We start from the raw sequence: 57,671 nt of genomic DNA, 5'->3' as shown, positions 1-57,671 counted from the left end.
TACTATGATTTAAATTCTTTAGAAGAAGAAGGATTAACTAAAATTTCAAAACTACCTTACTCTATTCGTGTTTTACTTGAATCAGTGTTAAGACAAGAGGATGGTTTTGTCATTACAGATGATCACATTAAAAGTTTAGCAAATTATGTAAATGGTTCAGATGGAGAGGTTCCGTTCAAACCATCACGTGTAATTCTACAAGACTTCACAGGTGTACCTGCAGTTGTAGATTTAGCATCTTTACGTAAAGCAATGAACGATGTTGGTGGAGATTTAAATAAAATCAACCCAGAAGTTCCTGTTGACTTGGTAATTGACCACTCAGTACAAGTTGATAGTTATGCAAATCCAGATGCTTTACAACGTAACATGAAATTAGAATTTGAACGTAACTATGAACGTTACCAATTCTTAAACTGGGCAACTAAAGCATTTAATAACTACAGTGCGGTACCACCAGCAACAGGTATCGTTCACCAAGTAAACTTAGAGTATTTGGCAAACGTTGTACATGTTCGTGACGTAGACGGTGAAGACGTAGCTTTTCCAGATACTTTAGTTGGTACTGACTCTCACACTACAATGATTAACGGTTTAGGCGTTCTTGGTTGGGGTGTTGGTGGTATCGAAGCTGAAGCTGGAATGCTTGGTCAACCTTCATACTTCCCAGTACCAGAAGTAATTGGTGTACGCTTAACAAACGCTTTACCGCAAGGGTCTACTGCCACTGACCTAGCTTTACGTGTGACACAAGAGCTACGTAAAAAAGGCGTAGTTGGTAAATTCGTTGAATTCTTTGGTCCAGGTGTACAACACTTACCATTAGCAGACCGTGCAACGATTGCAAACATGGCTCCTGAATATGGTGCCACTTGTGGTTTCTTCCCAGTTGATGACGAATCGTTAAAATACATGAAACTAACTGGACGTTCTGATGATCACATTGATTTAGTTAAAAAATATTTACAAGAAAATAGTATGTTCTTTGACGTCGAAAAAGAAGAACCAGAATATACAGATGTAGTTGAATTGGATTTATCAACTGTTGAAGCATCATTATCTGGACCTAAACGTCCTCAAGACTTAATTTTCTTAAGTGATATGAAAACTGAATTTGAAAAATCAGTTACTGCACCAGCAGGTAACCAAGGTCACGGCCTAGATAAGAGCGAATTTGATAAAGAAACAACTATAGAATTTAAAGATGGTTCAACTTCTAAAATGACTACAGGTGACTTAGCCATCGCAGCAATCACATCTTGTACAAATACATCTAACCCATACGTTATGCTGGGAGCTGGTTTAGTAGCTAAAAAAGCTATCGAAAAAGGCTTAAAAGTTCCTGAATACGTTAAGACTTCACTGGCTCCAGGTTCAAAAGTTGTTACTGGTTACTTACGTGACTCAGGTTTACAAGAATATCTTGATGACCTTGGCTTTAACCTTGTTGGTTATGGTTGTACAACTTGTATTGGTAACTCTGGTCCATTATTAGAAGAAATCGAAAAAGCTATTGCTAAAGAAGATTTATTAGTAACTTCAGTACTTTCAGGTAACCGTAACTTTGAAGGTCGTATTCATCCTTTAGTTAAGGCTAACTATTTAGCATCTCCTCAATTAGTTGTGGCATATGCTTTAGCGGGCACTGTTGATATCGACTTACAAAATGAACCGTTAGGTAAAGGTAAAGATGGAGAAGATGTATATTTAGAAGAAATCTGGCCATCTATTAAAGAAGTTGCTGATACAGTAGATAGCGTCGTAACACCTGAATTATTCAAAGAAGAATATGAAACAGTTTATAACAATAATGAAATGTGGAATGAAATTGATGTAACCGATCAACCATTATATGATTTCGATCCAAATTCAACTTATATTCAAAATCCTTCATTCTTCCAAAAATTATCAAAAGAACCTGAAGATATTAAGCCATTAAACAGCTTACGTGTAATGGGTAAATTTGGCGATTCTGTTACAACTGACCATATTTCTCCAGCTGGTGCCATCGGAAAAGATACACCTGCAGGACAATATTTATTAAATCACGATGTGCCAATTCGTGAATTTAATTCATATGGTTCACGACGTGGGAACCATGAAGTAATGGTACGTGGTACATTTGCTAATATCCGTATTAAAAACCAATTGGCACCAGGCACTGAAGGTGGATTTACTACTTATTGGCCAACAGGTGAACAAATGCCAATCTTTGACGCTGCTATGAAATATAAAGAAGCCGGTATTGGTTTAGCTGTATTAGCAGGCAATGATTATGGTATGGGTTCATCTCGTGACTGGGCAGCCAAAGGTACAAATCTATTAGGCGTTAAAACGGTTATCGCTCAAAGTTATGAACGTATTCATCGTTCAAATTTAGTAATGATGGGTGTCTTACCATTGCAATTCCAAGAAGGCGAATCAGCTGATAGTTTAGGTATTGATGGTACAGAAGCAATCTCAGTAGACATTAACGAAAATGTTCAACCACATGATTTAGTTGATGTAAAAGCTGAAAAAGAAAACGGCGATGTTATCGAATTTAAAGCACTCGCACGTTTTGACTCAAAAGTTGAAATTGATTACTACCGTAACGGCGGTATCTTACAACTTGTATTAAGAAATAAATTAGCTGAATAATTTATTGATATAACAAGTAGGCTATGTGAGTTAATATGCTCACATAGCCTTTTTTGTTATGATATGATTTGGTTAAGGATTTTTTGAAAAGAGGTCGGCTTAATGATTTATACAATTACAGAAATAGAATCAAGATACCAAGAAACAGATCAAATGGGCTTTATTTATCACGGTAACTATCCTACATGGTTTGAGGTGGCTCGTACGGACTATATAACAAAACTAGGTTTTAGTTATAAGGATATGGAAGACAGTGGCATTATTTCACCTGTCACAGACTTAAATATTAACTATATTAAATCTATTACTTATCCCGAAAAGGTAAGAATCAAAACGTGGGTAGATAAGTATTCGCCGCTTAGATCACTATATTGTTACGAAATATACAATGAAGCAGGGGAATTGGCTACTACGGGTTCAACTACATTAACATGCATTAAAAAAGCAAATTTTAAACCTATACGTTTAGATAAAGCTTTTCCTGAATGGCATGCAACATACAAAGAAGTAGCTAATAAAAACAAAGCTGGTGACACGCAGGAAATACGCGATGGACTATAATATAAATAAAAAACGTTATTAGTTATAATGAACTAATAACGTTTTTATTAACAATTATTTAATTTTGTAATTTATTTCTTCTGAGTCTTCATCTACATCTATATATATATCATCATCTTCAAAATACCATAAATCTTTTTCAGAGATGACGACATCTAACTCATCAAAATTATTTTCGTACCCAATCTCAATTTCATCTTTTCTGTCAACACTAAAAGCTGGGCTAAACCCTTGCTTGAGCTGTATTTCGCCACCATAGCGCACATAAAAGTGTAAGACTTTATTTTCCTCTGGTAAATCTAGTTCGTCTTTGAACCATTTTACCGCTCTATCTGAAAGTTCTATTTCCATAATAAAAGTCTCCTCTCATTTTGTAAGTCAATATCTGCAAGGTGAATTTACAATTTAAACTTAATACTGTAATTATATTACCCATTTATAAATGGGCTAATGTCAGTATAGCATATTCTTTTTGGCATTTTTATAATACACGCCTTTAAATATTTCGCCTTTTGCATAATCGATAAACTCATTTAAATATAACTAAATCGTTAAATTTTTACAAAACAAAAACGCTATCTAAAAGTCCTTTAGATAACGTTTTTGTAGTAGCCACGTTGGATACATGTCTACCTCATTTTTAAACACTGACTGCCAGCTAAGAAATAGTTTGTTGACTTAGTCTACATCCATTTGATTTTAGGTTCTTCGCCTTTAAAAATTCTTACTATATTTGTTCTATGTCTAAAAATAAGTAATACACCTATACATGCACTTACTACTAATAGAATATAATCTCGAATAAGTAAAGCCCCTATAATACAACAAATTGATGCAATAATACTTGATAATGATACATACTTTGTTAAATATAAAATTGCGAAGAATATAACGGCCAATATTAATAATAAAACAGGATTCACACCAAATACCACTCCAGCACTTGTAGCTACAGCTTTACCACCTTTAAAACCTAAATAAACTGGATAAACATGTCCTAAAATCGCAAATAAACCAACAATTAAACCATTTGTGAAAAATGTGCTAATTGGTCCATCGGCATGGACAGGTAACCATAGCGGGAAGAATACTACTATAAAACCCTTAAATATATCTAAGAATGTAACTAAAGCACCAGCAGGTTTGCCTAATACTCTAAAACTATTCGTTGCACCAGTGTTTCCGCTTCCAAATTGTCTAATATCTTTTTTGAAAAATAACTTTCCGATCACATAGCCACTTGGAAATGCACCAATGAGGTAACTTAGAATTAACATAATTACTATCATCATATACATTTACACATCCTTTAATGACGTTACATTTATTTTATCACATGACCTATAATTACACGAATAAAAATTAAAAGATATGCATGATTTGTTACTGATTTATCACTTTGATGCTTGCATTTTAAGTAAATTTATATAAGAATAACTATTGTATAGTTTTAAAAACGAACGTACGTTTGTAGGAGGGCGAATCGATTGGCAATGAATAAGCAAAATAATTACTCGGATGATTCTATCCAAGTACTGGAAGGACTCGAAGCCGTTAGGAAGAGACCTGGTATGTATATTGGTTCTACCGATAAACGCGGATTACATCATTTAGTGTATGAAGTTGTCGATAACTCCGTCGATGAAGTATTGAATGGTCATGGGAATGAAATTTCAGTTACCATTAATAAAGATGAGAGTATTACAATAGAGGATAATGGTCGTGGTATGCCCACTGGTATACACGCTTCTGGAAAACCGACAGTAGAAGTTATTTTCACTGTTTTACACGCAGGCGGTAAATTTGGTCAAGGTGGATACAAAACGTCTGGAGGTTTGCACGGGGTTGGTGCGTCTGTAGTTAATGCATTAAGTGAGTGGTTAAATGTTGAAATATATAGAGATGGCGTGATTTATCAACAAGATTTTAAAGATGGTGGTAAGCCTGCAAGTGGATTAGTAAAAAAAGGTAAAACTAAGAAGACAGGAACTAAAGTTACCTTCAAGCCAGATGTAGAAATTTTTAAGTCGGCAACATCATTTAACTTTGATGAGTTAAGTGAAAGACTTCAAGAATCAGCCTTTTTATTAAAAAATTTAAAAATCATACTGACTGATAATAGACAAGGTAAAGAACGTGAAGAAGTATATCAATATGAAGAAGGTATTAAAGAATTTGTTTCTTATGTTAATGAAGGCAAAGAAATACTTCATGATGTTGCTACATTTATGGGTGAAGCCAACAACATAGAAGTAGAAGTCGCTTTTCAATATAATGATCAATACTCAGAAAGCATTTTAAGCTTTGTTAACAACGTGCGAACTAAAGATGGAGGTACGCATGAAGTTGGTTTCAAAACTGCAATGACTCGAGTATTTAATGATTATGCACGCAGAATTAATGAATTAAAAGCAAAAGACAAGAACCTAGATGGAAATGATATACGTGAAGGTTTAACAGCTATAATTTCTATTCGCATACCTGAAGAATTGCTACAATTTGAAGGACAAACTAAATCAAAATTAGGTACTCCTGAAGCTAGAAGTGCCGTTGATTCTGTAGTTGCAGATAAACTACCATATTATTTAGAAGAAAAAGGGCAACTTTCTAAATCTCTTGTTAAGAAAGCTCTCAAAGCGCAACAAGCACGAGAAGCAGCTAGAAAAGCTAGAGAAGATGCACGTTCTGGTAAGAAAAACAAACGTAAAGATACTTTGCTTTCTGGTAAATTGACGCCAGCGCAAAGTAAAAATACAGAAAAGAAAGAGCTTTACTTGGTTGAGGGTGACTCAGCTGGAGGTTCAGCTAAACTTGGTAGAGATCGCAAATATCAAGCAATCCTGCCTCTAAGAGGTAAAGTAATTAATACTGAAAAAGCACGCTTAGAAGATATATTTAAAAATGAAGAAATTAATACGATTATCCATACAATCGGTGCAGGTGTAGGTAATGAATTCAAATTAGAAGATAGTAATTATAATCGCATCATTATAATGACAGATGCCGATACCGATGGGGCTCATATTCAAGTATTATTATTGACTTTCTTCTTTAAATACATGAAGCCATTAGTTCAAGCTGGACGCGTCTTTATTGCTTTACCACCACTATATAAATTAGAAAAGGGTAAAGGCAAGTCGAAAAAAGTCGAATATGCTTGGACTGATGATGAGTTAGTACAATTACAAAAGCAATTAGGGAAAGGCTTTACTTTACAAAGATATAAAGGTTTAGGTGAAATGAACCCTGATCAATTATGGGAAACGACGATGAATCCAGAATCAAGAACACTCATTCGTGTTCAAGTAGATGACGAAATCAGATCATCTAAACGGGTAACGACATTAATGGGTGATAAAGTTGCACCTAGACGCGAATGGATTGAAAGCCACGTGGAGTTTGGCTTACAAGAAGATCAAAGTATTTTGGACAATAATGAAATACAAATTTTGGAACATGACGATCAAGAAGAGGAGGAAATAAATTGAGTGAGGTAATTCAAGACTTATCACTTGAAGACGTAATAGGCGACCGATTTGGTCGTTATAGTAAATATATTATTCAAGAACGTGCATTACCTGACGTTAGAGATGGTCTAAAACCCGTGCAACGTCGTATTTTATATGCTATGTATTCAAGTGGTAATACTTATGACAGAAATTTCCGTAAAAGTGCCAAAACAGTCGGAGATGTTATTGGTCAATACCATCCTCATGGTGATTCCTCGGTATATGATGCTATGGTACGTTTAAGTCAAGATTGGAAATTACGGCATGTACTAATTGAAATGCATGGTAACAATGGCAGTATTGATAACGATCCGGCAGCAGCGATGCGTTATACAGAGGCTAAATTAAGCCAAATTTCTGAAGAACTACTTAGGGATATTAATAAAGAGACTGTGCCATTCATGCCTAACTATGACGATACTACAACTGAACCAATGGTCTTACCAGGTAGGTTACCTAATTTATTAATTAATGGTAGTACCGGTATATCTTCTGGTTATGCTACGGACATACCACCACATAACTTAGGTGAAGTTATTCAAGCGACACTAAAATACATTGATGATCCTGATATAACAGTTAATCGCTTAATGAAATACGTAAAAGGACCTGATTTCCCAACTGGCGGCATTATTCAAGGTGTTGACGGTATTAAAAAAGCATATGAATCAGGGAAAGGCAAAATTATCGTCCGTTCTAAAGTTAGTACTGAAGAGCTTAGGAATGGACGCAAAGAGTTAGCAGTCACTGAAATACCATATGAAGTGAATAAAAGTAGTTTAGTTAAAAAAATTGATGAATTACGTGCTGATAAAAAAGTAGACGGTATATTAGAAGTTCGAGATGAAACTGACCGTACTGGTCTGCGTATTGCAATCGAATTAAAAAAAGACGTCAATAGTGAAGCAGTGCTTAATTATTTATATAAAAACACAGACTTACAAATTTCATATAGCTTCAATATGGTTGCGATAAGCGAAGGTCGACCAAAACTAATGGGTATTCGCGAAATTATAGACAGTTATTTAAACCATCAAATCGATGTAGTGACTAAAAGAACACAATACGACTTGAGGCATGCAGAAAGTAGAATGCATATTGTTGAAGGTTTGATGAAAGCTTTATCAATTTTGGATGAAGTCATTAAACTCATTAGAAATTCTAAAAATAAAAAAGACGCCAAAGAAAATCTTGTAGCAGAATATGATTTTACAGAGGCTCAGGCTGAAGCTATCGTAATGTTACAATTATATCGGTTAACAAACACAGATATTGTTCAATTACAAGATGAACATGATGAGCTTAAAGCTGCAATTGAACAGTTGCGCTATATTTTAGATAATCACGATGCACTACTTGAAGTGATTAAAAAGGAATTAACAGAAATACGTAAGAAATTTAAAACTGATCGTCTATCAGTTATAGAAGCTGAAATCTCTGAAATTAAAATTGATAAAGAAGTTATGGTACCTAGCGAAACAGTTATGTTGAGCGTGACACGACATGGCTATATTAAACGTACATCACTTCGAAGTTTTAATGCTAGTGGTATTAATGAGATTGGTGTTAAAGATGGCGACAGTATATTAAAATATATTGAGACGAATACACTTGATACAGCACTTGTATTTACAAATAAGGGAAGATATTTATTTATACCAGTACACAAGTTATCTGATATTAAGTGGAAAGATTTAGGTCAACACGTGTCTCAAATCGTACCACTTGATGATGATGAATTTGTTATAGACGTCAATTGTGAGCAAGCATTCCCAGATAATGCATATTACATTACTGCCACTAAAAATGGCATGATTAAGAAAAGTAATGTTTCATTATTCAAAACATCTAGATATAACAAACCACTTGTTGCTATGAAGCTTAAAAATGATGACGAAGTAATTAATGTTATGCGTGTTGAAGAAGAGCAAATGATTACTGTATTAACACATAAAGGAATGTCACTAACATATTCCTCAGAAGAATTATCAGACACTGGATTAAGAGCTGCAGGTGTAAAATCAATTAATCTTAAAGATGAAGATTTTGTAGTTTTAACGCAAACGGTAAATAAAGATAATACGATATTAATGGCCACACAACGTGGTGCTTTAAAACGTATTAATTATAAGGTTTTACAACATGCTAAAAGAGCGCAAAGAGGAATTACATTATTGAAAGAGTTGAAAAAGGCACCACATCGTATAGTTTCAGCACAGGTTACGGGTGCCGAAGATACTATTTATAAAGTCTATTCTAATGCTCACGAGGAGCAAGGTTATATTAAAGATATTCATTTAACAGAGCAATATACTAATGGTTCGTTTATCGTAGATGTAAATGAATTTGGTGAACTCACTCAATTAATTGTTGAATAGATAAAAAAATTATAGTAATAACACTAATATAATGATAAAATATATTTATTGTAGATATTTAAATGTAAGCAACATAAATTAGAGGTTTATAGTGATATGCAACAAAATGCAATCAACAGTGTTTTAACGAATTACTGTTGATTGAATATATTTTGTGAATGCTCATTATAAATCTCTATATACATATTTATAAGGTGATTATTTACTAAGGAGGATTTAATACTTTGAGTGATTTTGATAGTTTAATTCCGGGTTGGTTTAAAGTTGTTATCGAGACCGGAAATGATTTAATTTGGTCACAATACTTAATTGGTTTATTAATTACAGTTGGAATTTATTTTACAATTGGTTCGAAATTCGTTCAATTACGATGGATACCTGAAATGTTTCGTGCAATTGGTGAAAAACCTGAAACACTAGACAATGGTGAAAAAGGAATATCACCATTCCAAGCATTCGCAATCAGTGCTGGTTCACGTGTAGGTACAGGTAATATCGCAGGTGTTGCTACCGCGATTGTACTTGGTGGGCCAGGAGCAGTATTCTGGATGTGGTTAATTGCGTTTATTGGTGCTGCAAGTGCATTTATAGAGGCAACATTAGCACAAATTTATAAAGTTCCAGATGAAGACGGTGGTTTCCGTGGTGGACCAGCTTATTACATAACTAAGGGTTTAAATCAAAGATGGTTAGGTATCGTCTTTGCTATTTTAATTACAGTAACTTTTGCTTTTGTATTTAATACAGTTCAATCTAATACAATTGCCGAATCTTTAAATACACAATATAATGTTAATCCTGTTGTCACTGGTTTAATATTAGCAGTATTTACAGCCATTATTATTTTCGGTGGTGTACGTAGTATCGCTCGTATTTCTTCTGTTATAGTTCCTGTAATGGCAATCATTTATATTGGTTTAGTCTTAGTCATTTTAGTGATGAATTATGACCAAATTATCCCAATGCTTGTTACAATCGTAAAAAGTGCTTTCGGTGCACAACAAGTAACTGGTGGCGCAGTCGGTGCTGCTATTTTACAAGGTGTTAAGCGTGGTTTATTCTCTAACGAAGCAGGTATGGGTTCTGCACCTAATGCTGCCGCAACTGCTGCCGCGCCTCACCCTGTAAAACAAGGACTTATTCAATCATTAGGTGTGTTCTTCGATACAATGCTAGTGTGTACATCTACTGCGATTATGATCTTATTATATAGTGGCTTGAAATTTGGAGATAGCGCACCACAAGGCGTTCAAGTTACACAATCTGCATTGAATGAACATTTAGGAAGTGCAGGTGGTATTTTCCTAACTGTAGCTATTACCCTATTTGCTTATTCTTCAGTTATCGGCAATTACTATTATGGTCAATCGAATATTGAATTTTTATCAAAAAATAAAGTGATTTTATTTATTTTCAGATGTTTAGTTGTTGTATTAGTATTTCTCGGTGCCGTTGTCAAAACGCAAACAGTATGGAATACAGCTGATCTATTTATGGGTCTAATGGCTATCGTCAACTTAATTTCTATTATTGGTTTATCGAACATTGCTTTTGCAGTAATGAGAGATTACCAACGTCAAAGACAAGCTGGTAAGAAACCAATATTCAAGCCTGAACAATTAGAAATCAATCTATTTGGCATTGAAAGCTGGGGCATGAATAAGAAAAAGAATTCATTATATTAGAACATATTAACTACAGGATAGATATTAGTGTCTATCTTGTAGTTTTTTATTTTTAAAATGTTATTTAGCACTATTTTAATCTTTTCTTTTAATGTTATTCCATATATAATCTTATTGATATTAAAGAAAGGTGAATACAATGGACCATTACCTTATAAAAAAAGCTTTAAACAACAATGTAATTATTTGTAACATCGAAGACCAAGAAGTGATTTTAATCGGTAAAGGTATAGGTTTTAATAAAAAGCCAGGCATGCATGTTAAGCAGCATCAATCAATCGAAAAAATATATAAACTTGTTCAACAATCACATTTGAGTCATTATAAAGCACTTGTCTCTATGACTGATGATTATACTTTGCAGGCTATTATTGAAGCAGTGAATATTATTACTGATTCCAAATTAATTATCGATGACGAAAAATTGGTTGTCAGTTTAACAGATCATATTATTTTTGCGTATAAAAGAATTCAGCAACAACAATACATTACTAATCCGTTTATTTTAGAAATAAAGCATCTATATAATGCGGCATACATTATTGCTGAAAGAGTTATAAAAAGGCTTAATGATGCTTTGAATATTACATTTCCAGAGGATGAGATTGGTTTTATTGCATTACACATTGCATCAAATACAGAAATGTTATCATTAAGTGAAATGACATTAATAAATAAATTAATTAGTAAAGCGACATATATTATTGAGCATGATTTGCAGTTTAATATAGATAAACAATCAATTAATTATCAACGTTTTATTAGACATATAGAATTTTTAATAAGACGTATTCAGCTTAACGAAAGAGAGCGTTGCTCACATGCAGTCGATGAATTACTAAAATCTCAGTATTCCTTATGTTATAACATTGCTCTAAAAGTAATGAAAATGATGCAACAAGAGTTAAATAAAAAAATTTGGGAGAGTGAAATTGTATTTTTAACGCTACATATTTATCACTTTATGAATCATCATAAATAAGAGCCTTATTAAGACATATAATGTATACTAAAGCCTAATAATAAATATGACCAATTTTATTGGATCGAAATATGTTTAGTGTTTCTATCATGTGTTAATATTTATATTAGTATTTAAAGGGTATAACATTATTTATATAACTAGATTTAAAGTCGTATACAAACGACATCAATACAAGTAAGGTATGGTGAATTTTATGTCAAATGAAGAAAAAGTAAATAATAAAAGTAAACCCAAAAGTAAACTGAACTTAAACTTTACTGAAACACGTTTCATGAAGTTTTTAGGTGGTAAAGATTTGATTTTTGGCTTAAGTATGTTGATTTTAATTGGTATAGTTATATTTATATTTGACCAAGTATCTTACATATTCAAACCATTTATAATCGTATTTAATACGATTATTGCACCAATTATTGTGTCTTTAATTTTATTTTATTTGTTTAATCCCATTGTGAATTTGATGGAACGTTACAATATTCCGCGTGTATGGGGAGTCTCAATATTATTCTTAGTTATTATAGGTATTATTGCATTAGTGGTTAACTTACTAATACCTTTAATAGGAGTTCAGGTGAAAAGTTTTGGAAATAACTTCCCGCATTACGTTAGTAAAGTGAATCAATTTTTCGATAGTGTGACGAAATATTCAATTGTCGCCGATTATCATAATCAGATTCAAAGTCATTTAACATCTTTATCTAAAAAGATTCCAAATATGATTTCTGATTATACGAACGGCTTTAGTTCGAAAATTAAAAACTTTGCCGAAACATTAGTTAATGTCGGAGTAGTAATTGTAACGACACCTTTCGTGTTATTTTTTATGTTAAAAGACGGGCACCGTTTTAAAGAATTTTCAACAAATATTATACCGCCAAAATTCAGAAAAGATTATCATGATTTATTAGAAAAAATGAGTGTTCAAGTTGGTTCTTATATTCAAGGTCAAATTATCGTCTCATTCTGTATCGGGGTATTATTATTTATTGGCTATTCAATTATTGGTCTCGATTATAGTTTAGTATTGGCGAGTATTGCAGCTGTAACGAGCGTGGTACCGTATTTAGGGCCAACGATTGCTATTTCGCCGGCTATTATCATTGCTTTAATAACGTCCCCAATTATGCTGTTAAAACTGATTATCGTATGGACCGCAGTGCAGTTTATCGAAGGTCATTTCATCTCACCAAATATTATGGGAAAAACATTAAAAATTCATCCGCTTACAATTATCTTTATATTATTAAGTGCAGGTAATTTACTTGGTGTGGTTGGTGTTATTTTAGGTATTCCTGGTTACGCAATATTAAAAGTCCTTGTATCACATATTTACTTCTTATTTAAACGTCGTTATAACAAATATTATAGTGAAGATGCTGGCGAATATGAGTTTAAAGACGACGAAAAAGAATATATTAGAGAGTAAATCTTTAATAGTAAATAACTCTAGAGTATGAATTCCAAATTAAAAGCCCTTAACTGGTTTCTAAATTGAAACCAGTTAAGGGCTACTTTTATGTCAATGCTTCACATTCTATGGCTTGCTTTCCTAATGATATGACGGCTATTTTGGGTATCACTTGAATGTTGGTTCGAGAAATAAAGTTAAACATGAACTTGAATTTGTCTTAATGGCATTAAATATAAGAAAATTAGTAGTTCCAGCCGTGCCAAAATGTTATACAAACCAAGAGGGCGTGAATTACTGTATGGATTTCATAGCGATTGACATTTGTTTTTGAGTCAGAGGTATATATGAGTCATAATCTTTTAAAATCAAAGTTAATTGTTTGTCGACTTCATTATATTGGTATGTATACATTATTAAGCGTATTAATTGATTAGCCTGCAGAGAAGATATTAGTGAATAATTATACCAAGTTGTGCGTATAACAATTTTGTTATAATTCAGTTTTATATACACACAACTATGATTATATGCTATATTTTTAATAAATTATAAGTAATACTTAAGGACTGAAATATAATTATGACTAAAGAGCTAAGAAGTAAGCTTTTCACGACACTTAAAGTAATTTTCGCTGTATTGTTGCTTATTGTAGTCGTTATCAATTTGCATAAAGAACTAGCTAATATAGATTTCAAACAAACTTTTATAGCGTTTAGTAAAATCGATCGTTTTTGGTTAGTTCTTTTATTTTTAAGTGGTGGTGCATCAATGATTATTTTATCTATCTATGATGTTATTTTAAATAAATCACTTAAAACATCGATGTCTATTTGGAAAATGATGCGTATTGGTTACATTATTAATGCATTTAATGCCGTTATTGGTTTTGGTGGTTTCATCGGTGCAACTGTACGTTATTTAGTGTATAAAAATTATACAACTGAGAAAAAAGTATTAGTACAAACTATTTCGGTCGTATTAATCTCCATGTTAACGGGATTGAGTTTGTTATCGATTTTCGTTGTTTTTCATATTTTTAATGTCCAACATCTTTTTGATTCCTTCGCTTGGGTTAAATGGGCGCTCTATGTCGTAGCATTATTTTTACCTATCTTTATTGTTTTTACGATGATTAAACCTGTACAGTCCAAGCAAAAGTTATTAGGTGTATATTGTACATTAGTGTCTAGTCTTGAATGGTTTGCTGCTGCCTCTGTGTTATACTTGGCACTCATCATTGTGAATGTACATGTCCCGTTCCATATTTTTATGGGAGTATTTATTATTGCTGCAATTTCAGGTTTGGTTAGTTTTATTCCCGGTGGGTTTGGTGCATTTGATCTAGTTATTATCTTAGGCTTCAAATCATTAAATATAGGAGAAGAAAAGATTGTCTTAGCGTTATTATTATATCGTTTTGCTTACTATTTCTTCCCATTACTGATTGCATTAATTTTATCTATCTTTGAGTTTAAAACAACGGCTAAACGTTACTTTGAAGATTCTAAGATTTTTGTGCCAATGCAAGACTTTAGTTCTTTATTTAAATCATATCAAAAGGATTTCCTATCACGTATACCATCTTTTGCAATAGCAATTTTGTTATTTTTCACAAGTATATTATTCTTCTTAAATAATATAACTATTATTTATGATGGTTTATATGCTTCTAATCATTACGTGTATTACATTATTGTTTCTGTTCATACTTGTGCATGTTTATTGCTGTTTTTAAATGTGATAGGTGTCTATAGTTTGTCTAAAAGAGCAATTCTATTTGCAATTATTTCATTATTGTTAATTGTACTGATCACTATATATACGTATGCGTCATTCATATTACTAACTTGGTTAGCCGTAATGTTCTTGTTACTTGTTGTTTTTTATAAGCGTTCCAAAATTTTAAAGAGAAAGTTTAGTTACTTGAAATTATTTTATATTATTTTAGTAAGTTGTGGTGTATTGTTTATTAATCATTTAGTGATTTATCAAACATTACATAAGCTAGATGTTTATAAATTAGAAGTAGATACTTCTATTTTAAGATACTATTTTTGGATTACCATTCTAGTCATAGCAGTTATCGTTGGGGGTATAGTTTGGTACTTTGAACATAAAATTAAACTTAAAGAAAACTATCAATATTTACCTGTATGTGAAAGTATTGTTGAAACTTACGGTGGAAATTATCTAAGTCATTTAATGTATAGTGGAGACAAACAATTTTTTGTAAACGATAGTCAACAGGCGTTTATAATGTATAGAACGATTAATAATGCTTATGTTGTTTTAGGTGACCCTATTGGGAATGAAAAAGCATTTAATGATTTACTTATTGATTTTTATAGTAACGCTCATTATATTGGCTATGATATTATTTTCTATCAAGTTTCAGAAAGATATTTATCGTTGTATCATAATTTTGGTAATCAATTTTTCAAATTGGGTGAAGAAGCGCTTATCGATTTAGAGACTTTTACTGTCGCTGGGAAAAAGAGACGTGGGTTACGTGCAACTTTGAATAAGTTAAGTGACTTAAATATGACTTTCGAGATGCTGTATCCACCGTTTAATAGTACGTTGCTAAACGCATTAAAAGAGATTAGTGATAACTGGTTAGATGGACGTCAAGAAATGCACTTTTCGCTAGGTTCTTTCAATGAAGACTATTTAAGCAAAGCACCTATTGGTATTATTAGAGATGAAAAGCAGCAACCTATAGCATTTTGTAGTGTAATGCCAACTTATTATAATGATACTATTTCAGTGGATTTAATTCGTTGGAATCCACAAGTGGAATTGCCATTGATGGATGCATTATATTTACACATGTTGTTATGGTCCAAGGAACAAGGATATAAACGTTTTAATATAGGAATGGCAACTTTATCAAATGTAGGCCAGGTACCATTCTCTTACGCCGGAGAACGTGTTGCAGGTCGAGTATTTGAACATTTTAATGGCTTGTATCGTTTCCAAGGTCTACGTCGTTATAAAGAAAAATTTAAACCGGAATGGGAAGCGAGATTTTTAGTGTATCGTAAACATCGTTCTTTATGGTTGAGTATGTTAAAAGTAATGAAAGTAATTCGTAAAAAACCCAAGATAAAAAATGATTATGAGATATAAATTAAAAAAACCAATCGATGCGTTTATATTCTAAACGTGTTGATTGGCTTTTTTAATTGTGCTGGGTTCATTTTTCTAAGAAAATGCTTCAACTTGTAGTCTTCGTCTCGTCTTGTTCACTTAGGGAACTCGTTTTAAATGCGCATCATTAATTCCATTTCATTATTATTTTATTTTGAATCTTTGCTGCGTTCACAGCATCATTTATATTTTGTGTTGCAATGTTTTTTCAAAACAGCATTAAAAGAACCTGAAGACATAAGTAACTCATACTTTTTTAATCGTTTACTTAGTAATGATTGTACAGTTAACGTAATGAGTGCCACTATTAAATTCAACTATAACAAACTAACTTATACTATAAAATAATCTATTTAAACTAACTATATGAAGTATACAAATCCATTTGAAAGGTCAATGGTAGTAAGCATTTTCGATTCTGTGTTTAAAGATTCTATGTTGCATAGTTATATTTTATTATTGAGTAGTTGATTATATATTTTTGCGTAGAATTTAAATTATTTTATCAATAAAAAAGTAGCCAATTTAATCTTTGGCTACTTTAAATAATTATTTAATCGTAATATTTTTGGCGTTGTTGTTGTTCTTCAGCATAGCGTTTTGGATTTTTTTTATAAAAGTCTTGATGATAGTCTTCCGCTTCATAAAATGGCGTGGCTGGCAAAATTTTAGTAGCAATAGCCTTATCTTTGTCTATAGTATGCTTCATTTGTTCTACATATGCTTCAGCCTGTTGTTGTTGATGATCATTTGTATAAAAGATAGCAGTTTGATATTGAGAACCTCTATCCTGAAATTGACCGCCATCGTCAGTTGGGTCAATTACCGAGAAAAAGATTTCCAATAATTTATTATAGGAAAATAATGCGACATCGTACTCTATTTCTACAGTCTCATAATGACCAGTATTGCCTGTTTTTACTTGTTCATAAGTTGGATTTTCAACATGACCACCCATGTACCCCGAAGTTACTTTTTCAATTCCTTCAAATGTATCAAAAGGTTTTACCATGCACCAAAAGCAACCCCCGGCGAAATACGCCTTATTTATATTCATGTTTAACATCCTTTCGTATTGGTCCTAAGTCTGATTTATTTAGAAAGTACTTGATTTTTACACAAAATTTATATAACTTTAATATATATTAATTATAGTACATAGATTCGTAATTTTGAAGATATAAGGTTGATAATATATGAGCGAAGATAAGCATAAGACAGAGATAAGCAATGAAGAAACATCGCACACGCCTCCACCAAGGCGCACAAAAAAGAAAATAAGAAAATTACCTTTTATTATTATAATTGTTGTAATTGCCTTTGCCATTTTAATTGGTTATGCAGTACACGGTTATAATTCTGGAATTCAATATGCCAAAAATCATGGTAAAACATTGAAGAAACATAAATTTAACGGTGCTTCCAAAAATGATGGCAAGATTACAATCATGGTACTTGGTGCAGATAAAGAACAAGGTGGTATTTCTAGAACTGACTCTATTATGATTGCACAATACGATTATATTCATAAAAAGATGAAGATGATGTCTGTTATGCGTGACATTTACGCAGATATTCCTGGTCATGGTAAGCATAAGATTAACTCAGCTTATTCTATTGGCGGTCCAGAATTATTGAGGCAAACATTGAAAAAGAACTTAGATATCGATCCAGAATATTATGCGATTCTAGATTTTACTGGTTTCGAAAAAATGATTGATGAACTAGAACCTAATGGTGTACCTATTGATGTTGAAAAAAATATGTCGGCTAACATTGGTGTGTCATTGAAAAAAGGTGAGCATAAATTAAATGGTAAGGAATTACTTGGTTATGCTCGTTTTAGACACGATGCTGAAGGTGACTTTGGTCGTGTACGACGTCAACAGCAAGTTATGCAGACGTTGAAGAAGCAATTAGTTAGTCCTGGTACGTTACCTAAACTGCCAAAAGTGGCTGGTATTCTAAGAGGTTACTTGAATACGAATATGCCTGATTCTGCTTTAATTCAATCAGGTATGAATTTTGGTTTACGTGGTGATAAAGATGTAGAATCTAAGACACTACCTCTTCAAAATACGTATCAAGATTATCAATCTCCAACGGATGGCAGTGCGTTACAAATAGATAAAGCAACGAATAAAAAAGCAGCGAAAAAATTTTTAGATAATTAAAACAAACCCGAGTTACAGTACTTACGACTGTAACTCGGGTTTTTCAATTATATGTAGCATACAGAAAGATTATTGATCTGACTTTCTGACGCCAGCGACGCCATAGTGCGCTGATTTCATTTCCTCGATAATGACATGAATAGCATTTTTGTCTGCACCTGTCGTTTTTTCTACGGCATTAGTTACTTCTGATACTAAATCTTTAAGCTGTTCATCAGAACGGCCTTCTAATAATTTTACGTTTACAATTGGCATTTAAAAGCCTCCTTTTATTGAGTTGAACAAAGTATAGCACGAAATAGTTTAGAACTTAATATAAAAAATAAGCACAATATTGAATAACGCTTCACATCTATATTATGAGGGTCATTTTATAAAATGACCCTCATAATAATTAACTTTAATTTGTTAGTAAAATCTCATTTGATTTATTGAAGGAAATATTTTATAATTTAACCGAACACACGTTCTGTTTTATGGGAGGTTAGTTATATGTATGATTATAATTTGTTAGAAGAAAGAGATGTTTTATGCGTTGACCAAAAGAGTTTTTTTGCGAGTGTATCATGTCTTCAAAAAGGATTGGATCCACTTGAAACTAAGTTAGCAGTCGTCGCTGATACAAAACGTCAAGGATCAGTTGTTTTAGCGGCTACACCTGCATTAAAGGCATTAGGTATTAAAACAGGGTCAAGGTTGTTTGAAATTCCACATCGCAATGATATTTATATTATTAACCCAAGTATGAGAAAGTATTTAGAAGTCTCGGTGAAAATATCTCAAATTGCATTACGTTATGTACCACCTGAAGATTTACACCAATATAGTATTGATGAGTTTTTTATAGATGTCACCGATAGTTATCATAGATTTAGTACGACGATACATTCATTTTGTGAAAGATTACAGAAGGAAATTAAGGCGGAGACAGGTATTGATTGTACAATTGGCGTAGGTTCGAACGTTTTACTAAGCAAGGTAGCAATGGATGTTGAGGCAAAACACACTGAGGATAAAATAGCAGAATGGCGCTATCAAGATGTTCCGGATAAATTGTGGCCGATACAACCACTAAGCGAATTTTGGGGGATAAATAAACGAACTGAAAAGAAATTAAATAAAAGAGGTATTTTTTCAATCGGAGAGTTAGCTAATACTCCTTATCAATATTTAAAGAGAGATTTAGGGATTATAGGCGTTGATTTACACTTGCATGCGAATGGTATTGACCATAGTAAAATTAGAGAAAAATATAAGTCTTGTAATCCGTCAATTTGTAAGAGTCAGATTTTGATGCGCGATTATAAATATGATGAAACGAAAGTAGTTATGAAAGAATTGATAGAAGATGTAGCAAGCCGTGTAAGAGCACGCAATCAATTGGCACGGACAATTCATTTTTCATTTGGTTATAGTGGCGATGGTGGTGTAAGTAAGCAATATACATTAGGTACGCCGACAAACTTAGAAAATGATATTATTGACGTCGTCGAAAAATTTGCAAATGATCTATGTGATAAATCAGCGTTGTACCGTACCTTGAGCATTTCTCTAACAAATTTTGTAGATGAGCGAAATAGACAATTAGATTTATTTATTGATGAATACGAACGTAGAAGAACTGAAAATTTAGCTAAAACAGTCGATCGTTTGCATAATAAATACGGTAAAGGCATTGTTTCAAGGGCAGTATCATATACTGATGCTGGAACTAAACACGGCCGTTTAGGCCTTATGGCTGGTCATAAGATGTAATAACGATAAATATGGCAAGTTCGAGTCATGCACGTGGCAATTTTAGAATGTCGGAAGTTGTTGACGATATTTATGAGGCGTTATTTGAAAGTGAAGTTTAAATTTTTTGATAAATTGAGAGGATGATTTATAACCAATGGCTAGCGCAATATTATCTAAACTAAGTGTTTGATCTAACAATAATTTTTTAGCTTCAGCAGTTCTAGTAAGGTGGAGATAATCTATTATTGTCATCCCCTCTACCTCTTTAAATATTCTAGATAAATGGTATATAGAACCATGACAATGGCTAGCGATACTTTGCAACGTCAAAGTTTCTTGATAGTAATGTGCAATGTAATTTTTGATTTGTATACACCATTCTTCTTTGTCCGTAAATTGTCCGGTTGGATTGCATTTTTTGCAAGGTCTATAGCCAGCTATCATAGCATCAATATAGTTACTAAATAATGTTACATTTTTTTTAGCGGCCAGTTTAGCTGTACATGATGGCTTACAGAAAATCAACGTAGAGTTAACTGCATAGATAAATTGATCATCGGCATTTCTATTATTATTTTTAATGTCATCCCATCTTGTTTGTGTAAGATTAAGTTTGCCCATAGTATCACCTCACAAAAATTGTAACATAAAAAATAGTCTAATCTTGCTCTTTAATTGCTAAAGTTATTGATATTGATGAGTTTTGAAACTAATAATGTTAATATTTAGTAACTATAGAGAGGGGAGAGGATCGGGTGAAGAAATTTTACACTGCGAAAATGTACTTTAATAGCAATTTCATAAAAATTTACGCGACAGAACGTGGTTTAAGTTTTATTAGTACCAAAGACGAAAAAGATGAATTAAGCCAATTTTTTCAGGAAGAAGTAAACGTCGAAGAAGACGAAGCGTATTTAACAACTTACTTACGAGAATTAAGGCAATATTTTAATGGTACAAGGGAAGCGTTCGATTTAAGGTTGGATATGGATTATTCCTACACTAAGTTTCAACAACAAGTATGGGCAGAATTGTTAAACATTCCTTATGGAGAAACTAGAACATATAGTGAGATTGCAGAATCGATAGGCAAACCAAGTGCAGTTAGAGCCGTATCCACAGCAATTGCTAAAAATCCTTTATTGGTTATCATACCATGCCATCGCGTTATAGGGGCAGATGGTCAATTACGCGGTTATAGAGGCGGCAATGAAATGAAGAAAAGATTGCTTTCATTTGAAAGTGCTAAAAAATAAAAGAGACTGAGATATCTAAAAGATATCTCAGTCTCGAATAACGACGAAATCATTTAAGCCCATTTAATTATTAATGAGATGCGTTCTTAAGCGATATAAGTGTCAAATTCGCTTAAAGCTTCTGCGCCTTTCTTTCTATCTTCGGGGCTTTTAAAACTCACACGTAATGCGCCATAAATATCTTCGCGAACTTCTAATATTCTAATGTTGCTTATAGAAATATTATGTAAACTTAAGATACTTGTAACTTGGCTTATCATACCCGGTTTATCTGGAATATCAACATATAAATCATACTCGATAGATAGCGCACCCTGTGATTTAAGGGGTAATTCATCTCTGTATAATTTTGCATCATTAAAGAAATCATATAAAGCTGCTGGATTATCTTGTTCTATCAGCGCAATAATGCTAGACATTTGATTTGTCCATTCTTTCATTAGTTTAAGAATCGTTGCTTTATTTTCTATCGTAATGTCACGCCACATAACCGGATTACTACTAGCAATTCTAGTAATATCGCGGAAACCACCAGCTGCTAAAGTTTTAACCAAAGTCGAATCGGAAATATGATTGGCATTTAAGTGAACTAAAGAAGATGCGATAATGTGTGGCACATGGCTTACAATTCCAGTAACAAAATCATGTTCTTCAGCATTAGTAGAAATAAATTTAGCGTCTGTCGTAGACAATAATTGTTGAATTGTCGTTGCCGCTTCATCGTTTGCCGCTTCATTGTGCACTAAAATATAAAAAGCATTTTCAAATAAATGCTTTTTAGCATTTAAAACGCCAGATTTATGACTACCAGCCATAGGATGTCCACTTATTAAATGAATATGATGTTCTAATAAATATGTTTCATATTGTTGAATTGTCGATTTGGTACTGCCTGTATCAGTTACAATAACGCCGTGTTTAGTATTAAAATTGGGTAATTCTTGTAAATATTTAATTGTTTGTTGGACGGGTGTTGCATAAATAATAATATCAGCTTGTTCTACACTGGCTTGATAATCGGTAGCTTGATGGTCGATAATGCCAATAGATAATGCTTTATCTAATTGAGAAGTATCTGCATCAAAAGCTGAAATCTCAATATCGTTATGGTAGTAACGTAAATTGCTAGCTAAGCTACCACCAATAAGGCCTAATCCTACAAAAAGTATGTGTTTCATAATGTCGAAGCACCTCTATCTAAGTTTTCAGAATAATAATAGTGTATAGTAGCAGCTTTGAATATGCAATATGTATCAATTTAATCGTTAAAAAGTTAAAATAAAACTATAAATAAAGGGGGATATGTGAAATGACGAATTCAATTTTTGAAACTATATCACAATTAACTCGAATTAATAGTCCATCGGGGAACGCACAAGATGCGATCGAGTATGTTGCTACACACGCACAAGAACTAGGCTATGAAACCAAAATAACGAATAAAGGCGCGTTAATTATTACGGTAAATGGTAATGATAAGCACAACCAACGTTGTATCACGGCGCATGTTGACACATTAGGTGCCATGGTCAAAGAGATAAAAGAGGATGGCAGATTAGCATTAAGTTTGATAGGCGGATTCCATTTTAATGCTATCGAAGGCGAATATTGTGAAATAGAAACGAGTTCTGGCCAAACATATACCGGTACTATATGTTTACATGAGACGAGTGTACACGTATATAGCAATAATAATGAAATCCCAAGAGACGCAGAACATATGGAAGTGCGTCTAGACGAAAAGGTTAATACTACTGCAGACACAGAAGATTTAGGAATAGCAGTGGGGGATTTTGTATGTTTTGATCCACGTACAGTCGTTACGAAATCAGGCTATATTAAATCGCGTCATTTAGACGATAAAGCTAGTGTAGCTATGATAATGGAGTTGTTAACGAAACTTAAAAATGAAAACATTACATTGCCACACACGACACAATTCTATATTTCAAATAATGAGGAAATTGGCTATGGTGCTAATGCATCAATAGCCGATGAAATTGTTGAATATATCGCCTTTGATATGGGAGCATTAGGTGACGGCCAAACTTCAGATGAATATACGGTATCAATTTGTGCTAAAGATAGTTCAGGTCCTTATCATAAAGATTTACGTGAACATCTTGTTAATTTATGTAAAATAAACGACATACCTTACAAAGTGGACATTTATCCATACTATAATTCAGATGCATCAGCAGCGTTAAGAGCAGGCGCAAATATTAAACACGGTTTATTTGGGGCAGGCATAGAATCTTCCCATGCAATGGAACGCACACACATAGAATCATTAGAAGCTACAGCTCAATTATTGTACGCATATTGTCTATCGCCGATAAAGAAATAATAGATTTATAATTGACAAATAAAAATAATCGGTTTATCATGCTAGTTAATTACATTTATAGTAAGATATTTAGAAGAAATGAGTAGCACATAAATTTGTAGTACAAAGAAAGCTAATGGCTGATGGAAATTAGCACAACTTATGTGACGAATTGGGCTTTTAAATGCAACTTCATAAATTAAAGTAAACAATTATTGTTAACTAAGGTGGCACCACGGTAACGCGTCCTTACAGAAATGCGTTTGTTGTGGTGTCTTTTTATATTAATAAATAAAAATTAAAAATAAGTAATAAGCAGACAAAATGAAGTAGATTATATCGAGTAGCTTTCAGAAAGTTAGTGGTTGATGGAAACTAACACTCATATGATTCGAAATTGGGTTTTGTTGAAGTACAGTTGAATATTGATGATGAGAGAGTTTGAGATTTATAGTCTCAAACTAATACAGGTGGCACCGCGCGTCAGCGTCCTTACGAAAGTTAAGGATGTTGGCGTTTTTTATTAGGAGGGAAAGATAATGCAAATCAAATTTAAAAAGTTAAACGCAGAAGTTACGCCGGAAGCTTTTGCCCGTTTAAGAGACAAAAAAATTATCTTAGAGAGTGCAGATCAATCACAACTTAAAGGTCGTTATTCATTTGTGATTTTCGATACTTATGGTTCATTAACTTTAGATAATGACACACTGAATATTCAAACTAAAGATAATAAAGTAGTGGAAAATGAACAACCATACGCAAAAATGAAAGACTATATAGATCAATATAAAGCAGACGTTGAAGATGAAGAGTTACAAGATATTCCATTTGTTTCTGGCTTTGTTGGCTCTTGTAGTTTTGACTTAGTAAGACACGAATTCCCAATTTTACAACAAATCGCATTGCAAGATCACCAACAACACGATGCTCATTTTTACATGGTAGAAGATGTATACATTTTTGATCATTATAAAGAATATTTATATGTAGTAGCATCCAATCTATTTTCAAACCGTAGTGCGGATGAAATGGAAGAAAATATAAATCATAGAATTGCTGAATTAAAAGAATTATCAATTTATCCTGAAACAATAAATTTTGAACAACAAGATAAAACAATCGAAACTAACATGACTGAACAATCTTTTAAGGATACCGTTGCTTATTTAAAAACATTAATTCAACAAGGCGATATGTTCCAAGTTGTACCATCGATTATTTACAGTTACAAACATCATTTTGAGCATCAGTTACAAAGGCTAGCATATCAAATGTATCAAAAGCTAAAACGTCAAAACCCTAGTCCTTATATGTATTTCATTAATATGGAAGATCCAATTATTGTAGGAAGTTCTCCTGAAAGCTTTGTTAAGGTACACGGAGATACAGTGATTACAAATCCTATAGCTGGAACAATTAAACGTGGAGCGACGAAGGAGGAAGACGTTGAAAATGAACAGTTATTAATAAAAGATGAAAAAGAATTAAGTGAACATAGTATGTTAGTAGATTTAGGTAGAAATGATATTCATAGAGTGAGCTTAGCAGGTACTTCAGAAATAAGAAAATTAATGGCAATTGAACGTTATGAACATGTTATGCATATCGTCAGTGAAGTGACGGGGAAATTAAAAGATAACTATTCACCAATGTCAGTTGTCGCAAGCTTACTACCAACCGGTACAGTATCGGGAGCACCAAAATTAAGAGCAATACAAAGAATATACGAAGTACAACCAGAAAAAAGAGGAGTATATAGTGGTGGTATTGGTTATATTAACTGCAATCACGATTTAGATTTTGCGTTAGCTATTAGAACAATGATGATTGATGACGAATATGTTAATGTTCAAGCAGGTTGTGGTGTCGTTTATGATTCAACGCCAGACAAAGAATTAGCAGAAACTAAATTAAAAGCAAAAAGTTTATTGGAGGTATCGCCATGATTTTAGTAGTTGATAATTATGATTCTTTTACTTATAACTTAGTTGATATTATAGCAAAACAAAATGAAGTCATCGTGAAATACCCTGATGACGCAGATGTTTATAACTTAAATGTAACAGCAGTGATTATTTCACCAGGGCCAGGACATCCACTAGATAATAACCACTTATTAAATATTATAGAACATTATAAATACAAACCCATTTTGGGCGTTTGTTTAGGGGCACAAGCATTAACGTGCTATTACGGGGGAAAGGTTATTCAAGGCGAAGAAATAAAACATGGAAAAGTTGATCGCATGAAAATCATTAAAAATACTAACTTATATGCCGGAGTGTCAGAATATTCTAATATTATGCGTTACCATTCATTAGTGAGTGACCCACAATCTTTACCAAGCGAATTAATCATTACAGGTGAAACACCGGATTGTATACAGTCATTTGAACATCGTACAAATAAACATTATGGCATCCAATACCATCCCGAATCATTTGCTTCGGTATTTGGTGAAGATATTATTAAAAACTTCTTAACTATAGCAGGGGAGGTCAACCGAGATGAAACTATTAACAAAACTACAACAGCAACACCCGCTAAATCAAAATGAAATGACTAATTTTATTCAATTACTAATTGCTGATGATACTTCTAACGAGAAAAAGTTAGAGATGTTACAACGTTTTTCTGCTAGGGAATTCACACAAAGTGAGCTTACTTTTATCTCGAGAAGTTTAATAGATAGTATGTATGACAATCAACCTCAATATGAAGGTAGCATATGTGTATGTGGTACCGGAGGAGATAGATCTAATAGTTTTAATATATCTACTACAGTATCTTTTGTTGTTGCAAGTGCTGGTGTACCAGTAATTAAACATGGTAATAAAAGCGTCACTTCATCTTCTGGTAGTACAGACTTGCTAAATGCGATGAATATTAAAACACAAAGTGTCGACGAGACAGCAAATTATATAGATAAAAAAGGATTAGCATTTCTAAGTGCGACGGAAACGTATCCGATTATGAAAAATATTCAACCCATTAGAAAAATGATTGCGATGCCAACAATTTTTAATATAACAGGCCCGTTGATAAATCCATTTAAATTAGATTATCAAGTAATGGGTGTCTATGACGCCACGAAACTTGATAAGATTGCGCAAACCTTAGCGGATTTAGGAAGAAAAAGAGCAATCGTCTTACACGGTGCAAATGGTATGGATGAAGCTACATTATCAGGAGATAATATTATTTATGAAATCACAGAGGGTATGATTAAAAATTATACATTAAATGCTCAAGATTTAGATTTAGACTATGCAGAAAATGAACAACTAACAGGTGGAAATGCTGAAGAAAATTTAGCCATTACGATTGATATATTAAATAATAAAGATCAATCAGCTAAAAGAGATGTAGTGGTGTTGAATGCAGGTATTGCACTATATGTATCTGAGCAGGTTGAAAGTATAAAAGCAGGTGTAGAAAAAGCGAACGAATTAATTAACAGTGGTGCGGCACTTGAACAATATAAAAAAATGGGAGGCCAATTACATGACTATTCTAGATGAAATTGTAGATTACAAGAAGGAACTATTAGCAAATGGCTATTATGAAAAGAAATTAACGGAACTTAAAGATATAGATGTATCTTCAAAACAAACTTTCAAAGAAAGCATGGATAATTCAGATGAATTAGTTGTTATTTCAGAAATTAAATCTAAGAGTCCATCATTACCAGAATTACCGGCTAAAGATTTGGCGAAACAAGTAAAAGACTATGAGGCAAATGGCGCAAATGCTGTATCTATTTTAACTGATGAAAAATATTTTGGTGGCAGTTATGAAAGGCTACAAAGTTTAACGACACAAACAAAACTTCCTGTTTTATGTAAAGATTTTGTCGTCGATCCTATTCAAATCGACGTAGCGAAAAAAGCAGGAGCCTCTATTATATTATTAATCGTCAATGTGTTAACAGATGAACAGTTAAGAGAACTTTACAATTATGCACAGTCTTTAAACTTAGAAGCGTTAGTTGAAGTGCATGATAAAGAGGAATTAACACGAGCTTATAAACTAGACCCTGAGATAATTGGCGTGAACAATCGTGATCTAAAACGATTTGTAACAGACGTTCAACATACTAATGATATTTTAAAAGAGCGTAAAGATGGTTACTATTACATTTCTGAAAGTGGTATTCACACTGTAGAAGATGTTAAATCTGTCGTCGGTTCTAAAATCGACGGCTTACTAATTGGCGAATCATTGATGAAAAGTGATAATCTTAGCGAATTTTTACCAAGTTTAAAATTGAAAAAGGTTAAAGCATGAAATTAAAATTTTGTGGTTTTAAAACATTGGAGGATGTACAACGAGCTCAAAATTTAAATTGTGATGCACTTGGTTTTATTCATTATTCAAAAAGTAAACGTTTCGTCACTGTAGAAGAAATACGTCAATTGTCACAGCATGTGCCTAATGACAAAGAAGCTGTAGTTATTTTAGTTAATCCAAATATTGAACAAATTAATGATTTGGTAGCTGAAACTTCAATGACTACTATTCAATTACATGGAATGGAATCATTAGATTTAATTAAGAAAGTACGTACTTTACATCCACATTTAAAAATTATTAAAGCGTTACCTGCAAAAGATGAAGCGATTTTACTAGAAAATTTAGCATTATATAACGCGTATGTAGATTTGTTCATCATTGATACACCTTCAGAAAATTACGGCGGGACAGGAAAGCATTTTAATTGGAATAAACTACGTAATATTAAAAATTACAACTTTTTAATAGCGGGTGGAATAAATTACGATAACATTAAAAAAATTGAAAAATTACAGCTGAATCATAGCGGTTATGATATTGCTAGTGGTATAGAGACAAATAACTACAAAGATCTAGCAAAAATGCAAGATATTATTGACTTAGTAAAAGCGAGGGATAACAATGAATAAAAATATACAAACAGAAGTAGATGAATTTGGCTTTTTCGGTGAATACGGTGGCCAGTATGTCCCAGAAACGCTAATGCCTGCAATTATTGAATTAAAACAAGCCTATAAAGAAGCGAAAGAAGACCCATCATTCCAAGAAGAACTGGACTATTATTTAAAAGATTACGTTGGAAGAGAAACACCATTAACTTATGCAGATGCTTATACTAAAGAACTAGGTGGTGCAAAGATTTACTTGAAGCGTGAAGATTTAAATCATACAGGTGCGCATAAAATAAATAATGCGTTAGGACAAGCATTACTAGCTAAACGTATGGGAAAGAAAAAACTAGTAGCTGAAACAGGTGCCGGTCAACATGGTGTAGCAAGTGCCACAGTTGCTGCATTGTTTGACATGGAATTGGTTGTATTTATGGGGAAAGAAGATATTCAAAGACAATCACTTAATGTTTTCCGTATGGAATTACTCGGTGCCAAAGTTGAATCAGTAGAAGAAGGGCAAGGAACATTGTCTGATGCGGTAAATAAAGCATTACAGTATTGGGTGAGTCATGTAGATGATACACATTACCTTTTAGGATCTGCATTAGGCCCAGATCCATTTCCAACGATGGTAAGAGATTTCCAAAGTGTTATTGGTAATGAAATTAAAGAACAAATTAATGCTGTCGAAGGTCGTTTGCCAGACGCGATAGTTGCGTGTGTTGGTGGTGGTTCAAATGCAATTGGTACATTCTATCCATTTATAAATGATGATGTGAAGTTATACGGTGTTGAAGCAGCTGGTGAAGGTGAAGACACTGATAAACATGCACTAGCTATTAATAAAGGAACAGCTGGTGTCTTACATGGTACGAAAATGTATTTAATACAAGATGATAACGGGCAAATTCAGCTTGCACATTCTATATCTGCCGGCTTAGATTATCCGGGTGTTGGACCAGAACATTCATATTATCAAGATATTGGTAGAGTACAATATCCAACAGCTAGTGATGTAGAAGCGATGGATGCTTTAGTTAAATTTACTAAATTAGAAGGTATCATTCCTGCTATAGAAAGTGCACATGCTTTAAGTTATGTGGAGAAACTTGCGCCGCAAATGGATAAAGATGAAGTTCTCGTAGTTACTGTGTCTGGTCGTGGTGATAAAGATATGGAAACGATAAGAAAGTATATGCAAGAGAGAGGTGAAGCTTAATGTCAAAACTATTTATACCTTATGTAATGGGGAACAAGAAGTTTATTCAAAATGTTAAAACATTAAGTGAATCAGGCGCAGACATAATAGAAATAGGAATACCTTTTTCAGATCCTGTCGCAGATGGTCCCGTTATTATGGAAGCTGGAAATAAGGCAATACAAGAAGGCATGAATATTCAAATTATTTTGGATGAGTTAACAAAACATCAAAAAGAGATAGATAGTAAGTATGTGTTAATGACTTACTATAATATTATTAATCATTATGGTGAAGATGCATTCTTTGAAGCTTGTGAGCGTGCAGGCGTTTACGGTTTAATTATTCCAGACTTACCTTATGAATTAGTTGAACAAATTAAAGCAAGACAACAAAATAGTTTAGTCAAAGTTATTTCTTTAGTAGCAATGACGACTGCCGACGACAGAATTAATAAAATTGCAGAGACAGCTGAAGGCTTTATATATACAGTAACGATGAATGCGACAACAGGAGAAAATGGAAAATTCCACCCGCAGTTAAAAGAAAAAATCGAACGTCTTAAAGATATAGCGCAAGTTCCAGTCGTCGCTGGATTTGGTATAAGAACGCCTGAGCATGTTACAGACATTATAGAAGCAGCTGACGGAGTGGTTATCGGTAGTGAAATCGTAAGACGTTTTGAAAATGATAGTCACGACGATATGGTGAAATATTTACAAAGTATACGTAATACGTTAGACCAATAAGCATAATATTTTATTAATTAGTATATGCACTGTACAATTAAGAACCATAAACATATGTCAATTATAGAGGTGACTTAATTTGAGTAAAAAAGTATTATTCGTACTAACAAGTAGAAGCCATTATGATGATGGTTCTCAAACAGGTCTTTGGTTAGAAGAAGCTAGCGTTCCTTATGAGGTGCTTACTGAAGCAGGTATTGATGTAGACTTAGTATCTATCGAAGGCGGTTCTGTACCAATAGATGATAATTCTACTCAAAACGATGAACTAAATAAATATGCAAGCTTTGTAGATAAATTAAAAGATGTACCAAGTATAGAAGCCATTAAAGTAGAAGATTATGATGCTATATATTTACCTGGGGGTCATGGTACAGTATTCGACTACGGTCATAATCAAGCCTTGGCATCATTAATTGCTGATTTTAAAGATCAAGATAAATATATTTCTTCAGTGTGTCACGGACCAAGCGCATTTGTAGGAGCTAAAGACAACGATGGTAACTTTATTATCAATGGTGTTACACTTACTTCATTTACAGATGAAGAAGAAAGAGCAATGGGTCTTGAAGATAAAGTGCCATTCTTAACGCAAACTGAACTTGAAAAACAAGGAGCGAAATTTATCACAAAAGATAATTTCGTTTCTCACGTGGAAGAAGATGGTTTATTTATCACAGGTCAAAATCCTCAATCAAGTGAAGCATTAGGTGAAGCACTAAGAGATGCATTACAAAAATAATAAGTTTTATGAGAGTTGGATTTTTGAATCCAGCTCTTTTTGTTTGTTAAGCTTATATAAATGGTATAATAAATTTAGTCAATGTACATTACATATATAGATTGAAAAATTGGAATTAGTTCAGTGAAAATTCGGGGTATTAATTTAGTTTTATTTATTAATATTGTATAATAAATAAGATTTAAAAGAATCACTTAGATGAATTAATGATGAATTAGGAGTAAACAAATATGAAATTTACTAATTTAACGTCAACTGAGTTTGGCGCGTTTGCAGATAAAATGAATAATAGCCACTTTACACAAATGGTGGGTAATTATGAGCTTAAAATCGCTGAAGGCACAGAAACACATTTAGTTGGTGTTAAAAATAATGATAATGAAGTTATCGCTGCATGTTTATTAACAGCGGTACCAGTAATGAAATTTTTCAAATATTTTTATTCAAACCGTGGACCGGTAATAGATTTTGAGAACAAAGAGTTGGTACATTATTTCTTTAATGAACTTGATAAATACTTAAAGAAAAATAATGCGCTATACTTTAGAGTAGACCCATATTTACCATACCAGTATTTAAATCATGATGGCGAATTTATAGAAAATGCTGGCAATGACTGGATCTTTGATAAATTTAAACAGTTGGGCTACAAGCATCAAGGATTTATGACGGGATTTGATCCAGTTATTCAAATACGATTCCATTCTGTATTGAACTTAAAAAATAAAACAGCCAAAGATGTTTTAAATGACATGGATAGCTTACGTAAACGAAATACCAAAAAAGTACAAAAAAATGGTGTTAAAGTAAGATTCTTAGGCGAAGATGAACTGCCAATTTTCCGTTCATTTATGGAAGACACTTCTGAGTCTAAGGATTTCTTTGATAGAGAAGATGAATTCTACTACAACCGTTTGAGACATTATAGAGACCGTGTATTAGTACCATTAGCTTACATAGATTTTGATGACTATATTACTGAACTTCAATCAGAAGGAAATGTTTTAGAAAAAGATTTGAACAAAGCATTAAAAGATATAGAGAAACGACCTGACAACAAAAAATCTTATAACAAAAAAGAAAATTTAGAACAACAATTACAAGCAAATGAGCAAAAGATTGAAGAGGCAAGAACGCTTCAAGATAAACACGGTAACGAGTTACCAATTTCGGCTGCTTTCTTTATAGTCAATCCATTTGAAGTTGTTTATTATGCAGGTGGTACATCAAACGATTTTAGACATTTTGCCGGAAGTTATGCGATACAATGGAAAATGATTAACTATGCTTTAGAACATGGTATTGATCGTTACAATTTCTATGGTATTAGTGGTAACTTTACTGAAGATGCCGAAGATGCCGGAGTAGTTAAATTTAAAAAAGGTTTTAATGCTGATGTAGTTGAATATGTGGGTGATTTTATTAAACCTATCAATAAACCTATGTATAAAATATATACTACATTAAAAAAATTAAAAGATAGAAACAAGTAAACACTAATTAGAAGGGAACTAAGCTAGTATGAAATTTACAGAGTTAACTGTTAAAGAATACGACAATTTTGTACAAAATCCATCTTTAGAAAGCCATTACTTTCAAGTTAAGGAAAGTATTGCTACTAGAGAAGAAGATGGATTCCAAGTTGTCCTATTAGGCTTAAAAGATGATAATAATCAAGTTATCGCGGCTAGTCTTTTCTCAAAAATCCCAACTATGGGTAGCTATGTTTATTATTCAAATCGTGGTCCAGTAATGGACTATAGAGATTTAGGTTTAGTAGATTATTATTTACGTGAACTAGATAAATATTTACAGCATCATAACTGTCTATACGTCAAAATGGACCCTTATTGGATCTACCAAATTTATGATAAAGATATTAATTCACTATCAAAACAAATAAATAATGACGCGTTAGTTAACTTATTCAAAGCGCATGGCTACGAACATCATGGTTTTACAACTCAATACGATACGTCTAGTCAAGTACGTTGGATGGGTGTACTTAATTTAGATGGCGAAACACCAGCTTCATTGAAAAAGCAATTTGATAGTCAGAGAAAACGCAATATTAATAAAGCGATTAATAATGGTATCAAAGTAAGATTTTTAGATAGAGATGAATTCCATATATTCTTAGAACTTTATAGAGAAACTGAAGAACGTGCTGGATTTGTGTCAAAAACTGACGATTATTTTTATAATTTCATCGATAATTATGGCGATAAAGCCCTTGTACCACTAGCTTATATTGATTTAGACGAAAATATTAATAGTATCCAATCTGCACTTACTGAAAAAGAAAATCGTCGTGATCAAATGATGGAAAAAGAGCAAAAATCTGACAAACAATTGAAAAAAATTGCAGAGTTAGATAGACAAATTGAACATGACAAAAAAGAATTGCTACAAAATAGTGAATTAAGACAAACTGATGGTTCTGTATTAAATCTGGCTTCTGGTGTATTCTTTGCAAATGCCTATGAGGTTAACTATTTCTCAGGGGGTTCATCGGAAAAATATAATCGTTTTATGGGACCCTATATGATGCATTGGTTTATGATAAACTATTGCTTTGATCATGGTTACGATCGTTATAATTTCTACGGATTATCAGGAGACTTCACTGAAAACAGTGAAGATTATGGTGTATACAGATTTAAGCGTGGCTTTAATGTTCAAATAGAAGAGCTGATTGGAGACTTCTACAAACCAATTAAGAAAACGAAATACAAGTTATTTAATACGTTAAACAACATCCGTAAAAAATTAAATAGATAAGTAAACTGTAAAAGCACTCACTATTTAGTGGGTGTTTTTATAGTTACCGATAAATATGTTATGTAAACTATTATAAAACTTTAATTAATTTATAGTTGAAGTGACGATAATAATATTATGTTAACCTTATATTGTTTTAGCAAATAAATTCGGTTGTTTAAGGATATAATGAATGCTATATATTATTTCGATAGTCAAAGTATATTAAATAGTAAATTTGTTATACGATGGTTATGCATTATAGTTCTACTAAATTAAGGTCATAAACAATAATTTTATGTAATTCAAACTTTAGTTTATATTTTAATATTTAGGACGCTGAGATTTTGATTTCTGAGCATTTAGAATTATTATTATGGATACTTGTACAGCTGAGTTGCAAATATGTGGCTTATATAAATGACAAATAAATATCTAAGCACATAAATCATGATATGAGTTATTTCCTTAAGTAAACATAATTTATAATAACTGTACGTTAGTTAGATGATATTAACTTAATGCAGAATGTGCTAATAGATAACTGGAGAATAATGATTAAATTAATTGTACAAATTATAGAAGTTTATAATTCATTTAATAATGCCGTTATTTTGATAAATGAATAGCTACTCAATTTTAAATTTTAATTTAGTTTACATAATATATATTATAGGAAGTTATATCTGAAGTGTAATTAGTGTGCTCATTAGCACTCTTTCTCATAGTTATAATATTATTAGTTTTAACTACCAAACTTAAATAGTTTTTATTTTGATCATTATTCAAGTGTTTCACTGTTTATGTAATGATTTATTAGCTAATTTTCAGCAAATATTTAACTATAACTTGCTGAACATCTATGTTTTATCTTATTTTAAATCACCAATTATTACTGTTGTGTTTATCTAGGTATTTAACTGTAATATGGATATTATTGTTCATTTAATCAATCACTATGTTATTTAAGATGTATTGATAACTATTATCAATTACAGTATACTTCTTTTTAGAGGAGGAGTATTAATTGAAGAAAAATATAGGGTTCGTTATTTTTGCAGTTGCTATGATGTTAGTTATCGCTGGATGCGGCAATGAGCAACAGTCAACAAAACATCAAAAAGAAAAAACTGTAAGCATTAAACATACATATGAATTTAAGGAGAAGAATAAGGATCATAATCGTGGCACTATAAAATCTGAAACCACTGACGTTCCTATTAATCCTAAAAGAGTTGCTGTAATGGATTATGGTGCGTTAGATACCATGAAATTACTGCACTTAGAAAATCATGTCGTCGCAATATCTAAAGGACAAAATAGTTCTTTTTTGCCAAAGAATTTAAAAGAGTTTAAGGATGATAAATATATTAATTTAGGTAATCCAGGCCGTCCTAAATATGATAATTTAGCTAAAGCTAAACCTGAAGTGATTTTTGCATCATTTAGACAAGCAAAATCCTCAACACTAGATGAAATGAAGAAGGCAGCACCAAATGCTAAAATTATTTTTGTTAGCCCCCACTATGATAATTATATTCAATCTGTTAAAGACAATGCCTTAATTGTAGGCAAAATTTTTAACAAAGAAAATACAATTAAGAAAATGAATAACAAATTAGACGATAAAGTATCAAAAACTAAAAGAGTTATAAACAAGGATAAGGTTTTATTTTTAAATGTCGATGACCAATCTATCAAAGCTTTTGGTTCTTCAGGAAGATTCGGTGGATTTTTAAATGAAAGTTTAGGAATTAAACATGCAGATCCAAATATGCAATCGAACTCAAGTGGTGCTGTTGTTTCATACGAATATTTAGTCAAAAAAAACCCAGATAAAATATTTGTTATTAATAGAGGGAAAAATGCCACTTCGGATGTAGTACCAGAAACATTAAAAAATCCAGTTATTAAAGATGTTAAAGCAGTAAAAAATAATCAAATCACCTTATTTGAAGCTAATAAATGGTTCTTTAATGAAGGTGGTATTGACGCAACAATGAGTCAATTAAATGACGTAGAAAAAGCGTTTAAGCAATAAAATAAAGCATTACAGACTACTCTTTAGTTCTGTAATGCTTTATTTTAATTTTATTTATTGTGTCGAGTATAATCTTCAACTTCGTCTTTAGGAATACCCCCACGTTTTCTAATTTCTTTGTTTAGTCGTTTTGCTTTGCGTTTTTTACGCCAATCTCGTGTGAAGTACCATATTAAGAAACTAACAATTAAACAAACAATGGCTAGAAATGCAGCATAGCCTAATAACGGTTGATAATCAATCTTTTTGAAATTTGGAATTAAAAATGCAGCAATACCTAAGACTACAAATGTTATTACAGCGGGCGTAAACCATTTATTTAGTACTAAATTACAAAATACTGTTAGTAACAATGCAGCAACTATAGTAACCCAAAGAAAATTTGGCATATCAAATATACTCATATAATTGCTCCTTACATTTAATTTTTAAAATTTTACATGACTCTATACTATATTAAATAACCTTTGTTGTAAAAGAACCTTAGTAATATTATTTGTATAAATGTGTTATCTGTTGTTTTTTGATTATTTATTTAAGTAGCATCTATGTTAAATGCTAATGTTGTATTTTCGTTAATATGTTGATGTATAATATTATTAAAGATGAATAAGTTTAAGGGGAGGAATTATTAATGAGTAACACACTATCGTTCAGAAAAGACGTCCCAAATAATCAAAAATGGGATATTACAGACGTTTTTACATCTGATGAAGCTTTTTATGCTACCGTTGATGAAACTTTACAACAAGCTATAAAGTTTAAAGGACAGTTTGAAAATCAATTAATTGATCCAAAAGTAATAGAAAATGCACTTGATGTTTATTCACAAATATTAATTCAAGTTGATCGTATGGCAAATTATGCCGAATTGCGTTTGAGTGTTGACACGTCAGACGAAACTGCACAAACATTAAGTGCAAAATTTAATACAACATTCGGTAAGATAATTAGTAAATTGTCTTTTGTTGAATCTGAAATACTGCAACTTACTGAAGAGTCATTAAGTGATTTTAATAAAAAAACGAAGTATCCACACTTCATTACTAAATTAAAAAATCGACAGCCGTATCAATTAGACCCTAAAGTAGAAGAAACGTTAGCGAGTCTCTCTCCTACTTTCGAAGCGCCATTTGAATTATACGGTATCACTAAAATGCTTGATATTCCATTCGAATCATTCGAACATAATGGCACAACTTACCCATTAGATTACGCAACTTTCGAAAATGAATACGAAGATAATGATGATTCTAACTTTAGACAAAAAAGTTTTGAAGCCTTTAGTAATGCGTTGAAAAAATATCAACATACCACTGCAGCAACATATAATATGAAAGTTCAACAAGAAAAAATAGAAGCAGATCTCCGTGGTTATGATTCAGTAATTGATTATTTGTTGCAAGAACAAGATGTTACAAGAGAAATGTATGATCGCCAAATTGATGTAATAATGAGCGAGCTTGCACCTATCATGCAAAAATATGCGAAATTGCTTAAAAGAGTACATGGTTTAGAAGTAATGCGATTTGAAGATCTTAAAATTTCCGTTGATCCAAGCTATGAACCTGATATTTCTATTGAAGATTCTAAAGAATATATTTATGGTGCACTTGGTATTTTGGGCGATGATTATTTAAAAATGCTAGAAACTGCATACCAAGATAAATGGATTGATTTTGCACAAAATAAAGGTAAAGATACTGGTGCATATTGCGCGAGTCCTTACTTCACACATAGTTATGTCTTTATTTCATGGACTGGTAAAATGGCAGAAACATTCGTTTTGGCTCATGAATTAGGACATGCCGGTCATTTCACATTAGCTCAAAAACATCAAAATTATTTAGAATCGAAAGCATCAATGTACTTTGTTGAAGCCCCTTCTACGATGAATGAAATGTTAATGTCGAACTATCTATTAAAAAATAGTAATGATAATCGCTTTAAACGTTGGGTTATTGGTTCAATGATTTCTAGAACTTACTATCATAATATGGTAACGCATTTATTAGAGGCTGCTTATCAAAGAGAGGTTTATAAACGTGTTGATAATGGTGAATCACTTACTGCCCCAGTGTTAAATCAAATTATGCGTAATGTTTACGGTGAATTCTTTGGAGATGCTGTGAAGTTAACTGAAGGTGCAGAATTAACTTGGATGAGACAACCACATTACTATATGGGTCTTTATTCTTACACTTATTCTGCTGGTTTAACTATTGGAACAGTAATGGCTCAGCGTATTAAAAATGAAGGACAACCTGCAGTTGATGCTTGGTTAGAAACATTGAAAGCTGGAGGTAGTAAATCTCCTATTGAACTCGCTAGTACGGCAGGCATTGATATTAGCACAGATCAACCTTTACGCTCTACTATTAATTATATTGGAGAATTAGTAGATGAACTAGAAACATTAACAGACGAGTTAGAGTCATAATAAATAAAATAAAGCCTGTAATAGTTTAAGAATGGCTGTTACAGGCTTTTTATGTTGATAATTCAGTCGTGATTTGTTTCATATCGTTCGCCGGTATGGAAATAATAAATATTCTCGGCAATATTACCAATATGATCGCCAATGCGTTCCAAATAGCGTGCTGCCAAATGAGCTTGTCCAGCTACAAAAGGATCATTATCTATCAGATAAGTTGTATTAACAATATTTCTATACAAATCGTCGATATCAGAATCACGATCTATAATTTCACAAATTAATGTAATGTTTTTATTTTTAACTGCTTGATTCAAATCTTCAATCATTAGTAAAGCTAATTTTCCCATAGTTTTTAAACGTGTAAGTACATATGGATCAGTAAACTGTGTTCTGAGTCTTATTTCAGCAATATTCATAGCGTTATCGCCTATTCTCTCGAAATCCGAAGCGATTTTAAGTGAAGCAATCATTAATCTCAAATCAGCTGCTATAGGTTGTTGTCGTGTAATTAGCATGATAACTTTTTCATTAATTTCAGTTTCTAAATTGTTAATATCTTCATCTTTACCAATAGTTTGTCTTGCGTAATTTCTATTCGTTTCGCTTAATGATTGTAATGCATACGTTATATTACGATAGACAAGTAAACCCAACCGACGTAAATCTTTACTTAAATCTTGAAGTTGAGATTCGTATTTATTTCTGATAATTGTCATTATAAATTAACCGAATCTTCCAGAAATATAGTCTTCTGTTTTTTTATCAGCTGGATTCGAGAAGATTTTGGCAGTCTTGTCATACTCGTTTACGTAACCATTAAGGAAGAAAGCTGTATTGTCTGAAATACGTGCAGCTTGTTGCATATTGTGTGTAACGATAATGATAGAGTATTGTTCTTTTAAATCTTGAATTAATTCTTCAATTTTTAAAGTGGAAATAGGATCTAATGCTGACGTTGGTTCATCCATAAGAATAACGTCCGGTTCTATAGCCAAAGTTCTTGCAATACATACACGTTGCTGTTGACCACCAGATAAACTGTAAGCATTAGTATTTAACTTGTCTTTTAATTCATCCCAAATCGCCGCACCGCGTAATGATTTTTCTACGATTTCATCTAATACTTTCTTATTTTTAATGCCATGAATTTTAGGGCCATACGTAATATTATCGTAAATTGATTTCGGAAATGGATTTGGTTGCTGGAAGACCATGCCTACATTTGTTCTTAATTTTTCTACAGACTGTTTAGTATCAAAAATATTATTATCTCGATACAATATTTTTCCTGCAGTCTTAACAGATGGGACAAGTTCTACCATTCGATTTAAAGCTTTAATATAAGTTGATTTACCACAACCTGAGGGTCCAATGATTGCAGTTACATTATTTTCTAAAATATCTAAATTGATGTTTTTTAAAGCGTGATGCTCGCCATACCATAAATCTAGATTTTTAGTAGAGTAAACAATTTTGTTGTCTGCGTTGTTGGATGTTATTTTATTGCTTTGAATCTCAGGTTTAGTGTTTAACTTATTTTGTTGAGACGCATGTTCAGTTAGTATATTATTTTCATTTATTTTAGTATTGTTAGTCATTGTTTAAAACTCCTTTATTCGTTATAACGTAGTATTAATAAATATTGATTCTAGCTTTGTGTTAATATTTTTTACTATATTTGTTACGTAAAAAAATTGCGATCGCATTCATTAATAATAAGATTACTAGGAGTACAATAATACCTGCTGATGCAACGTTTTGGAATTCTGCTTGTGGTAATTTAGACCAGTTATAGATATTCATTGGTAAGGCTTGGAATTGATCAAATATACTTGTGGGCAATGCTAGTAAAACTGATGGAATACCTATTAAAATTAACGGTGCTGTTTCACCTAAGGCGCGAGATAGAGCTAGAATAAACCCAGTTAGTATCCCTGGTATAGCGGCTGGTAATATTACGTTTTTGATTGTTTGCCATTTTGTTGCTCCTAATCCTAATGAGGCCTCTTTAACTGAATTTGGTACGGCTCTAATAGCTTCCTGGCTTGCTACAATTATTACTGGCAAAATTAGTAAGGTCATCGTTAATGCGGCCGCAATTACTGAATTACTTAATGCAAGTGCTGGTACCCCCATGCCTCGAACAAATATCGTTAAACCTAATAAACCAAAAACAACTGAAGGAACACCGGCCAAGTTTGAAATACTTATTTTAATAAATTGAGTGAATACGTTATCACTCGCATATTCTTCTAAATATACGGCTGTACCTACACCTAAAATGATAGAAATAGGTATAATAGTTAGCATGAGCCATATTGTTCCTATTAATCCTCCTTTTACTCCTGCCATTGACGGAGTTGATGAGGAAAAATTAGTTAAAAACGATGGAGTTAAATGACCAGCACCTTTAATTAAGATGTCGAGTAACAAAGCTGCTAATACGAGTAAACCTACCACCGTGCAGCCGAAGAACGCCCATTTATTAATCATATTTATTTTCAAACGACGTCCATTACGTTTGTCAACGGTTTGCTGATTGATTAATATTTTATAGTTGTTACTACTGAATGCGTTATGATCTGTTTGGGTCATATTAATACTCCTCTCTGAAGCGTTTCGAAATCCAATGAGAGACTAAGTTCATAATTAATGTAAATAAGAATAAAGTGAATCCGACGGCGTAAATACTGTAATAAACATCTGAGCCAAATGTAGCATCCCCTGTTGCTATTTGAACGATGTAGCCTGTCATTGTCTGAATTGAACTGGTTAAGTCAAATGAAGCTGAAGGCGTACTACCAGCTGCTAATGATACAATCATTGTTTCGCCAATGGCACGTGAAATTGCTAAGACTATAGATGCCATTATCCCAGAAGTTGCAGCTGGAATAATTACTTTTGTTACTACTTCAAATTTTGTTGCACCCAGTCCGATTGCCCCTTCGCGCATTTTATTCGGTACCGAAGACATGGTATCTTCACTCATGCTTGAAATTAATGGAATAATCATAACACCTACTACTAGACCGGGACTGACAGAGTTAAAACTGCCCAGTACAGGGAATAATTCTCTTAATAAAGGTGTTACGAAAGTTAATGCAAAAAAACCAAAAACAATCGTTGGTATACCCGATAAAATTTCTAAAATAGGTTTGATTATTGCACGTGCTCTTTTTGAAGCGAATTCGCTTAAATAAATAGCTGTGCCTAATCCTAATGGCACGGCAATCAACGTTGCGATAAAAGTAATTTTAAAAGTACCTAAAATAAGTGGCCAAATACCGTATTTTGGTGTCGAAGAAAATGGATTCCACTCATTTGAAAATAAAAATTGCTTAATTGGTACACGAGTAAAAAATGTCACTGTTTCGGATAATAGCGTAACGATAATGCCAATCGTGGTTAAAATTGAAAAAAAAGCAATTGCTCCTAAAATTAAAGGCACAATTTTATCACTTATTCCCCTTTTCTTAGCGTCATTTTTAGCTACCATTTCACTAACAGACATATTAGCTTTTGGCATAATATAACCTTCCTTCTAATTTCCCAAATTAATAAACAGAATTAAAAATAGTGAAGTTTTATCGAATCAACAAGCGATTCGATAAAACTTACTTGAGAGACTATGCGTGTTTAACGGTAGTATGAGCAAACGCTACTATTAACATCGTATATGAAACTTTAAGCAAGTAGATTATTTCTTAGTGTTTTTGTTGCTTTCTTTGTTATCTTTTTTTAAGATTTGATCTAATTTGTGTTGTTGTTTTGTATAATCCTTTTTAGGAAGCGCTACAAATCCGGCACTTTCAGCAGATTTTCCTTCATCTTTTAATATGAATTTAGTGAATGCTTGTAAACCTTTTTGTTCTTTTAATTTTTTCTCGTTCGTGTATGTGAATAATGGTCGGCTTAATGCATACGATCCATCTTGAATTGTTTTCTTCGTTGGTTCAGTTAGTTTCCCGTTATCGTCTTTAATTTTGACTTCTTTTAGTTTGTCTTTATTTTGTTCATAGAAGTTATAGCCGAAATAACCAATACCTTGTTTATTTTTGGCTACTGATTGAACGATTGTATTGGTATCTGCATTTTTCTCTGCATTGATATCGGCTTTGTTCATGATTTCTTCACTGAAGAAGTCGTAAGTACCGTGAGACTGATCAGGTGAAAATGCTTTGATTTTTTTAGCAGGCCATTCTGAATTAACGTCTTTCCATGTTTTAGCTTTACCAGAATAAATTTCTTTTAATTGATTCTTATCTAATTCCTTTACGAAATCATTGTCTTTGTTGACAGCAATTGTTACGCCGTCTTGAGCAATTTTGAATTCATTGTATTTAATTCCTTTTTCTTTAAGTTTTTGTTTTTCTTCCTCTTTAATCGGACGAGAAGCGTTGGAGAAATCTGTATTACCTGCAATGAATTTTTCAAATCCACCGCCAGTACCTGCAGTACTATTTGAAACTGTAACTTTTGGATAATCTTTCGCAAATTTTTCATTTAGTTTTTCAATGATAGGTCCTACTGTTGAAGAGCCATCGCCTTTCACTTTACCTTCAACATCGCTACCTTTACTAGCACCGTTGCTCCCACTACAAGCGCCTAATAATAATGAAGTTCCAATTACCGTTGAACCGATTAATTGCCATTTTTTCATTGAAACATCCTCCTAAATAATTAAAATAACTTTTTGGTTATATGAATTACATGTCTAATGTTACAGGTAGTTTATTAACTACAAATTTATTTAATGTAAATGTTTTGTAAAATATTTGTTTTGGAGATATGAAATGTTTTTTTACTGCACAATAAAAAAACACGTTTCCCAATTATTGAGAAACGTGTTTATATATATTGTGGTGTGATTAGTCCTCTAACCTATTCCATCCCTTTTTAGTTAATTCAATTTTTCCAGTGTCAATATTGATAATTTTATTTTTATAGAGATGGCCAATCGCTCTTTTGAACGAGCCTTTACTCATGTTGAATACTTCTTTTATAGCCTCTGGGCTAGATTTATCCCAAAAAGGAAGCTCCCCATTGTATTCTACAAGTAGGTCGAAAATAATTTGTCCATCTTCATCTAAGCGTTCATGTGATAATGGTAAAAATGAACCGTTAAGCTCGCCTTTTTCATTGTGTCCAATAATACGTACGTTTACTTGTTCTCCTAAACGCGGTTCAGATTTACGTTCTGATTCATGGACAAAAATTTTGTACCCATCTTTAGAAAGTAAAAAGCTCCCTATTCTCAATAATCGATAAGGACGTGCTTCAATAACTTCATTTTGTTTGCTGTCGTCATGAACTGGTGTAAAAGTGTTTTCGACAATCGTTTCTGTAGCAAGTCTTGCAAACATATTATTTTCACTATCGATACGCAAAGTAACGAATAAGTGATCACCGTTTATCGGCCATAAAGTTTTAACTTTAGGTAAATCTTCCCACGGAATGAGTACCTCTCTAGGTAAACCTACATCCACATGTGCACCATCTCTGTCTGTCTTTAATACCTTCACAAAGTCATATTTATCTGTCGTAATATCGGGCATGTTTTGAGTAGCAAATAAATCACCTGAACGATTGGGGTAAATGAAGAAACTATATTCTTCCCCTACTGTTAAGTCGTCTTCTTCTTTAACTTCTGATTGATTTAATTTAACTTCTTCACCATGAGGCCCTTTTAACTTATAAGTGGAACCTTGCAAGCCGACAACTTCTAAAAATTCAATCGTACCTACTATATCTTTTTCTTCTCGTGCCATAATTGTCTCCTTCGCACATATTTATTCTTATACATTATAACATGGTATAGATAATCAAGCATTAACACATTTAACAATGGTCGAAACTAGTGTTTAAGTATGTTATAATTTGTCCGTTAGAATAACGATAAAAGGAGTAAGTGCATGTTACAAGTTACTGATGTAAGTTTACGATTTGGTGATCGTAAATTATTCGAAGACGTAAATATTAAATTTACTGAAGGCAATTGTTACGGATTAATTGGAGCAAATGGTGCAGGTAAATCAACTTTTCTTAAAATACTTTCGGGAGAGTTAGATGCTCAAACGGGTCATGTCTCTATGGGTAAAAATGAACGTTTAGCTGTATTAAAACAAGATCATTTCGCTTATGAAGATGAGCGTGTATTAGATGTTGTTATTAAAGGGCATGAAAGACTTTATGAAGTAATGAAAGAAAAAGATGAAATTTATATGAAACCGGATTTCAATGACGAGGATGGTATTAAAGCTGCAGAATTAGAAGGCGAATTTGCCGAAATGAATGGTTGGAATGCAGAAGCGGATGCAGGTTCCTTGCTATCTGGTTTAGGTATAAGTGCAGATTTACAAGACAAGCATATGTCTGAATTAGAGAATAATCAAAAAGTTAAAGTGTTATTGGCACAAAGTCTATTTGGTGAACCAGACGTATTACTTCTAGACGAACCTACAAATGGTCTTGATATTCCAGCTATTAGTTGGTTAGAGGACTTTTTAATTAATTTCGAAAATACAGTTATTGTTGTGTCTCACGATAGACACTTTTTAAATAATGTATGTACACATATCGCAGACTTAGACTACGGTAAAATTAAAGTTTATGTAGGTAATTATGATTTCTGGTACCAATCTAGTCAATTAGCTATGAAAATGGCACAAGAACAAAACAAGAAAAAAGAAGAAAAAATTAAAGAGTTACAAGATTTCGTTGCACGTTTCTCTGCTAATGCTTCTAAATCAAAACAAGCAACAAGTAGAAAGAAACAGCTTGAAAAAATTGAATTAGATGATATTCAACCATCTTCCCGCAGATATCCATTTGTGAAATTCACACCGGAACGTGAAATCGGTAATGATTTACTCTTTGTTGAAAATGTCTCTAAGACTATTGATGGTGTGAAAGTATTGGATAACATTTCGTTTACTATGAACCCAAATGATAAGGCAGTATTAATTGGTGATAGTGAATTCGCTAAAACGACGTTACTTAAAATTTTAGCTGGCGAAATGGAACCTGACGAAGGCACAGTTAAATGGGGAGTGACAACTTCACAAAGTTACTTCCCTAAAGATAATTCAGATTACTTCGAAGGTATCAATACGAACCTAGTCGACTGGTTAAGACAATATGCTCCTGAGGATGAACAAACTGAAACGTTCTTACGAGGTTTCTTAGGACGTATGTTATTTAGTGGTGAAGAAGTTAAGAAAAAAGCTAGCGTCTTATCAGGTGGTGAAAAAGTACGTTGTATGTTGAGCAAAATGATGCTTTCAAGTGCCAATGTACTATTACTAGACGAACCAACAAACCACTTAGATTTAGAAAGTATTACGGCTGTAAATGATGGCTTAAAATCATTTAAAGGTTCAATCATCTTTACTTCATATGATTTTGAATTCATCAATACGATTGCTAATCGTGTAATTGATTTAAATCAACCAGGTGGCTTATCAAAAGAAGTTTCATACGAGGCATATTTACAAGAAACGGGTGTATTAACTAAGGCTTAAATATCTTGTATTTATGAAAATTAAAAGTCTGAGACCTAAATCTCTTTGACTAACATCAAAAGGCAATTTCTATTTTACTTTAATAGAATTGCCTTTTTGTTAGTTGTAAATGTTGTTTACACATTATTATGAAAATCGTGAATAATAGTAATTAAGAGGAGTTAAAGATGATATAGGTTGAAAATACCCTCAAAAAATCGAGCTATATAAAACAAAGAATTGATCGCTTTATATAATTATAATTGCTATTAGCAACTCCCCCACTTTCTAAATTAAATAAAGACAATAAATCGAAATTATGATTCATCATTTGTTAGGTTTGAAAGCAAGTTAGTTTTAATTTTAAAAATATAATTATATAATAACTTCTAACTTGAAAATTGGAGGACGATAAATTGGAAAATTTAAATATGTTAGATGGACAAGTATTACCAGTTTTAGGATTTGGTACATATAAATTGAACGGAACTCAAGGTGTTCATGCAGTTGTAAATGCACTAAATAACGGTTATCGTTTATTAGATACTGCGTACAACTATGAAAATGAAGGCACTGTAGGTAAAGCTATCGAGAGTAGTCATGTAGCGAGAGATCAAATTATTGTAACTTCTAAATTACCTGGCCGTTATCATGATTATGATTCTGCCATGATTGCTATTCAAGAATCTATTTATCGTCTCAATGTAGATTATATTGATTTATATTTAATTCATTGGCCAAACCCAAAACAAGGCAAATATGTAGAAGCATGGACCGCTTTAATTGCTGCTCAAAAAGCAGGATTAGTAAAATCAATCGGTGTATGTAACTTTCTGCCGGAACATATTGAGACTTTAGAAAAAGAAACTGGTGTATTACCTGCTGTTAACCAAATTGAATTACACCCATTCTTTAACCAAAAAGATGTACTTGAATATCACCAAGAAAAAGGTATCATTATCGAAGCGTGGAGTCCCCTAGGTAGAAACGTAAATATTATGAATCATGAAGTTATTCAACAAATAGCAGATAAATATAATAAAACTACAGTACAAATCATTTTGAAATGGCATATTCAAAATGGTGTGGTCCCTATCCCTAAATCTGCTTCTAATGTTAGACAACTACAAAATATTGATGTTTTCGATTTTTATTTAGAAAGTGAAGATTTGGCTCAAATTGATGCACTTACTAAGGACGATGGTAGACGTAAAGATCAAGATCCTGCAGAATACGAAGAGTTTTAAAGGATTCTATTCGATTATTAAACCTTATAAAAGATTTAATAGTGAAATAGATTTAAATTATCAGTAAATTTAAAAAATTCACATTTGCCGGTTTACAGCATATATCGTTATATGTATAATGTGAAACATAACCAATTTAATAAGAATTAGATGAGGCGCATCAATCATTAGTATTTATTAGAACAAACTACCTGCTAGTAGCTAATTTTGAAAGGGTGAGATGCCGAAGTGACGATAATAGCAGCTTATCGATCATTGGACTTTATGGTTAAGAGCTAAGAGTCTGTCATTATTTTTAAATAATGGAGTGCATCACTTGTATATAAATTACGAGCAAGTTCGCATTCCGAACTTGCTTTTTTTTATATGATTTGTGATTCTCCCCTAGTCATTTGAGGAGGATAAAGTAAGTGAATAGAAGTGTTTTAAAGTTTGGCGGTTCGTCCGTCAGCGATTTTACGAAAATTAGAAATATTGCGGAAATGTTGAAACTTAGAGTTGATAACGGTGAACAGCTTATTGTGGTGGTCAGTGCCATGGGTAAAACCACTGATCAATTAATGGAAAATGTCAGTGCAGTTACTGAAAACCCTAAAGATGAAGAATTGGCATTGTTATTAACTACGGGTGAACAACAAACAGTGTCATACCTTTCCATGATGCTAAATGATTTAGGCGTAAATGCTAAGGCAATGACTGGCTATCAAGCAGGTATTAAAACCGTTGGCCATCATTTGAAAAGTCGTATAGCAGAAATTAATCCTGAAACGTTTAACCAGTCGTTCGAAACGAACGATGTACTTGTGGTAGCAGGTTTCCAAGGTATCAATGATTCATTTGAATTAACGACGTTAGGTCGTGGTGGTTCAGATACAACTGCTGTAGCATTAGCGGCGAGTAATCAAACCCCTTGCGAAATTTACACTGATGTTGACGGTGTTTATGCTACTGACCCAAGACTTTATAAACAAGCCAAACGCCTATCTTACGTTTCTTATGAAGAAATGATGGAAATGAGCGCGCTTGGCGCAGGCGTATTAGAGACAAGAAGTGTAGAACTTGCAAACAATTATGATATCCCTATTTATTTAGGAAGAACTTTATCGAATGTGAAAGGAACATGGATTATGGCACAAGCAGATTTATTAGAGAAAAAAGCAGTAACTGGCGTAGCATTGGATACACATATGATGCATGTGACAATCAGTTACCCGTTACCTGATGACAAGTTATTAACACAATTATTTACTAAACTAGAAGAAGGTTCGGTAAATGTTGATATGATATCTCAAATTGTTAATATAGAAGGATTACAGATGTCATTCACAATTAAAGATACAGATGCAATTCAAATTACTAATATTTTAGAGAAATTGTCAGAAGATTTTAACGCTTTAGACTTCAAGATTAATGAGGAATACGTTAAAATTTCATTAATCGGCTCTGGTATGAGAGATATGTCGGGTGTTGCATCTAAAGCCTTTATGACATTAATCGCTAATAACATTCCCTTTTATCAAACAACAACTTCAGAAATAAGCATTTCTTATGTGATTGATGCTCATAATGGTGAACGTGCAGTTACAAATTTATATGAATCTTTCGATATTTAAACTATAAAATTATGTTAAATGATTACAAAATTTAATTACTGGAGTGTATATAATATGACAAAATTAGCAGTAGCAGGAGCAACAGGATTAGTAGGAAGAAAAATGTTAGAAACACTTGATAGAAAAAATATTTCGTTTGATGAATTAGTATTATTTTCATCAGCTAGATCAGCTGGTGTCGAAGTTGAATTCCAAGGAAAAACTTATACTGTACAGGAATTAACTGAAGAAGCGGCAAGTGAGCACTTTGATTTTGTATTAATGAGTGCAGGAGGAAGTACAAGTGAGCACTTCTCCCCTATTTTTGAGCAAGCGGGCGCAATCGTTATTGATAATTCAAGTCAGTGGAGAATGACAGAAGGTATTGATTTAATTGTGCCAGAAGTAAATGAACCGAAATTAAATCGTAAAATCATTGCCAATCCGAATTGTTCGACAATACAATCAGTAGTACCTTTAAAAGTATTACAAGATGCATATGGTATTGAAAGAGTAGCATATACAACATATCAAGCTGTATCAGGTTCTGGTGTTAAAGGAAAACAAGATTTAGCTGAAGGCGCGAATGGTAAACAACCTGAAGCATATCCTCACCCTATATATAACAATGTATTACCACATATCGATGTGTTTTTAGAAGATGGCTATACTAAAGAAGAACAAAAAATGATTGATGAAACACGTAAAATATTAAAAGAAGACGAGTTAAAAGTTACGGCTACTTGTGTTCGTGTTCCTGTACAAGACAGTCATAGCGTGCACATGAGTGTAACATTGAATAAAGAAACTTCAGTAGAAGCTATACAACAATTATTTGAGCAAGATGACCGTGTCGTACTAGTTGATAATCCAGCAAACAATGAATATCCATTAGCTATTCATTCTACAGGCAGAGACGAAGTGTTCGTCGGACGTATTCGTAGAGATGAGACATTAGATAATACTTTCCATGTATGGTGTACTTCTGACAACTTATTAAAAGGCGCAGCATTGAATGCCGTTCAAATTTTAGAACAAGTAATGAGTCTGAAAGGAGTTAAATAATATGGCACATATTTTTGAAGGTGTAGGCGTAGCATTAACCACTCCATTTACACATAATGAAATCGATTATATTGCACTAAGAAAGCATGTAAACTATTTGATAGATAACAATGCAAAATCAATTGTGGTTAATGGTACAACAGCTGAAAATCCTACCTTAACAGAAGATGAAAAAAATCAAGTTTTAGAAGAAGTCGTAAATACAGTAAATGGCAGAATTCCTGTAATAGCAGGCACGGGTACCAACAATACACAGAAATCAATTCAAGCCTCTGTTAAAGCAAGAGAGCTTGGCGCAGATGCGATTATGTTAATCACACCGTATTATAATAAAACCAATCAACGTGGTTTAATCCAACATTTTACTACTATCGCAGATGCAGCGAAATTGCCAGTCGTACTATACAACGTCCCTTCTCGTACGAATATGACGATTGAAGTAGATACAGTAGTTGAATTAAGCAAAAATGAATACATTGTTGCATTAAAAGATGCTACAAATGATTTTGATTATTTAGCAACACTTCAACAAAAATTAGATTTAGATAACTTTGCTTTATATAGCGGTAATGATGATAATATTGTTCGTTATTTCAATGATGGCGGCCATGGTGTTATTTCAGTAATAGCTAATGTCATTCCTAAAGCAATTCAAAATTTATACGAAACAAGTCAACAAAATGATGATGTCGAAGCATTATATCAACCCATTGGAACACTATTAGATGCGCTTTCTGTTGATGTAAATCCAATACCTATCAAAGTTTTAACGACTGTTGAAGGATTTGGAAATTATGAAGTACGCCTTCCTTTAGTTACTTTAGAGGACGATGATAGAAAAGCTTTAGAAGATGCATATAATCAATACAAAGCAGGTGACAACGTATGAAGATACTTCTAATCGGTTATGGTGCTATGAATGAACGTGTAGCAAGATTAGCTGAAGAAAAAGGACATAAAATCACTGGTGTTGTAGTTAGGGATAGTAGCAAATCATATCCCTACCCTACTTTTGAAAAAATTTCAGAAGCAAACGAAGCTGATGTAGCCATTGATTTCTCAAACCCTGAATTATTATTACCATTACTAGATGATTCTTTTGAACTCCCTTTAGTTATTGCGACTACTGGTGAAAAAGAAACTATTATTAGTAAATTAAAAGAGTTAAGTAAACGTATGCCTGTATTTTTCAGTGCAAATATGAGTTACGGTGTTCATGCGCTTACTAAAATTTTAGAAGCCGCAGTACCACTTTTACAGGATTATGATATTGAATTGACAGAAGCACATCATAATAAAAAAGTAGATGCACCTAGTGGTACCTTAGTTAAACTATATGATGTAATTGAATCATTAAGAGATAAAACGTCGCCAGTCTATGACCGCCACGAAAACACAGAAAAAAGAAAGCCTGAAGAAATTGGCATTCATGCTAAACGTGGTGGTACTATAGTAGGTGAACACGAAGTATTATTTGCTGGTATCGATGAAACGATCGAAATTACTCATCGCGCACAATCAAAAGATATTTTTGCTAATGGAGCCATTAGTGCAGCAGAAAGATTAATCAACAAGTCAAATGACTTCTATACATTTGATAATTTATAAACAATAAGGAGCTTACAAAATTATGGTACAAAATTTATCAGCAGAAGAAATTATTCAATATATTAGTGACGAAAAAAAATCAACACCTTTGAAAGTATATGCAAATGGTAACTTTGCAAATACAACTTTCCCAGAATCATTTAAAGTATTCGGTTCAGAGGATTCAAAAGTAATTTTTTGTGAAGCAGATGAATGGAAAACATTTTACGACAATAACCAAGACAGCATAGAAGAATTAGAAATTGAAATGGATCGTCGAAATTCAGCTATTCCATTAAAAGACTTAACAAACACAAACGCTCGTATTGAGCCAGGTGCATTTATTAGAGAACAAGCTACTATTGAAGACGGTGCTGTTGTAATGATGGGTGCTACAATTAATATTGGCGCTGTTGTTGGTGAAGGAACGATGATTGATATGAATGCTACTTTAGGTGGCAGAGCAACGACAGGTAAAAATGTGCACGTTGGTGCTGGTTCAGTGCTAGCAGGTGTTATTGAGCCACCAAGTGCTTCTCCAGTTATCATTGAAGACGATGTATTAATTGGTGCTAATGCAGTGATTCTTGAAGGTGTTACAGTTGGACAAGGCGCAATTGTTGCAGCTGGTGCAATCGTAACGCAAGACGTGCCTGCAGGAGCTGTAGTAGCTGGTACACCAGCAAAAGTAATTAAACAAACGAGTGAAGTAGAAGATTCAAAACGTGAAATTGTATCTGCTTTAAGAAATTTAAATAACTAATTTATAGTTATTAGCTTTAATAGGAGGACTGAGACACGTCAGTAGCTGATACTATAAGATACATTGACAATAAAGTCACCATGTATCTTATAAAATGACTGTTTCTTCCTCCTCTTTTTATTATAAAATTTTCATACATATAATTATTTACAGAGTGAGACTAACTTATTTATAAAGGAAATGATAATGATGAATGAACAAGAATTTGTAACAAAACATAGACGTTATCTACATCAACATCCAGAGTTAAGTTTACATGAATTTGAAACAACAAAATATATTGCTTCTTTTTTAGATGAACTAGGCGTAAAGTATGAGCGCCCTTTAGAAACAGGATTGATCGCATATCTGCCTGGTAATGGTGAAAAAACAATTGCCTTCCGTGCTGATATAGACGCTCTTCCTATATTTGAAGAAAACGATGTTAATTATAGAAGTTTGAATGACAATGTTATGCATGCATGTGGACATGATGGTCATACGACTGCGTTAATGTTATTTGTTCGTCGTTGTAAGGAGTGGTCAGATCAAGGACAACTACCTCAAAACGTAGTCTTTATTTTCCAACCAGCTGAAGAAACTGGCGGCGGTGCCAATAGACTAATCAAAGCTAATGCATTTGAAAATTACCCTATTGAAGCTGTATTTGGTATTCATGTAATGCCATTTGTTGAGGAAGGTTCAGTTGCGATTCGAGATGAGGAAATTACAGCAAGTGCTACAGAATACCGTTTTTATTTAAACGGTTTATCGAGCCATGTTGCCGACAAAGAACAAGGTCATTCTTGTGGTGAAGCGCTACAACATGTATTATCTCAAGTCGGTAATATTCAGCAATATCACTTAAACGGTTTGAAAAGAAATATTGTACATATGGGTCGATTTGAAGCGGGTGAAGCTATTAACACTGTGCCAAGTAATGGCTATTTGGAAGGTACAATACGTACTTATGATGAAAACGACTTAGCCATTGTTAAAGAACAAATGTTTAAAATAGCTGATAGCGTAAAATCATTATTTAATGTTGAATGTGAAGTAGACTTTGCTGAAGGTTATCCACCTACTTATAATAGCCCTAAATTAAGAAATAACGTAGAAAACGCATTAAAAAATGCTGAATTAAAAGTTATAGATAAAACAACGCCTTATCTTTTCGGTGAAGATTTTAGTTTCTATAGTCAATTAGCGCCTAGTTATTTTGTGTTTGTTGGCACTAAAGATGAAGCTAAAGGTTATGTAACCGGTTTACATACTTCACATTTAAATTTTAATGAATATATGTTGATTAAAGTTGCTGATTATTATCAACAAATACTATTTAATTATGATGAGGTGTAAGAGATGACAGCAATTTGGTCGGTAGACAAACAAACTTTTTTAAACAACGTTCAAACTGTTAAACAACAAAATAATATTATGGCAGTCGTTAAAAATAACGCTTACCACTATGGATTAGAATTTGCCGTAGAACAATTTTTAACAGCGGGTATTGATACTTTTAGTACGACCTCTTTGAAAGAAGCCGTTAGAGTGAGAAAAATCGCGCCAAATGCAACGATATTTTTAATGAACGCCGTATATGAATTTGAACCATTAAGAACATACAACATTGAAATGACTTTACCTTCCCTATCATATTATTACAATCATTATGAAGATTTGGCTGGTATTAAAATTCATTTGGAATATGAAAATTTATTACATCGTTCCGGATTGAAAAATATAAACGAAATCATTGAAGTGTTAGAGCATCATCACAGCAATACTAATACAGAGAAAATGATTATTAATGGCCTGTGGACTCACTTCGGATACGCTGATGAATTTGGGGTTCCTGATTATGAACAAGAAAAAGAAGCGTGGTTACAGGTCGTAGATACTGTGCTTGCTGCAGGTTATTCATTTAATATGATACATGCACAAAATAGTGCTAGTTATTACCGTGAAGACGGTATATTACCACAACATACACATGCAAGAGTAGGCATTGCGTTATATGGTTCTAGACCGTATAGTACGGTAGATGAACAAGATATTGTGCAATCTTTAACGGTTAAAGGTAATGTAATTCAAATTAGAGAAGTTCAACAAGGACAATATTGTGGTTATAGTTTTGCTTTTGAAGCAGTTAAAGATAACACCAAACTTGCAGTTGTCGATATCGGTTATGGTGACGGAATATTAAAAGCACGTGCACAGCATGAAGCAATTATAAATGGTAAGCGATATCCTATTAGAGCTTTAATGATGAGTCATATGTTTGTAGAAGTTGACGATACGATAAATGCACAAGACGAAGTAATACTATATAATAATGATATACGTGTCGATGAATTTACGTTTAAAGGTGTGGGGGCAAACTCAGAACAATTAAGCGCAATGAACCATGATTCATTAATAAAGGAGTATAGATAATTATGACTGTAGAATATAACGCATACGGCGAACTATCGATGGGAGGCACGAGTCTTAAAACTGTTGCACAAAGTTTTGGCACGCCTACTATTGTTTACGATGAAACACAAATTAGAACACAGATGCAACGCTATCATGAAGCTTTTAAGCAAAGTGGTTTAAAATATAACATTTCATATGCTTCAAAGGCATTTACTTGTATTCAAATGGTTAAGCTTGTTGAAGAAGAAAACTTAGAATTAGATGTTGTCTCTGAAGGAGAATTATATACAGCACTTGAGGCTGGTTTTGATCCTAGTCATATTCATTTTCACGGCAATAATAAAACAAAGCGAGAAATTCAATATGCACTAGAAAATAAAGTTGGTTATATCGTTATTGATTCATTAGATGAAATCGATATTATTAATAAATATGCTTCTGAAACAGTCAATGTAGTATTACGTTTAAATCCTGGTGTAGAAGCTCATACACACGAGTTTATTCAAACTGGTCAAGAAGATAGTAAATTTGGTTTATCTATTAAACATGGCTTAGCAATTAAAGGTGTAGAAGCGGTAAATAATGCGGATAAATTAAATTTAAAAGGTGTTCATTTCCATGTTGGTTCTCAAATTGAAGGTACTGAAGCGATGATTGAAACTGCTAAAATGGTTATTAATTGGTTAAGTGAACAAGAAATTAAAGTTGAGCTAATAAACTTAGGTGGTGGCTTTAGTATTAAATACGTTGAGGGAGATGTAAGTTTTCCTATTGAAGATGGTATCGCAGAAATTACGACAGCGATTAAAACAATTGCTAAAGAAGTAAACTACCCTATTCCTGAAATTGGCATCGAACCTGGACGTTCTATCGTCGGCGAAGCAGGTATTACATTATACGAAGTTGGCACTATCAAGGAAATACCTAATGTTAATAAGTACGTTTCTGTAGATGGTGGTATGAGTGATCATATCAGAACTGCATTATATGACGCTAGTTATGAAGCATTACTTGTTAATCGAAATGAAGAAGCAGATGAAACTGTAACACTTGCTGGTAAATTATGCGAATCTGGTGATATTATTATAAAAAATGCGAAGTTACCTTCTTCAATAAGCAGAGGAGACTTTATTGCTATTTTATCAACTGGAGCTTATCACTATTCTATGGCATCAAATTATAATCAAATGCAAAAGCCTTCAGTATTTTTCTTGAAAGATGGTAAAGCTAGAGAAGTGATTAAAAGACAATCATTAAGACAATTAATTATTAATGATACTAAATAAAATAAAAACCGTTACTTTTATTATAAAAAAGTAACGGTTTTATTATAAATTAAATTATTTTTAATTTAAAAATATGAAAAAAAAGAACCTTTACAACAAGGTTCTTTAATTAGTCAATAAACTAAATCTATGATTATAGTTTTACAACGTTTGCAGCTTGAGGACCGCGGTCGCCTTCAACTACTTCAAATTCTACTGATTGACCTTCTTCTAATGATTTGTAACCTTCTTGGTTAATTGCTGAGAAGTGTACGAATACGTCGTTTTCTCCTTCAACTTCGATAAAACCAAATCCTTTTTCAGCGTTAAACCATTTAACTGTACCTTGTTTCATAATTGTGAAACCTCCAAGACTAAAATTCTTTCAATATGCGTTATTCGCATATTACAAAAAATACGGTTTCACAGTTGATGCTGTACAGACAATATTCTTTGCAATATGGAATAAAACTATTGCTTAATTGCTAGTATACGTGAATTGAATACAAAATGCAATACATTATTGAAAAAATTCATTCAATCAATTATTGGAAGATTATAATAAACATTATTATTATTTAATACAATAAAACTATAGAATATTTGTAGATTTTCATCACAATCCTCACAAAAACCTAATTCACAATTATTATAAAAAGCATGTATATTGTATTTTCCAATTAAATAATTATCGTAATCTTCTTTGCATTTGCGAATTTTATATTGATATTTATTTAACATTTCATCATAAGTATCATAATTATCACGTTCTACTATATTATCAGCCCAATCACTAAATAGCCACCATCCTTCATAATCAGCTCTTATTTTAGTTATTGTCCACATGATATGCAGTCCTCCCTTTACGATGATTTAAATTAATTTATAGTTGCAAAAGTTTAATTCAAACTTTGTAAAGTAATGACTCGATTATTCGAAAAATATTAATTACAAAATTAAATATGTAAACGTATCCCGAAAAATTACTCCGTGTGTAATATTTTAACTTTATCACATGTAAAATCAAGTTTTACGTCTCATACTTTTGACTGGTAAAGTTAACGTTGTGTATGTTAAATATTAGTTTTGTGAACTTAAATTGCGTATAATGTCAATAAGAGGTGATTTTGTATGCAACGTAAACACATTAAAGTATTTGGAATGGTACAAGGTGTTGGTTTTCGTTTTTATACAGACCGATTAGCACTTAAATATAATATTACTGGTACAGTTCAAAATGTAGAAGATTTTGTAGACATTTATGCTCAAGGAGACGAAACAGAAATTGAGGCATTTACCGAAGCCGTTATTAAAGGTGCTTCCCCTTCCTCTCAAGTCGATGACTACACCATTGAAGACTTAGAAATAGATCAAGATTTAAAACAATTTAAAACAATTTAAATATAAAGGAAGATGAAATTTGAGATACAATATTTCTCGTGTTTTGGGGACTGTTGTCGCTTTTCCAATTGCTGTCATAGTATGGTTTGTTAGCATTTTTGCTTTAGATATACAATTTATTTTTGATATTTTAATCTCAATTGCTGCTTTCTTGGGGGGTTACTTTCCTACTCAACGTTTGTCATCGAGAAAATACTTACATGAGATAGGAT

51 protein-coding genes and 1 riboswitch (2 of these 52 cut by a window edge) are annotated in these 57,671 nt (G+C 32.6%); of the genes, 36 read left to right on the top strand and 15 right to left on the bottom strand.

Annotated features, from left to right (window positions below):
* On the top strand, positions 1-2,640 hold the 3' portion of the coding sequence (acnA, locus tag ISP02_RS07015; RefSeq protein WP_195720870.1) for an aconitate hydratase AcnA. Its footprint begins 63 nt before the window's first position; the window shows 2,640 of its 2,703 coding nt (coding positions 64-2,703); its start codon lies beyond the left edge, outside the window; the stop codon is at positions 2,638-2,640.
* A gap of 102 nt (positions 2,641-2,742) precedes the next feature.
* A complete protein-coding gene (gene menI / locus ISP02_RS07010; protein ID WP_195720869.1) occupies positions 2,743-3,201 on the top strand; it encodes a 1,4-dihydroxy-2-naphthoyl-CoA hydrolase MenI in 459 nt (152 codons plus the stop codon).
* 54 nt (positions 3,202-3,255) lie between these two features.
* Here menI and ISP02_RS07005 read toward each other — a convergent pair whose 3' ends face one another.
* Together ISP02_RS07005 and plsY are read right to left on the bottom strand one after the other, a co-directional pair.
* Positions 3,256-3,552, bottom strand: a complete 297-nt coding sequence (locus ISP02_RS07005) for a HesB/YadR/YfhF family protein (protein ID WP_195720868.1) — start codon at positions 3,550-3,552, stop codon at positions 3,256-3,258.
* Between the two features lie 332 nt (positions 3,553-3,884).
* On the bottom strand, positions 3,885-4,493 hold the full coding sequence (gene plsY, locus ISP02_RS07000) for a glycerol-3-phosphate 1-O-acyltransferase PlsY (RefSeq protein ID WP_195720867.1): 609 nt from the start codon (positions 4,491-4,493) through the stop codon (positions 3,885-3,887).
* A 201-nt stretch (positions 4,494-4,694) separates the two neighbouring features.
* Here plsY and parE point away from each other — a divergent pair, with 201 nt between their 5' ends.
* The 6 genes from parE to mprF all read left to right on the top strand — a co-directional run bounded on the left by parE (position 4,695) and on the right by mprF (position 16,298).
* Entirely contained in the window at positions 4,695-6,689 is a 1,995-nt protein-coding gene (gene parE / locus ISP02_RS06995; RefSeq protein ID WP_195721843.1) for a DNA topoisomerase IV subunit B, read from the top strand.
* Positions 6,686-9,088: a DNA topoisomerase IV subunit A gene (gene parC / locus ISP02_RS06990; RefSeq protein ID WP_195720866.1), complete on the top strand. Its 2,403-nt coding sequence runs from the start codon at positions 6,686-6,688 to the stop codon at positions 9,086-9,088. The genes parE and parC overlap by 4 nt, the downstream gene beginning before the upstream one ends.
* Positions 9,089-9,312: 224 nt before the next feature.
* Complete coding sequence (locus ISP02_RS06985; protein WP_195720865.1) at positions 9,313-10,773, top strand: alanine/glycine:cation symporter family protein; 1,461 nt, start codon at positions 9,313-9,315, stop codon at positions 10,771-10,773.
* Positions 10,774-10,912: 139 nt separating this feature from the next.
* Positions 10,913-11,755: a PRD domain-containing protein gene (locus ISP02_RS06980; RefSeq protein ID WP_195720864.1), complete on the top strand. Its 843-nt coding sequence runs from the start codon at positions 10,913-10,915 to the stop codon at positions 11,753-11,755.
* A 196-nt stretch (positions 11,756-11,951) separates the two neighbouring features.
* Complete coding sequence (locus ISP02_RS06975; RefSeq protein WP_195720863.1) at positions 11,952-13,184, top strand: AI-2E family transporter; 1,233 nt, start codon at positions 11,952-11,954, stop codon at positions 13,182-13,184.
* 564 nt (positions 13,185-13,748) lie between these two features.
* On the top strand, positions 13,749-16,298 hold the full coding sequence (gene mprF / locus ISP02_RS06970; protein WP_195720862.1) for a bifunctional lysylphosphatidylglycerol flippase/synthetase MprF: 2,550 nt from the start codon (positions 13,749-13,751) through the stop codon (positions 16,296-16,298).
* Between the two features lie 574 nt (positions 16,299-16,872).
* Here the strand turns inward: mprF and msrA are convergent.
* On the bottom strand, positions 16,873-17,376 hold the full coding sequence (gene msrA, locus ISP02_RS06965) for a peptide-methionine (S)-S-oxide reductase MsrA (protein WP_195720861.1): 504 nt from the start codon (positions 17,374-17,376) through the stop codon (positions 16,873-16,875).
* 139 nt (positions 17,377-17,515) lie between these two features.
* Here msrA and ISP02_RS06960 point away from each other — a divergent pair, with 139 nt between their 5' ends.
* Positions 17,516-18,493: an LCP family protein gene (locus tag ISP02_RS06960; protein WP_195720860.1), complete on the top strand. Its 978-nt coding sequence runs from the start codon at positions 17,516-17,518 to the stop codon at positions 18,491-18,493.
* A gap of 69 nt (positions 18,494-18,562) precedes the next feature.
* On the opposite strand, the gene ISP02_RS06955 is transcribed toward ISP02_RS06960, so the two are convergent.
* Complete coding sequence (locus tag ISP02_RS06955; protein WP_195720859.1) at positions 18,563-18,748, bottom strand: 2-hydroxymuconate tautomerase; 186 nt, start codon at positions 18,746-18,748, stop codon at positions 18,563-18,565.
* A gap of 237 nt (positions 18,749-18,985) precedes the next feature.
* Here ISP02_RS06955 and ISP02_RS06950 point away from each other — a divergent pair, with 237 nt between their 5' ends.
* Entirely contained in the window at positions 18,986-20,248 is a 1,263-nt protein-coding gene (locus ISP02_RS06950) for a Y-family DNA polymerase (protein ID WP_195720858.1), read from the top strand.
* Positions 20,249-20,290: 42 nt separating this feature from the next.
* On the opposite strand, the gene ISP02_RS06945 is transcribed toward ISP02_RS06950, so the two are convergent.
* Entirely contained in the window at positions 20,291-20,851 is a 561-nt protein-coding gene (locus ISP02_RS06945) for an Ada metal-binding domain-containing protein (protein ID WP_195720857.1), read from the bottom strand.
* A gap of 134 nt (positions 20,852-20,985) precedes the next feature.
* On the opposite strand from ISP02_RS06945, the gene ISP02_RS06940 reads away from it, so the two are divergent.
* The gene (locus ISP02_RS06940; protein WP_328806032.1) at positions 20,986-21,486 is read left to right on the top strand and encodes a methylated-DNA--[protein]-cysteine S-methyltransferase; all 501 of its coding nucleotides are present in this window, start codon (positions 20,986-20,988) and stop codon (positions 21,484-21,486) included.
* Positions 21,487-21,572: 86 nt separating this feature from the next.
* Here the strand turns inward: ISP02_RS06940 and ISP02_RS06935 are convergent, their stop codons facing one another.
* Positions 21,573-22,664, bottom strand: coding sequence for a prephenate dehydrogenase (locus tag ISP02_RS06935; protein WP_195720856.1), 1,092 nt, complete (start codon positions 22,662-22,664; stop codon positions 21,573-21,575).
* A gap of 131 nt (positions 22,665-22,795) precedes the next feature.
* Between ISP02_RS06935 and ISP02_RS06930 the strand changes: the two genes are divergently transcribed.
* From ISP02_RS06930 to ISP02_RS06875, 12 genes are all read left to right on the top strand, one after another.
* Complete coding sequence (locus ISP02_RS06930; protein ID WP_195720855.1) at positions 22,796-23,833, top strand: M42 family metallopeptidase; 1,038 nt, start codon at positions 22,796-22,798, stop codon at positions 23,831-23,833.
* A 518-nt stretch (positions 23,834-24,351) separates the two neighbouring features.
* The gene (locus tag ISP02_RS06925) at positions 24,352-25,758 is read left to right on the top strand and encodes an anthranilate synthase component I (RefSeq protein WP_195720854.1); all 1,407 of its coding nucleotides are present in this window, start codon (positions 24,352-24,354) and stop codon (positions 25,756-25,758) included.
* A complete protein-coding gene (locus ISP02_RS06920; RefSeq protein ID WP_195720853.1) occupies positions 25,755-26,369 on the top strand; it encodes an anthranilate synthase component II in 615 nt (204 codons plus the stop codon). Before ISP02_RS06925 ends, ISP02_RS06920 begins: the two co-directional genes overlap by 4 nt.
* The gene (gene trpD / locus ISP02_RS06915) at positions 26,320-27,333 is read left to right on the top strand and encodes an anthranilate phosphoribosyltransferase (RefSeq protein ID WP_195720852.1); all 1,014 of its coding nucleotides are present in this window, start codon (positions 26,320-26,322) and stop codon (positions 27,331-27,333) included. The genes ISP02_RS06920 and trpD overlap by 50 nt, the downstream gene beginning before the upstream one ends.
* Positions 27,317-28,099, top strand: coding sequence for an indole-3-glycerol phosphate synthase TrpC (trpC, locus tag ISP02_RS06910; protein WP_195720851.1), 783 nt, complete (start codon positions 27,317-27,319; stop codon positions 28,097-28,099). The genes trpD and trpC overlap by 17 nt, the downstream gene beginning before the upstream one ends.
* Positions 28,096-28,734, top strand: a complete 639-nt coding sequence (locus ISP02_RS06905; RefSeq protein ID WP_195720850.1) for a phosphoribosylanthranilate isomerase — start codon at positions 28,096-28,098, stop codon at positions 28,732-28,734. Before trpC ends, ISP02_RS06905 begins: the two co-directional genes overlap by 4 nt.
* Positions 28,727-29,935, top strand: coding sequence for a tryptophan synthase subunit beta (gene trpB, locus ISP02_RS06900; RefSeq protein ID WP_195720849.1), 1,209 nt, complete (start codon positions 28,727-28,729; stop codon positions 29,933-29,935). The genes ISP02_RS06905 and trpB overlap by 8 nt, the downstream gene beginning before the upstream one ends.
* Positions 29,935-30,663, top strand: coding sequence for a tryptophan synthase subunit alpha (gene trpA / locus ISP02_RS06895; RefSeq protein ID WP_195720848.1), 729 nt, complete (start codon positions 29,935-29,937; stop codon positions 30,661-30,663). The genes trpB and trpA overlap by 1 nt, the downstream gene beginning before the upstream one ends.
* Before the next feature lie 79 nt (positions 30,664-30,742).
* Positions 30,743-31,405: a type 1 glutamine amidotransferase domain-containing protein gene (locus ISP02_RS06890; RefSeq protein ID WP_195720847.1), complete on the top strand. Its 663-nt coding sequence runs from the start codon at positions 30,743-30,745 to the stop codon at positions 31,403-31,405.
* Between the two features lie 230 nt (positions 31,406-31,635).
* Positions 31,636-32,898, top strand: a complete 1,263-nt coding sequence (locus ISP02_RS06885; RefSeq protein WP_195720846.1) for an aminoacyltransferase — start codon at positions 31,636-31,638, stop codon at positions 32,896-32,898.
* A 28-nt stretch (positions 32,899-32,926) separates the two neighbouring features.
* Positions 32,927-34,186 carry an aminoacyltransferase gene (locus ISP02_RS06880; RefSeq protein WP_195720845.1) on the top strand — a complete coding sequence of 420 codons (1,260 nt, stop codon included), beginning with the start codon at positions 32,927-32,929 and terminating at the stop codon, positions 34,184-34,186.
* 1,045 nt (positions 34,187-35,231) lie between these two features.
* Positions 35,232-36,206: a siderophore ABC transporter substrate-binding protein gene (locus ISP02_RS06875; protein ID WP_195721841.1), complete on the top strand. Its 975-nt coding sequence runs from the start codon at positions 35,232-35,234 to the stop codon at positions 36,204-36,206.
* A 50-nt stretch (positions 36,207-36,256) separates the two neighbouring features.
* On the opposite strand, the gene ISP02_RS06870 is transcribed toward ISP02_RS06875, so the two are convergent.
* Positions 36,257-36,610, bottom strand: a complete 354-nt coding sequence (locus ISP02_RS06870; RefSeq protein WP_195720844.1) for a hypothetical protein — start codon at positions 36,608-36,610, stop codon at positions 36,257-36,259.
* Between the two features lie 230 nt (positions 36,611-36,840).
* On the opposite strand from ISP02_RS06870, the gene pepF reads away from it, so the two are divergent.
* Positions 36,841-38,646, top strand: a complete 1,806-nt coding sequence (gene pepF, locus ISP02_RS06865; RefSeq protein ID WP_195720843.1) for an oligoendopeptidase F — start codon at positions 36,841-36,843, stop codon at positions 38,644-38,646.
* Positions 38,647-38,708: 62 nt separating this feature from the next.
* Here the strand turns inward: pepF and phoU are convergent, their stop codons facing one another.
* The 6 genes from phoU to cvfB all read right to left on the bottom strand — a co-directional run bounded on the left by phoU (position 38,709) and on the right by cvfB (position 44,411).
* Complete coding sequence (gene phoU, locus ISP02_RS06860; protein WP_195720842.1) at positions 38,709-39,359, bottom strand: phosphate signaling complex protein PhoU; 651 nt, start codon at positions 39,357-39,359, stop codon at positions 38,709-38,711.
* 6 nt (positions 39,360-39,365) lie between these two features.
* Complete coding sequence (gene pstB, locus ISP02_RS06855; protein ID WP_195720841.1) at positions 39,366-40,241, bottom strand: phosphate ABC transporter ATP-binding protein PstB; 876 nt, start codon at positions 40,239-40,241, stop codon at positions 39,366-39,368.
* Between the two features lie 61 nt (positions 40,242-40,302).
* The gene (gene pstA / locus ISP02_RS06850) at positions 40,303-41,238 is read right to left on the bottom strand and encodes a phosphate ABC transporter permease PstA (RefSeq protein WP_195720840.1); all 936 of its coding nucleotides are present in this window, start codon (positions 41,236-41,238) and stop codon (positions 40,303-40,305) included.
* 1 nt (position 41,239) lies between these two features.
* Positions 41,240-42,154 (bottom strand): phosphate ABC transporter permease subunit PstC, encoded by a 915-nt coding sequence (pstC, locus tag ISP02_RS06845; protein WP_408020146.1) that lies wholly within the window; start codon positions 42,152-42,154, stop codon positions 41,240-41,242.
* A 186-nt stretch (positions 42,155-42,340) separates the two neighbouring features.
* Positions 42,341-43,303, bottom strand: a complete 963-nt coding sequence (locus tag ISP02_RS06840) for a PstS family phosphate ABC transporter substrate-binding protein (RefSeq protein ID WP_195720838.1) — start codon at positions 43,301-43,303, stop codon at positions 42,341-42,343.
* Between the two features lie 208 nt (positions 43,304-43,511).
* The gene (cvfB, locus tag ISP02_RS06835; RefSeq protein WP_195720837.1) at positions 43,512-44,411 is read right to left on the bottom strand and encodes an RNA-binding virulence regulatory protein CvfB; all 900 of its coding nucleotides are present in this window, start codon (positions 44,409-44,411) and stop codon (positions 43,512-43,514) included.
* Between the two features lie 144 nt (positions 44,412-44,555).
* On the opposite strand from cvfB, the gene ISP02_RS06830 reads away from it, so the two are divergent.
* The 10 genes from ISP02_RS06830 (at position 44,556) to lysA (ending at position 56,079) form a co-directional block, all read left to right on the top strand.
* Positions 44,556-46,163, top strand: coding sequence for an ABC-F family ATP-binding cassette domain-containing protein (locus ISP02_RS06830; RefSeq protein WP_195720836.1), 1,608 nt, complete (start codon positions 44,556-44,558; stop codon positions 46,161-46,163).
* Between the two features lie 395 nt (positions 46,164-46,558).
* Positions 46,559-47,389 (top strand): aldo/keto reductase, encoded by an 831-nt coding sequence (locus ISP02_RS06825; RefSeq protein WP_195720835.1) that lies wholly within the window; start codon positions 46,559-46,561, stop codon positions 47,387-47,389.
* Positions 47,390-47,531: 142 nt separating this feature from the next.
* Positions 47,532-47,710, top strand: a riboswitch (Lysine riboswitch).
* Positions 47,711-47,799: 89 nt separating this feature from the next.
* Positions 47,800-49,002, top strand: coding sequence for an aspartate kinase (locus tag ISP02_RS06820; protein ID WP_195720834.1), 1,203 nt, complete (start codon positions 47,800-47,802; stop codon positions 49,000-49,002).
* Positions 49,003-49,056: 54 nt separating this feature from the next.
* A complete protein-coding gene (locus tag ISP02_RS06815) occupies positions 49,057-50,046 on the top strand; it encodes an aspartate-semialdehyde dehydrogenase (protein WP_195720833.1) in 990 nt (329 codons plus the stop codon).
* Between the two features lies 1 nt (position 50,047).
* Positions 50,048-50,935: a 4-hydroxy-tetrahydrodipicolinate synthase gene (dapA, locus tag ISP02_RS06810; protein ID WP_195720832.1), complete on the top strand. Its 888-nt coding sequence runs from the start codon at positions 50,048-50,050 to the stop codon at positions 50,933-50,935.
* Complete coding sequence (gene dapB, locus ISP02_RS06805; RefSeq protein WP_195720831.1) at positions 50,932-51,654, top strand: 4-hydroxy-tetrahydrodipicolinate reductase; 723 nt, start codon at positions 50,932-50,934, stop codon at positions 51,652-51,654. The genes dapA and dapB overlap by 4 nt, the downstream gene beginning before the upstream one ends.
* A gap of 22 nt (positions 51,655-51,676) precedes the next feature.
* Positions 51,677-52,396, top strand: coding sequence for a 2,3,4,5-tetrahydropyridine-2,6-dicarboxylate N-acetyltransferase (gene dapD, locus ISP02_RS06800; protein ID WP_195720830.1), 720 nt, complete (start codon positions 51,677-51,679; stop codon positions 52,394-52,396).
* 189 nt (positions 52,397-52,585) lie between these two features.
* A complete protein-coding gene (locus tag ISP02_RS06795; protein ID WP_195721840.1) occupies positions 52,586-53,734 on the top strand; it encodes a M20 metallopeptidase family protein in 1,149 nt (382 codons plus the stop codon).
* A gap of 3 nt (positions 53,735-53,737) precedes the next feature.
* The gene (locus ISP02_RS06790) at positions 53,738-54,811 is read left to right on the top strand and encodes an alanine racemase (RefSeq protein ID WP_195720829.1); all 1,074 of its coding nucleotides are present in this window, start codon (positions 53,738-53,740) and stop codon (positions 54,809-54,811) included.
* Positions 54,812-54,813: 2 nt separating this feature from the next.
* A complete protein-coding gene (gene lysA, locus ISP02_RS06785) occupies positions 54,814-56,079 on the top strand; it encodes a diaminopimelate decarboxylase (RefSeq protein WP_195720828.1) in 1,266 nt (421 codons plus the stop codon).
* A gap of 133 nt (positions 56,080-56,212) precedes the next feature.
* Here lysA and cspA read toward each other — a convergent pair whose 3' ends face one another.
* Both cspA and msaA read right to left on the bottom strand, forming a co-directional pair.
* On the bottom strand, positions 56,213-56,413 hold the full coding sequence (gene cspA, locus ISP02_RS06780; RefSeq protein ID WP_001831260.1) for a cold shock protein CspA: 201 nt from the start codon (positions 56,411-56,413) through the stop codon (positions 56,213-56,215).
* A 182-nt stretch (positions 56,414-56,595) separates the two neighbouring features.
* On the bottom strand, positions 56,596-56,904 hold the full coding sequence (gene msaA, locus ISP02_RS06775; RefSeq protein ID WP_195720827.1) for a regulatory protein MsaA: 309 nt from the start codon (positions 56,902-56,904) through the stop codon (positions 56,596-56,598).
* A 285-nt stretch (positions 56,905-57,189) separates the two neighbouring features.
* Between msaA and ISP02_RS06770 the strand changes: the two genes are divergently transcribed.
* Together ISP02_RS06770 and ISP02_RS06765 are read left to right on the top strand one after the other, a co-directional pair.
* A complete protein-coding gene (locus ISP02_RS06770; protein ID WP_195720826.1) occupies positions 57,190-57,459 on the top strand; it encodes an acylphosphatase in 270 nt (89 codons plus the stop codon).
* 19 nt (positions 57,460-57,478) lie between these two features.
* Positions 57,479-57,671: the beginning of a 5-bromo-4-chloroindolyl phosphate hydrolysis family protein gene (locus tag ISP02_RS06765; protein WP_195720825.1), read on the top strand. It continues 428 nt past the right edge of the window; only the first 193 of its 621 coding nucleotides appear in the window; its start codon is at positions 57,479-57,481; its stop codon lies off the right edge, out of view.

It is taken from the genome of Staphylococcus durrellii (assembly GCF_015594545.1).
GTDB classification, from domain to species: Bacteria; Bacillota; Bacilli; order Staphylococcales; family Staphylococcaceae; genus Staphylococcus; species Staphylococcus durrellii.
The sequence above is the reverse complement of the archived record's forward strand: the minus strand, read 5'-3'. Positions and strand labels throughout refer to the sequence as shown.

Coding starts and splice junctions, on each gene's coding strand:
- menI (WP_195720869.1), top strand. CDS start 2,743: ATGATTTATACAATTACAGAAATAGAATCAAGATACCAAGAAACAGAT.
- ISP02_RS07005 (WP_195720868.1), bottom strand. CDS start 3,552: ATGGAAATAGAACTTTCAGATAGAGCGGTAAAATGGTTCAAAGACGAA.
- plsY (WP_195720867.1), bottom strand. CDS start 4,493: ATGATGATAGTAATTATGTTAATTCTAAGTTACCTCATTGGTGCATTT.
- parE (WP_195721843.1), top strand. CDS start 4,695: ATGAATAAGCAAAATAATTACTCGGATGATTCTATCCAAGTACTGGAA.
- ISP02_RS06980 (WP_195720864.1), top strand. CDS start 10,913: ATGGACCATTACCTTATAAAAAAAGCTTTAAACAACAATGTAATTATT.
- ISP02_RS06975 (WP_195720863.1), top strand. CDS start 11,952: ATGTCAAATGAAGAAAAAGTAAATAATAAAAGTAAACCCAAAAGTAAA.
- mprF (WP_195720862.1), top strand. CDS start 13,749: ATGACTAAAGAGCTAAGAAGTAAGCTTTTCACGACACTTAAAGTAATT.
- msrA (WP_195720861.1), bottom strand. CDS start 17,376: ATGAATATAAATAAGGCGTATTTCGCCGGGGGTTGCTTTTGGTGCATG.
- ISP02_RS06960 (WP_195720860.1), top strand. CDS start 17,516: ATGAGCGAAGATAAGCATAAGACAGAGATAAGCAATGAAGAAACATCG.
- ISP02_RS06955 (WP_195720859.1), bottom strand. CDS start 18,748: ATGCCAATTGTAAACGTAAAATTATTAGAAGGCCGTTCTGATGAACAG.
- ISP02_RS06950 (WP_195720858.1), top strand. CDS start 18,986: ATGTATGATTATAATTTGTTAGAAGAAAGAGATGTTTTATGCGTTGAC.
- ISP02_RS06945 (WP_195720857.1), bottom strand. CDS start 20,851: ATGGGCAAACTTAATCTTACACAAACAAGATGGGATGACATTAAAAAT.
- ISP02_RS06935 (WP_195720856.1), bottom strand. CDS start 22,664: ATGAAACACATACTTTTTGTAGGATTAGGCCTTATTGGTGGTAGCTTA.
- ISP02_RS06930 (WP_195720855.1), top strand. CDS start 22,796: ATGACGAATTCAATTTTTGAAACTATATCACAATTAACTCGAATTAAT.
- ISP02_RS06925 (WP_195720854.1), top strand. CDS start 24,352: ATGCAAATCAAATTTAAAAAGTTAAACGCAGAAGTTACGCCGGAAGCT.
- ISP02_RS06920 (WP_195720853.1), top strand. CDS start 25,755: ATGATTTTAGTAGTTGATAATTATGATTCTTTTACTTATAACTTAGTT.
- trpD (WP_195720852.1), top strand. CDS start 26,320: ATGAAACTATTAACAAAACTACAACAGCAACACCCGCTAAATCAAAAT.
- trpC (WP_195720851.1), top strand. CDS start 27,317: ATGACTATTCTAGATGAAATTGTAGATTACAAGAAGGAACTATTAGCA.
- ISP02_RS06905 (WP_195720850.1), top strand. CDS start 28,096: ATGAAATTAAAATTTTGTGGTTTTAAAACATTGGAGGATGTACAACGA.
- trpB (WP_195720849.1), top strand. CDS start 28,727: ATGAATAAAAATATACAAACAGAAGTAGATGAATTTGGCTTTTTCGGT.
- trpA (WP_195720848.1), top strand. CDS start 29,935: ATGTCAAAACTATTTATACCTTATGTAATGGGGAACAAGAAGTTTATT.
- ISP02_RS06885 (WP_195720846.1), top strand. CDS start 31,636: ATGAAATTTACTAATTTAACGTCAACTGAGTTTGGCGCGTTTGCAGAT.
- ISP02_RS06880 (WP_195720845.1), top strand. CDS start 32,927: ATGAAATTTACAGAGTTAACTGTTAAAGAATACGACAATTTTGTACAA.
- ISP02_RS06875 (WP_195721841.1), top strand. CDS start 35,232: ATGATGTTAGTTATCGCTGGATGCGGCAATGAGCAACAGTCAACAAAA.
- ISP02_RS06870 (WP_195720844.1), bottom strand. CDS start 36,610: ATGAGTATATTTGATATGCCAAATTTTCTTTGGGTTACTATAGTTGCT.
- pepF (WP_195720843.1), top strand. CDS start 36,841: ATGAGTAACACACTATCGTTCAGAAAAGACGTCCCAAATAATCAAAAA.
- phoU (WP_195720842.1), bottom strand. CDS start 39,359: ATGACAATTATCAGAAATAAATACGAATCTCAACTTCAAGATTTAAGT.
- pstB (WP_195720841.1), bottom strand. CDS start 40,241: ATGACTAACAATACTAAAATAAATGAAAATAATATACTAACTGAACAT.
- pstA (WP_195720840.1), bottom strand. CDS start 41,238: ATGACCCAAACAGATCATAACGCATTCAGTAGTAACAACTATAAAATA.
- pstC (WP_408020146.1), bottom strand. CDS start 42,154: ATGTCTGTTAGTGAAATGGTAGCTAAAAATGACGCTAAGAAAAGGGGA.
- ISP02_RS06840 (WP_195720838.1), bottom strand. CDS start 43,303: ATGAAAAAATGGCAATTAATCGGTTCAACGGTAATTGGAACTTCATTA.
- cvfB (WP_195720837.1), bottom strand. CDS start 44,411: ATGGCACGAGAAGAAAAAGATATAGTAGGTACGATTGAATTTTTAGAA.
- ISP02_RS06830 (WP_195720836.1), top strand. CDS start 44,556: ATGTTACAAGTTACTGATGTAAGTTTACGATTTGGTGATCGTAAATTA.
- ISP02_RS06815 (WP_195720833.1), top strand. CDS start 49,057: ATGACAAAATTAGCAGTAGCAGGAGCAACAGGATTAGTAGGAAGAAAA.
- dapA (WP_195720832.1), top strand. CDS start 50,048: ATGGCACATATTTTTGAAGGTGTAGGCGTAGCATTAACCACTCCATTT.
- dapB (WP_195720831.1), top strand. CDS start 50,932: ATGAAGATACTTCTAATCGGTTATGGTGCTATGAATGAACGTGTAGCA.
- dapD (WP_195720830.1), top strand. CDS start 51,677: ATGGTACAAAATTTATCAGCAGAAGAAATTATTCAATATATTAGTGAC.
- ISP02_RS06795 (WP_195721840.1), top strand. CDS start 52,586: ATGAATGAACAAGAATTTGTAACAAAACATAGACGTTATCTACATCAA.
- ISP02_RS06790 (WP_195720829.1), top strand. CDS start 53,738: ATGACAGCAATTTGGTCGGTAGACAAACAAACTTTTTTAAACAACGTT.
- lysA (WP_195720828.1), top strand. CDS start 54,814: ATGACTGTAGAATATAACGCATACGGCGAACTATCGATGGGAGGCACG.
- cspA (WP_001831260.1), bottom strand. CDS start 56,413: ATGAAACAAGGTACAGTTAAATGGTTTAACGCTGAAAAAGGATTTGGT.
- msaA (WP_195720827.1), bottom strand. CDS start 56,904: ATGTGGACAATAACTAAAATAAGAGCTGATTATGAAGGATGGTGGCTA.
- ISP02_RS06770 (WP_195720826.1), top strand. CDS start 57,190: ATGCAACGTAAACACATTAAAGTATTTGGAATGGTACAAGGTGTTGGT.